Source organism: Bacteroidota bacterium, assembly GCA_039111535.1.
GTDB lineage: Bacteria > Bacteroidota > Rhodothermia > Rhodothermales > JAHQVL01 > JBCCIM01.
The window spans coordinates 1-42,492 of the sequence record JBCCIM010000030.1 but is presented as its reverse complement, the minus strand read 5'-3'; the positions used below and the strand labels follow the sequence as shown (position 1 = coordinate 42,492).

34 protein-coding genes are annotated in these 42,492 nt (G+C 50.8%); 18 read left to right on the top strand and 16 right to left on the bottom strand.

The genetic code is table 11. The annotated features are described in order from the left end of the window. Window positions 1-133 precede the first annotated feature (133 nt). Window positions 134-751: a class I SAM-dependent methyltransferase gene (locus AAF564_07205; GenBank protein MEM8485320.1), complete on the bottom strand. Its 618-nt coding sequence runs from the start codon at window positions 749-751 to the stop codon at window positions 134-136. Window positions 752-1,009: 258 nt separating this feature from the next. Between AAF564_07205 and AAF564_07200 the strand changes: the two genes are divergently transcribed. The 5 genes from AAF564_07200 (at window position 1,010) to AAF564_07180 (ending at window position 7,819) form a co-directional block, all read left to right on the top strand. Then, complete coding sequence (locus AAF564_07200) at window positions 1,010-2,278, top strand: vitamin K epoxide reductase family protein (GenBank protein ID MEM8485319.1); 1,269 nt, start codon at window positions 1,010-1,012, stop codon at window positions 2,276-2,278. Window positions 2,279-2,426: 148 nt separating this feature from the next. Then, window positions 2,427-4,442, top strand: a complete 2,016-nt coding sequence (tkt, locus tag AAF564_07195) for a transketolase (protein MEM8485318.1) — start codon at window positions 2,427-2,429, stop codon at window positions 4,440-4,442. Window positions 4,443-4,596: 154 nt separating this feature from the next. Further along, window positions 4,597-6,303: an amidase gene (locus tag AAF564_07190; GenBank protein ID MEM8485317.1), complete on the top strand. Its 1,707-nt coding sequence runs from the start codon at window positions 4,597-4,599 to the stop codon at window positions 6,301-6,303. Window positions 6,304-6,368: 65 nt separating this feature from the next. Then, on the top strand, window positions 6,369-7,217 hold the full coding sequence (locus AAF564_07185) for an ion transporter (GenBank protein MEM8485316.1): 849 nt from the start codon (window positions 6,369-6,371) through the stop codon (window positions 7,215-7,217). Window positions 7,218-7,339: 122 nt separating this feature from the next. Further along, complete coding sequence (locus tag AAF564_07180; protein MEM8485315.1) at window positions 7,340-7,819, top strand: GyrI-like domain-containing protein; 480 nt, start codon at window positions 7,340-7,342, stop codon at window positions 7,817-7,819. Window positions 7,820-7,834: 15 nt separating this feature from the next. On the opposite strand, the gene rsgA is transcribed toward AAF564_07180, so the two are convergent. Continuing rightward, entirely contained in the window at window positions 7,835-8,809 is a 975-nt protein-coding gene (gene rsgA / locus AAF564_07175; GenBank protein MEM8485314.1) for a ribosome small subunit-dependent GTPase A, read from the bottom strand. A gap of 191 nt (window positions 8,810-9,000) precedes the next feature. Between rsgA and AAF564_07170 the strand changes: the two genes are divergently transcribed. Further along, a complete protein-coding gene (locus AAF564_07170; protein ID MEM8485313.1) occupies window positions 9,001-9,321 on the top strand; it encodes a hypothetical protein in 321 nt (106 codons plus the stop codon). A gap of 16 nt (window positions 9,322-9,337) precedes the next feature. Beyond that, entirely contained in the window at window positions 9,338-9,643 is a 306-nt protein-coding gene (locus tag AAF564_07165; protein ID MEM8485312.1) for a hypothetical protein, read from the top strand. Between the two features lie 25 nt (window positions 9,644-9,668). Here the strand turns inward: AAF564_07165 and AAF564_07160 are convergent, their stop codons facing one another. From AAF564_07160 to AAF564_07150, 3 genes are all read right to left on the bottom strand, one after another. Continuing rightward, a complete protein-coding gene (locus AAF564_07160; protein ID MEM8485311.1) occupies window positions 9,669-10,190 on the bottom strand; it encodes a DUF6265 family protein in 522 nt (173 codons plus the stop codon). Window positions 10,191-10,330: 140 nt separating this feature from the next. Continuing rightward, entirely contained in the window at window positions 10,331-12,853 is a 2,523-nt protein-coding gene (gene lon, locus AAF564_07155) for an endopeptidase La (GenBank protein ID MEM8485310.1), read from the bottom strand. A 300-nt stretch (window positions 12,854-13,153) separates the two neighbouring features. Beyond that, window positions 13,154-14,608 carry an ATP-binding protein gene (locus tag AAF564_07150; protein MEM8485309.1) on the bottom strand — a complete coding sequence of 485 codons (1,455 nt, stop codon included), beginning with the start codon at window positions 14,606-14,608 and terminating at the stop codon, window positions 13,154-13,156. Window positions 14,609-15,009: 401 nt separating this feature from the next. On the opposite strand from AAF564_07150, the gene AAF564_07145 reads away from it, so the two are divergent. From AAF564_07145 to AAF564_07130, 4 genes are all read left to right on the top strand, one after another. Further along, complete coding sequence (locus AAF564_07145) at window positions 15,010-15,453, top strand: hypothetical protein (GenBank protein ID MEM8485308.1); 444 nt, start codon at window positions 15,010-15,012, stop codon at window positions 15,451-15,453. A 140-nt stretch (window positions 15,454-15,593) separates the two neighbouring features. Beyond that, on the top strand, window positions 15,594-17,609 hold the full coding sequence (locus tag AAF564_07140) for a hypothetical protein (protein ID MEM8485307.1): 2,016 nt from the start codon (window positions 15,594-15,596) through the stop codon (window positions 17,607-17,609). A 162-nt stretch (window positions 17,610-17,771) separates the two neighbouring features. After that, window positions 17,772-19,187 carry a cystathionine beta-synthase gene (locus tag AAF564_07135; protein MEM8485306.1) on the top strand — a complete coding sequence of 472 codons (1,416 nt, stop codon included), beginning with the start codon at window positions 17,772-17,774 and terminating at the stop codon, window positions 19,185-19,187. Window positions 19,188-19,189: 2 nt separating this feature from the next. After that, complete coding sequence (locus AAF564_07130) at window positions 19,190-19,516, top strand: DUF3467 domain-containing protein (protein MEM8485305.1); 327 nt, start codon at window positions 19,190-19,192, stop codon at window positions 19,514-19,516. Window positions 19,517-19,530: 14 nt separating this feature from the next. Here the strand turns inward: AAF564_07130 and AAF564_07125 are convergent, their stop codons facing one another. Continuing rightward, window positions 19,531-20,616, bottom strand: a complete 1,086-nt coding sequence (locus tag AAF564_07125) for an LptF/LptG family permease (protein ID MEM8485304.1) — start codon at window positions 20,614-20,616, stop codon at window positions 19,531-19,533. A 177-nt stretch (window positions 20,617-20,793) separates the two neighbouring features. On the opposite strand from AAF564_07125, the gene sucC reads away from it, so the two are divergent. From sucC to AAF564_07110, 3 genes are all read left to right on the top strand, one after another. Then, window positions 20,794-21,966 carry an ADP-forming succinate--CoA ligase subunit beta gene (gene sucC / locus AAF564_07120; protein ID MEM8485303.1) on the top strand — a complete coding sequence of 391 codons (1,173 nt, stop codon included), beginning with the start codon at window positions 20,794-20,796 and terminating at the stop codon, window positions 21,964-21,966. A gap of 166 nt (window positions 21,967-22,132) precedes the next feature. Continuing rightward, complete coding sequence (locus AAF564_07115; GenBank protein MEM8485302.1) at window positions 22,133-23,137, top strand: ABC transporter ATP-binding protein; 1,005 nt, start codon at window positions 22,133-22,135, stop codon at window positions 23,135-23,137. A 61-nt stretch (window positions 23,138-23,198) separates the two neighbouring features. Beyond that, the gene (locus tag AAF564_07110; GenBank protein ID MEM8485301.1) at window positions 23,199-23,636 is read left to right on the top strand and encodes a GNAT family N-acetyltransferase; all 438 of its coding nucleotides are present in this window, start codon (window positions 23,199-23,201) and stop codon (window positions 23,634-23,636) included. Here AAF564_07110 and AAF564_07105 read toward each other — a convergent pair. From AAF564_07105 to AAF564_07065, 9 genes are all read right to left on the bottom strand, one after another. Beyond that, window positions 23,596-23,904 (bottom strand): hypothetical protein, encoded by a 309-nt coding sequence (locus tag AAF564_07105; GenBank protein MEM8485300.1) that lies wholly within the window; start codon window positions 23,902-23,904, stop codon window positions 23,596-23,598. The two genes, AAF564_07110 and AAF564_07105, sit on opposite strands and share 41 nt — an antisense overlap. 342 nt (window positions 23,905-24,246) lie before the next feature. Beyond that, entirely contained in the window at window positions 24,247-27,072 is a 2,826-nt protein-coding gene (locus tag AAF564_07100) for a putative LPS assembly protein LptD (protein ID MEM8485299.1), read from the bottom strand. A 70-nt stretch (window positions 27,073-27,142) separates the two neighbouring features. After that, window positions 27,143-28,123, bottom strand: a complete 981-nt coding sequence (locus tag AAF564_07095; protein MEM8485298.1) for an ROK family protein — start codon at window positions 28,121-28,123, stop codon at window positions 27,143-27,145. A 22-nt stretch (window positions 28,124-28,145) separates the two neighbouring features. Beyond that, on the bottom strand, window positions 28,146-28,469 hold the full coding sequence (locus AAF564_07090) for a septum formation initiator family protein (GenBank protein ID MEM8485297.1): 324 nt from the start codon (window positions 28,467-28,469) through the stop codon (window positions 28,146-28,148). A 42-nt stretch (window positions 28,470-28,511) separates the two neighbouring features. Next, entirely contained in the window at window positions 28,512-29,795 is a 1,284-nt protein-coding gene (eno, locus tag AAF564_07085) for a phosphopyruvate hydratase (GenBank protein MEM8485296.1), read from the bottom strand. Window positions 29,796-29,900: 105 nt separating this feature from the next. Beyond that, window positions 29,901-31,256: a tetratricopeptide repeat protein gene (locus AAF564_07080; protein MEM8485295.1), complete on the bottom strand. Its 1,356-nt coding sequence runs from the start codon at window positions 31,254-31,256 to the stop codon at window positions 29,901-29,903. 65 nt (window positions 31,257-31,321) lie between these two features. After that, window positions 31,322-32,635: a hypothetical protein gene (locus tag AAF564_07075; GenBank protein ID MEM8485294.1), complete on the bottom strand. Its 1,314-nt coding sequence runs from the start codon at window positions 32,633-32,635 to the stop codon at window positions 31,322-31,324. Window positions 32,636-32,680: 45 nt separating this feature from the next. After that, a complete protein-coding gene (locus AAF564_07070; GenBank protein MEM8485293.1) occupies window positions 32,681-33,847 on the bottom strand; it encodes a hypothetical protein in 1,167 nt (388 codons plus the stop codon). A 243-nt stretch (window positions 33,848-34,090) separates the two neighbouring features. Next, the gene (locus tag AAF564_07065; GenBank protein MEM8485292.1) at window positions 34,091-34,855 is read right to left on the bottom strand and encodes a glycogen/starch synthase; all 765 of its coding nucleotides are present in this window, start codon (window positions 34,853-34,855) and stop codon (window positions 34,091-34,093) included. Window positions 34,856-35,159: 304 nt separating this feature from the next. On the opposite strand from AAF564_07065, the gene AAF564_07060 reads away from it, so the two are divergent. Further along, a complete protein-coding gene (locus AAF564_07060) occupies window positions 35,160-35,627 on the top strand; it encodes a thiol-disulfide oxidoreductase DCC family protein (protein MEM8485291.1) in 468 nt (155 codons plus the stop codon). A 189-nt stretch (window positions 35,628-35,816) separates the two neighbouring features. Here AAF564_07060 and AAF564_07055 read toward each other — a convergent pair whose 3' ends face one another. Beyond that, window positions 35,817-39,434 carry a DUF4175 family protein gene (locus tag AAF564_07055; GenBank protein MEM8485290.1) on the bottom strand — a complete coding sequence of 1,206 codons (3,618 nt, stop codon included), beginning with the start codon at window positions 39,432-39,434 and terminating at the stop codon, window positions 35,817-35,819. Between the two features lie 196 nt (window positions 39,435-39,630). On the opposite strand from AAF564_07055, the gene AAF564_07050 reads away from it, so the two are divergent. From AAF564_07050 to AAF564_07040, 3 genes are all read left to right on the top strand, one after another. After that, window positions 39,631-40,902 carry a glucose-1-phosphate adenylyltransferase gene (locus tag AAF564_07050; protein ID MEM8485289.1) on the top strand — a complete coding sequence of 424 codons (1,272 nt, stop codon included), beginning with the start codon at window positions 39,631-39,633 and terminating at the stop codon, window positions 40,900-40,902. A gap of 112 nt (window positions 40,903-41,014) precedes the next feature. Continuing rightward, complete coding sequence (locus tag AAF564_07045; protein ID MEM8485288.1) at window positions 41,015-41,569, top strand: hypothetical protein; 555 nt, start codon at window positions 41,015-41,017, stop codon at window positions 41,567-41,569. A gap of 327 nt (window positions 41,570-41,896) precedes the next feature. Continuing rightward, window positions 41,897-42,492, top strand: a 596-nt coding sequence (locus AAF564_07040; protein MEM8485287.1) for a TonB-dependent receptor plug domain-containing protein, incomplete at its 3' end; no start/stop codon positions are given.

Here is a 42,492-nt window from a genome sequence, read left to right as displayed (position 1 = left end):
TCGATAAAAGTCCCTCGCACACCGCCGCGCATTTGGTGGACGTCCAGCACACTAAATTGCTAATAACGAACTGAACTTTGACAGCTACTATTTTTTCTGAACACCCCTGACACCGAACAAGGAATTTTGAAGTTTACATTCCTTCCCCCTTCAACCCAAACACCACTTCCGACGCAAACGTTCGCTGGCTAATGTACTCCCTTTCTACCTCTAAGAAGCCGGCTTCCTCGAAGTAGGGCTTCATTCTAACGCCACGGCAGCCGCCAAGCAGGGCTGGGTGCAGGCGGTAGAGGCCTTCCCATAAAAAATTGTACCAGGCTTCGCCGGGGGTCATGTTGATTTGCACAAGCCGGCCGCCGGGTTTGAGTACCCGATGGAATTCCTTGAGTACGGGTACGAAGTGAGAGACAGGTAACAGGTCGAACATATAACTGTTCATGACCAGGTCGAACGAACCGTTGGGGAAATCTAGCGCATAAGCATCGCCAAGTTGCAGGGTATAATTGTCCTTACCGTATTTCTTGGCGCGTTTGCGGGCTTTTTTTAGCATGGCCGGCGTCAGATCGACTCCTACATTGGTACCGCTGACGTTTTGCTGGAGAATGTGTTTGAACGATAATCCCGTGCCCACGGCCACTTCCATTATGGATTCACCTGCCTGTATGTTGGCCTTTTCCAGGCCGCGCTTGCGCGCCGTTGCTTCAACCAGTACAGCGAGCCAGTCGTGCGTTGGTGCAATCCAGGTATACATCTGCGGGATTTCGGACTTTGAAATACGTGCCGGTAAAATATCTGGCGTTCGAGATGTCGAGGTTTCCACTTTCTTGACCGATTCTTCAGTAAATGATCTCCTGCAGTGGCCGAACCTCCGCAGGATGAGGGCGTATTGAAGCAAATCCAGTATACCTGCATGTAGCGCCGAATGCACTACGTTAGTACAGTTTCCTGATGGGACGAATATACTTAGGTATCAGTTCAATAATTTTCCTACCCTGCCCAGAATAGCGGAATGGCACGCAAAACCAGAAACGAAAGAAAGGGAGCAAAATCCAGTTCTGCTCCTGCTACCTCCACCTTACTCAGTACCTATCGTCCCTTTATCGACCAGGCGCTTTTTGCGTTGGCGATCATAGGTGTAATTGTCACTGTTCATTTGATGATTCAGCAAAGCCGCGGATTTGATCAGGGCTGTTGGGGGTTCAACCCACCTTCAGCTGAAGAAGCAGCTACTTTTAACTGTGAAGCCGTAGTGACGAGCGACGCCGGCAAGCTCTTCGGCATCTCCAATGTGTATTGGGGCATGATTTTCTACGGGCTGCTTTCAGTTTTTGGCTTCCTCGTAGCACGTGCAAAAGGCGCTGATGTATCCAAATTCAAAAAATTACGCGCCGGCATGATCGGTCTTGGTTTTCTGTATTCAGGCTATCTTGTTTACATTCAGGCAACAAGCATTGGGGAGTACTGTGCGCTTTGTTTGACTTCTGCTGCCATCATGGCAATCATGTTTGCTATTATGCTGTATGATGTGTTTACCTCTTCGAGTGTAGCCGGCAAAGAAGGGCCAGCGCGCTCCATGCAGTTGTATAAAATTCTTGCCGGCGTTGCCGTGGTGCTCATTGGGGCCGACCTGCTTTACTTTAACAACCTCGAAGTTGAAGCGCCTCCGGCCGCAACGGCTGCGACAGCAACAGCTGCTGCTACAGGCGCTGCGGGTGCTGACCCTGCAGATGTTTGCCAGATTGACACGCGGATGCCTAAAATGGATGATTACCGTAGCATCCTTTCTTCATTTGACCCGGTAGTAGGCCCAGAAGATGCAGCCGTTACCGTGGTTGAGTTTTTCGATCCGAACTGCCCCTCTTGCCAGCGCACACACCCGGTGATGAAAGAGGTCATCACGAAGTACCAGGACCGTGTTCGCTTTCATATGATTCCTTTCCCGCTCCGTGAAAGCTCGCTGCCGCAGATTGAAGCGCTTTACGTTGCCAAAGAACAGGAAAAGTTCTTCGAAATGCTCGACGCACAAATGGCGATGCAGGAAACACGTGGACTCCCTGTAGAGCAGGTGCGTGAACTCGCCGGCATTCTCGGACTCGATGTTGCGCTGCTGAACAACCGCTGGCGTTCACAGCTTTATCGCCGCGTGATCCTGGAACAGCGCGAGAAAATTTCAGCAACAGGGATGTCAAGCGTGCCATCAGTGCTGGTAAATGGAGAATATGTGCTCCAGAAAACCACCGAGTGCATTTCGCAATTTATCGATAGTGCAGCTTCTTAATTCATTAACATTAGTAGTTGCTAATCTCACCTTATCTTTAGCCGATATCTAAAAGCAACGTGTTGCTTGGACGTGGCGTTCCTGCGTCAATACAGTCAGGGTAGCATTTGCTTCATTTAGATATTTTGTACCATACCCCGAAATAATCATGAGCGTCGTTGCGCAGGACACCAAAGTGACAGAACAGAGCATAAATTCAATTCGATTTCTTTCCGTTGATGCTATTCAGAAAGCCAACAGTGGCCACCCGGGTTTGCCTATGGGTGCTGCTCCAATGGCTTATGTGCTCTGGAAAAGATTTCTCCGCCACAATCCCAAAAACCCTGCATGGTTGGATCGCGACCGGTTTGTGCTTTCTGCCGGCCATGGTTCTATGTTGCTGTATTCCCTGTTGCACCTGACCGGGTACGACATGTCGCTGGAAGACCTCATGCAATTCCGGCAATTGGGCAGTAACACACCAGGGCACCCTGAAAACTTTATGACGAAAGGTGTCGAAACAACAACCGGCCCGCTCGGACAAGGGTTTGCCAATGGTGTAGGGATGGCGATTGCAGAAGCGTTCCTTGCAGCGCGGTTCAACCGTCCGGATCACAATATTGTTGATCACTACACCTACGGCATTGTCTCTGATGGGGATTTGATGGAAGGCGTAGCTGCTGAAGCTGCCTCCATGGCTGGCCATCTTGGTCTCGGGAAACTCATCTACCTCTATGACGACAACGATATTTCTATCGATGGCAGCACAGACATCACGTTTACAGAAAATGTAGGTGCGCGGTTTGAGTCTTACAACTGGCACGTGTTGCACGTAGAAGACGGTAATGATCTTGATGCGTTGACAGCAGCCATTGAAGCTGCCCGACTCGAAGGGGACAAGCCCTCTTTGATCATTGTTAGAACGGTGATTGGATTTGGCAGCCCGAACAAACAGGGTACCGCCGGAATCCACGGATCACCCCTGGGTGACGAAGAGATTGTGTTGACCAAACGCAACCTTGGCTGGCCGGAAGACAAGAAGTTCTACGTGCCAGACGAAGCGCGGACACACATGCTCGAAAGCGTTGAAGAAGGCGCTGCACGTGAGCAGGAGTGGGATGGTCTTTTTGCGCAGTATAAAGCTGCGTACCCTGAGTTGGCAGCACAGTATGAACTGTGGATGAGTGGCGACTTCCCTGTCGGCTGGCAGGACAACCTCCCCGTTTTTGAAGCCGGCAGTAAAATGGCAACCCGCGCATCTAGCGGTAAAGTCATCAACGCCATCGCCAGCAGCATCGATAACTTTGTTGGTGGGTCTGCTGACCTCTCTGGTTCAAACAAAACCAATATTGATGGCAGCACCGATTTCCAGAAAGATACGCCGGAAGGCCGCTACTTCCGGTTCGGTATCCGCGAGCACGGCATGGGTGCTATCGTGAACGGCATGGCAGTGCACGGTGGTGTACGTCCGTTCTGTGGCACGTTCCTCGTGTTTAGCGACTACATGCGGCCGGCAGTGCGCCTGAGCGCCCTGATGAAGTTGCCCGTAGCCTACGTCTTCACGCACGACTCAATAGGGCAGGGCGAAGATGGACCAACACACCAGCCTGTCGAGCACGTACTTTCGCTGCGCGCGATTCCAAACCTGGTTGTTATGCGTCCGGGCGATGCAAACGAAGTGGCTTATGCCTGGCGCGCTGCCATTGAGCAGACCGATCGGCCGACGGCACTCGTGCTTACGCGTCAGGGTGTACCAACGTTTGATCGCACCAACCTTGGCGATGCTTCAGGTACGCTGAAAGGCGGATATATCCTGAGCGATGATGAGGGAACGCCGGATCTGATCCTGATCGCAACAGGCAGTGAAGTCTCGCTCATCATGGATGCCGCAGAGCTGCTGCGTGGCGAAGGACATGCGGTACGCGTAGTTAGCATGCCGGCATGGGAGCTGTTTGATGAGCAGCCGAAAGCATACCGCGATAGTGTACTGCCTCCGTCTGTCACGCATCGTATGTCGGTTGAAGCAGCCACTACAATGGGCTGGGAGCGCTATGTAGGCGTTGAAGGCAAGTCATTCGGACTCGATCGTTTTGGCGAATCAGGACCGGGTGGTGTATTGTTCGAACACTTCGGGTTTACACCTGAAAATATTGCTAACGAGGCACGCGCACTTCTGAACAGCTAGCGCTAGCCTAAAGCTTTTTCAAAGCCCCGACAATCTCAGGATTGGCGGGGCTTTTTTTATGCGTAGCGTTGTATTTATACCGGATGAAATCGGTAATTTTATGTCGATTTTGCTATACTCAAGCCAGTAAATGCTCATTTATTCGTTTGGCTATATGTCTTTCAATAGACGCGGTTTCCTGCAGTTCTTTACAGCTTCCGGATTGTCATCCACGCTTTTTCCTGGCGCCTTGTTTGCCCTGCATAAGCAGCAGGAAGCGCAAGCTGCGATCACCGTAGAAATGATTGCTGAAGCTGAACAGATTGCCGGCCTCAGCTTTACCACCGAGCAGCGTACGCTCATGTTGGAAGATTTGAACGAAAGCCTCGCCCAAATCAATACAATGCGCGAGGAGCGATTGCCGAATAGCGTGATGCCTGCCGTTCAGCTAAACCTGCGCGTGGCCAGCCATTTGCCTGATGCTGGCGCAATAACACGCACGACATGGGAGCCGGCTGATGTACAGCTGCCTGCAAGCGAAGAAGATTTAGCATACCTGCCGGTTGCGCAGTTGTCGGGATTGATAAAATCGCGTGTAATTACAGCCACTGCGCTAACCCGGCTGTACCTCAAGCGGCTGAAAAAATACAACCCGCTACTGGAAGCCGTAGTGACGCTAACGGAAGACCGTGCACTAGCCCAGGCAGCTGCCAGAGATGAAGAACTTGCTGCAGGCGTGTGGCGTGGTCCGCTACACGGCATTCCATGGGGGGCGAAAGACCTGCTCGCGGTAAAAGACTATCCAACCACCTGGGGCGCCATGCCGTTTAAAGACCAGGTGATTGATGCAGATGCCGCTGTTGTAAAGCAGCTGGATGAAGCCGGCGCCATTCTCGTTGCCAAGCTTACCCTCGGCGCGCTTGCCTGGGGAGATGTCTGGTATGATGGCGTTACCAAAAATCCATGGAATATCGAGCAAGGATCAAGCGGATCCTCTGCCGGGCCCGGATCAGCCGTTGCGGCCGGTCTTGTAGGGTTTGCCATTGGCTCGGAAACGCTCGGCTCTATCGTGTCGCCGTCTACCCGAAACGGAGTAAGTGGATTGCGCCCGACATACGGCCGTGTAAGCCGCGACGGGGCGATGGCACTTTCCTGGTCTATGGACAAGCTTGGACCGATGTGTCGCTCTGCAGAAGATTGCGCACTGGTTTTCGACGCTATCCACGGCGTTGATGCCGCAGACTGCAGTTCGATAGATGCACCTTTTGCATGGCCGGCTCCTGAACTGGCCAGTATGCGCGTAGGATATGTCGCAGAAGCCTTTGAAGGAACCTATAATGGACAAAAAGCCGATTCTGCCACACTGAAGGTACTGCGCGATCTCGGCATTGAGCTAGTGCCTATCAAGTTACCGGCCAGAGATGTACAGCCTTTGCTCTTGACGCTTGGCGTTGAAGCCGCAGCAGCATTCGACGAAATCACGCGCAATGGCGCTGTTGACACAATGGTGCGGCAAGAGCGTCGTGCATGGCCCAATGCCTTTCGTGCTGCGCGGTTTACACCGGCGGTAGAGTACATTCAGGCAAACAGGTACCGCACCCTGCTTATGCAGGAAATGGAAGCGGTCATGGAAGAAGTGGATGTATTTGTTGCACCGTCTTTTCGGGGTGGGGCATTACAAATCACAAACTTGACCGGTCACCCTGCGGTGGTGGTCCCAAATCGTTTTGACATCCTGCCAGACAAGCCGGCTTCCCTGCGGCGTGTGCCCGGCAGCATTACCTTTACAGGCGGCTTGTTCAAAGACGACATGACGCTGGCGGTAGCCCATGCGTATCAACAAAAAACAGATTTTCACCTGCGAAAACCGCCAATCCGTTAAACCCGCCGGCACATTTAACGTATCTGCCACCATCCCTTGTTGAAACACTGAGTTTTGTGTGATTGATGAAAAAAACACTGCAGTTCCTGGTTAATGAGTACCTCGTCATAACCATTATTCTTCTGAACACTACCGCGCTTGTGCTGGACGGTTTTCCCGGCATTCACGCGGAATATGGACGCTTGCTACATCAGTTTGATGTGTATTGCATGCTGTACTATGTGTTCGAGGTATTTGTCAAAACCAGGCTGCTGGGGTTTCGTGGCTACTGGAAGAGCGCATGGAACAGGTTTGATTTTACCATTGTCCTGCTCGGATTACCACTGCTGCTGGATCCCTTTGTTGAAGGAGAATTTGAAGGGGCTGAGATTGTGCTGCTCCTTAGGATGGGGCGCTTTCTGCGCTTTTTCCGCATGCTGCGTTTTATCCCGCATGCAGAACAGATTTGGAAAGGCGTTTTACGCTCTTTAAAAGCATCTGTGGGTGTGTTTCTTGTTTTGATTCTGCTCAACATCATTTTTGCAATGGGTGCAAACATGCTGTTCAAGGATTATTCGGAGAAATACTTTGGCGATCCCTATGTGGCCTATTATTCTATGTTCAAGGTCTTCACTATCGAAGGCTGGTTTGAAATTCCTGACCAACTTGAAGAGGAGGGGTTGGCTGATTGGGACCTGCTGCTTTTACGCGGCTATTTTGCCTTTTCCGTTGTGATTGGCGGTATTCTCGGTTTCTCGCTTGCAAATGCCGTTTTTGTTGATGAAATGACGGCTGATAACAACGACGCACTGGAAGAACTGGTAAAAGATCTCAGAGGGGAGTTGGCCGATTTTCGAAAAGAGGTGATCGCGCTCCAACAGGCGCAGATGGATCATCTGACAAACTCAAGCCGGCCACCTCCGCAGGAAGAATGATGCGGTTTAGCGTTGTGCTAAACGCTTAATATTTATTTCAGTCTTGGGCAAGACGGAGCCTGCACCAGGTAGCCTGTAGTGCTATACAGCTTGTTTTTCCCTGGTACCAAACTGCGCAACCCATGGACGTAAGAATAGAAAACACACCAACAAGACACCTGGTTGGGATTTCGTTGGAGATGTCGTTAATGGAAAACAAGACGCAGGCACTCTGGCAATCCTTTATGCCAAGGCGGCACGAAGTACAGGGGCGCATCACGGACGACTACATTTCCATGCAAGTGTATGACAAAAATGGAGATGCAGCATTTACTCCGACTACTGTGTTTAGAAAGTGGGCTGTAGTAGAGGTAGACGAGGGAGGTGAGGTGCCTGAAGGCATGCAAACATTTACGCTTGAGACTGGACTTTACGCAGTATTCGATTACGTTGGGCCGGCCAGTGGCGCTCCCCGCGTCTTTGGGTATATTTTTCAGGACTGGTTGCCCAATTCTGCGTATGCAATGGACGATCGCCCCCAGTTCGAGATTTTGCCGGAGGGGTATAACCCTATTGACCCCCAAGCCCGCGAAGAAGTTTGGATTCCTATCCGTGCTAAATAATCCCTGCACCTTCCATTAGCGGCCAACGTCCTTCTCGCCAAGGTACAGGGAGTCGAGGATGCTAAGGTAGTTGTGGAAACGGGTGGGGTGAATTTCGTCCTGCTCTACAGCATCTTTCACTGCACACGCTGGTTCGTGGTCGTGCATGCAGTTGGGGAATTTGCACTGGTTCAGGTAGGGTTCAAACTCAGGGTAATAATGACCGAGATCCTCGGCTGTGATGCCAAAAAGACCGTATTCACGAATGCCTGGTGTGTCTGCAACGTAGGATGTTGCATTAATAGGGAAGAGGGCAGCGTTGGTTGTAGTGTGCCGGCCCTTTTTAGTTTTGAGGCTTACTTCTCCCGTTGGCAGGTCGAGATCGGGTTCAAGTGCATTAAGCAACGTAGATTTTCCAGCGCCAGAAGGACCAGCAATCACAGATACCTTACCGTTCAGGAATTCGCGGAGCGCGTCCATCCCTTCGCCTGACTTTGCGCTTACGAGAAAGATGCTGTATCCCAGGTCCTGGTAGATATCTTTGAAGTAAGCTACATTCCCACGGTTGTTTTCATTCTGCAGGTCGGTTTTGTTCAAAATGATGCCGGCTTCCAGGTCGTGGTAAGTAGCCATCACCAGGAAGCGGTCTACAAACCCGGGATTGGGTTTTGGCAGTTCGACAGACTGCATAACCAGGGCAGCATCTATATTAGAGACAATGACGTGCTCTTTGCCTACACGCCGGCCTGCTGCCCGCCGGCTCAACTTGTTACGCCGTGGATGGATCTCCGTAATCAGACCCGTTTCGTCGGCATTTAGTCGCAATGAAACATTGTCGCCAACGGCAACCGGATTGGTGGTAGCGCCTTGACGAAGTCGAAATTTGCCACGCATTTTGGCTGGTACAACGCCGGCGGGGGTACGGACATCATACCAGCTACCGGTGGATCGTATTACAATCCCGTCTGCGGTAGGGGGCGTAGCTGGTGTTGATACTTCGTTTTCAGGCACGCTTGCCAGGGTGTTTTATGAGAATACTGCGGCGCTTTGAAAGTAAAAGGCTGCATATCCGCTGCAAATAACGGAAAAATGAAACATGGGCTTTAAAAGTCTCGTCTACCAGTTTGTTCATCGGCCCTTTTTCATTTGTGCAATCCTTCTCATAGTATAGCACCGCGCGCATTGCGCCGGGCTTTAAAGATATGGCAGAAAAAGCGAAAAATAATAAAGAGCAGTACCGTCAGGCGCGAGATGAGTTTGATTCTCTCAAAATTGAGGAAAAAGCTATCTTCCTGGTTGAATCTACCTTCGCCATGCTTGCGCACGGGATCGAAGCGGTAGGCAATGTGTTTGCAGAACAGGTAAACAACATGTACAAGGACGAGGAAGCGGCAGAAGAAGCGGCAGAAGAAGCGCCCAAACCTGCCCCCAAGAAGCGTACAACAACCAAAAAAAGTACAACGACGCGTAAACGCTCTACCTCTACCCGCACCCGCAAATCCACGCCAAAGAAGGAAGAATAAGTAACGGACAAACGATATGGCTGACCCTCAAGACGCCGGCTCTAAACAGTCGGGGGGTAAAAGATCTGGCAATCGAAAGGCTGATGATAACCACATTATCCGCTTTGAGGACCTGAACTTCCTGGGGAAAGCTGTATTTGTAGGCGGGTTTCTGACCCGCGCTGCTACCAAGGCTGTTGATGCGACAATCAAGGCTTCCGTAGACATTGTTACGGAAGCAGAGAAGGCGTTTAAACAAGGGTTAGATCCCAACATCGAGGACGCCAAAATCCTCGAAGAACACGAGGAGAATCGGAAAGCGAAAAACACGCCGCGCAAGTAAATTACCTTTTTCTGCTCGCGCTGGGCTATTTGTGTTTGTAGGTAAAGGTTAGTTCGTCAAATCCGCCTGTTTTGTTTTCAGATGCAAGGTATACTTGTAGCGTTTTATCGTCAACACGCTGAAAGGTAATGCCGTCGAAGAAGGCAATGTTTTCATCCAGCGCAACCAGCGGCATTGTAACGGTTTCATCTTTCTCTTCCCAGCCCGTCAAGTCTTTGTTGAAATGCTTCAACCGGAACGCGAGGCTCCCAGCTTCTTCCAACAGCGTCATCAATTCGTAAAATCCTACTTCATCCCCCTGGATCAGTCTGAACATCCCCATCATTGCGCCGCCGGCGGGTGCGCTCCAGATTTCTTCGATCTGGCCTCCGAAAGCTTCCCCGTTCCAGTGCCCGGCGATCCATGCAATTTGATTGATAGATGCTGCTGGTGACGTTGAGTCTTTGTCGAGATTAAGGGTGTGTGCTGTTTTCTGCGATTGTGCAGCTGCTGTTGGTGCGTGTAGCAAGAGCAGGGCAAGCAACGTCAGACAGGCAATAGCTTTCATAGGGCGGGTTTAGGTACTTTTTAGGTGGAATACAAATACGCTGAAAAACACAAAAGCCTCGCTAATGCAAGGCTTTGTGATAAAAAGGTAAGTCAGCGCCGGCAAAGGTAAAAGCATTACTGACAGAAAGTAGCGAGCAATTAATTCGTTACCACCTTCTCTTCGCTCAGCATGCTACTGCCATTTCCGTTAACTGCATCGCGCGCCGGCTTTTCATTTTCAGGAATTTTGAAGAGTGCAACCGGATCTGTGTCTGCTTCTAACAAGAGCACTTCATCCAGCACTTCATTCATGCGCTTGACGTAATTAATTTTCAGGCCTTTCAGAACAGACTTATCGATTTCTTCGATGTCCTTTTTGTTCTTTTCAGGCAACAATACCTTTTTGATGCCCGCGCGCTTGGCAGCAAGCACCTTCTCTTTGATACCGCCAACCGGCAACACCAGGCCACGCAGCGTAATCTCGCCAGTCATCGCAATGGTGTGTTTAACACGCCGCTGTGTGTATATCGATACAAGTGCTGACAGCAGGGTAACGCCTGCTGAAGGGCCGTCTTTAGGGACGGACCCAGCGGGAATGTGCACGTGGACATCCCAGTAGCGGAAAGCATCGTATGGAATATTGAGTGCTTGATAGTGTGCTTTGACGTAAGAAAACGCTGCCTGGGCAGATTCTTTCATGACATCGCCAAGCTGTCCTGTAAGAATGAGCCGGCCGGTCCCCCTGAGAATGGAGGCTTCAATAAACAGGATATCACCACCAACAGGTGTCCAGGCAAGGCCTGTTGCTACACCAGGCACTTCGGTACGCTGCGCGGTGTCCGAGAAGAACTTCCGGGCGTTCAGGTACTCTTTGATGTCGGAAGTCCCGATCGTGGCCGACTCAATTTCTTCTGTAGCCACTTTTTTAGCCACGCCTCGCGCAACCGCGCCAATCATGCGTTCTAGCTGACGAACGCCGGATTCTCGCGTATAGCCGTCAGTAATCAGGTTCAACGCGTCGTCTTTGATCGAAAACTGCTCTGGCTTCAGGCCATTGTTTTCTACCTGGCGCGGAACGAGGTAGTGCCGCGCGATGGCAAGCTTTTCTTCCTGGGTGTATCCCGTGATTTCAATCAGCTCCATACGGTCGCGGAGCGGAGAGGGGATCATATCCAGGTAGTTGGCCGTCGCGATGAACAATGTTTTCGAGAGGTCGTAGTCGAGCTCCAGGTAATGGTCGTTAAATGCGTTGTTCTGCTCCGGGTCGAGTACTTCGAGCAGGGCACTGCTCGGATCACCACGGAAGTCAGAACCAAGTTTGTCTACCTCATCCAGCATGATAACAGGATTTGAGGTGCCGGCGCGTTTCAAGGCTTTGATGATGCGACCGGGAAGGGCGCCTACGTAGGTACGTCGGTGTCCCCTGATTTCAGCTTCGTCGCGTACGCCGCCCAGGCTCATGCGAACAAACTCACGGCCAAGCGCACGAGCAATGCTTTTGCCCAGGCTCGTTTTTCCAACACCTGGAGGCCCGTGGAAACAGAGGATAGGCGCTTTCATGTCGCCTTTGAGCTTCAATACAGCGAGGTATTCCAGGATTCTTTTCTTAACGCGGTCGAGACCGTAGTGGTCTTCGTTGAGAATAACATCTGCCCGGTTGATGTCGAGATCGTCTTTGGAATAAGAATTCCAGGGCAGGTCGAGAATCCAGTCTACATAATTACGGGTTACCGCGTAATCTGGTGAAGCAGGATTGGTGCGCGAGAGTTTATCCAGTTCTTTGTTGAGGGCTTCGCGCACCTGCTCGGGTAATTTCTTTTTCTTCGCGCGTTTGCGCAATTCTCCGATCTCAGCTTCGCCGCCTTCCGCTTCGCCAAGTTCTTCCTGGATCGTTTTCATTTGCTGACGCAACAGGTATTCGCGTTGTTGTTTGTCTACGTCAGTTTTAACTTTTGACCGAATTTCTTCGGAGAGCTGCAATACCTGCAATTCCCGGTTTAAATGCTGGAGGACCAGTTCAGCCCGATCTGCGATAGGGATGGTTTCCAGCAAGACCTGTTTGTCGTCCACTTCAACCTGCAAATTGGAGGCGATAAAGTGGATGAGGAACGTTGGGGAATCAATGTTTTGGATGGCGTAGGCAGCTTCGCTCGGGAGATTGGGTGACAGGTTTACAATTTGGATAGCCAATTCCTTGATGGAACGAATCAGCGCATCGAGTTCAATCTGATCGGGCGACTTTTCTTCGGTTATCGGCTCTACATTCGCTTTGAAGTAGGGGTCTGTCTGCGTGTAAGCGTGTGTCCGGAAACGGCGCTTTCCCTGAATAACGATCGACTTTGAGCCGTCCGGCATTTTGATCAGTTTGAGGATAGACGCAGCGGTGCCAAATTCATATAAGTCTTCCGGGGTAGGGTCTTCTACATCGCTACTTTTTTGCGCAATAACCCCAATCAGCGAATCATCACCAAACGCATCTTTGACCAGTTTAAGAGAGGCGTCACGGCCAACTGTAATTGGCAGTACAACACCTGGGAACAGAACTGTATTTCTCAATGCCAGAATCGGAAGCGAATCTGGAATTGAGGACGTACTCATTTCCTCTTCTTCTTCAGCTGTGGGGAGCGGAATGGACTGTTCCGGGTCATCCTCTATCAACATGTACAGGTCAGGATCAATCATATAATGCGTTAACTTATATCTTAAGCCAATCTGAATCACAAAAGTTTACAACATCCGACATTCAGTCTGCCATAATGCCGGAAAAATACTCCAATATGAGCATTTTGGGCGGGTTCAAAAACTAGGCCAAAGGGACGGCTCTGCCAAAGTGTCGTACTTTGCCTTGCACAATTGATCCAGCGCACGCCAAGATAGGTATTGGCAGTGCCTGTTTGGGAGCCAGAAGTACTATTCGTTATAAATCCGTTTGCTGAAGTACCAGTATACAACTGGTAGATGAAGTACACGTAGGTATGGTTGCTAAACCAACTCGTTTATGACTTTTTGCAGGTCTTCTAGCAAAAAGGGTTTGCCGATGACAGCGTTTACTTCTTCCAGTTTCTCTTCAAAGTCGGTATCTCCTGTAATCAAGACAACGGGTAATTCAGGAGTTGACTGTTTTATTGCCTGTGCCAGTTGCCGGCCATTCATTCCAGGCATGCCATGATCCGTAAAAACGATGTCAACTTTTGCGTCATTCAGGTGATCGAGGGCTTCATGCCCCGATGCTGCAACCTGGACCTCGTGGCCCTGGAGCGTTAGCAGGTTTGCCAATACATTCCGAACACCTGGTTCGTCATCAACTGCAAGGATCTGCGCAAGCTTCTTCTCAGCTACGTGTGCCGGCTGTACCACTTTCGTTTCAGGTGAAGATTGTGGCTTGAAGCGCATAAAAAACGTTGTGCCTTGTCCCAATGCAGAGTCGACCTGCATTTTTGCATCGTGATTTTGGATAATGCTGTAGCATAAGGACAGGCCGAGCCCGGTGCCTTGCTTGCCTTTTGTGGTAAACATAGGCTCAAAAATCCGGTTCTTGGTCTTTTCAGACATGCCGTTGCCTGTATCGGAGATGGCTACTACGACCTGGTCTCCTTCTTTGTAAGTTTTGAAGGTAAGCCGGCCTCCGCGCGGCATGGCCTGCACGGCATTGGTAATCAGGTTGATAAAAACCTGTTTCAATTCCACAGCAGCTCCCATAACGCGCGGCACTGAGGAGAGCTCTACCAGCGACTCAATGTGAATACCTTGCCGGCGCGGTTCATTGTACCAGTAAGGCCGGGTAAAGGCAATGCAGTCTTGCAGGAGGCAAGACAAGTCAATCAGTTCGAATGCAGATGACTTTTCGTTGCGAATGTACTTCTTGATACTCCGTGTCATGGCTGCGCCGTCGTGTGCAGCTTTACGGATCGTATTCATGTAAGCAGAAAGCTCATTCTCCTCATCCGGATACATACCTGATTTTTCGATTACCTCGAAATTACCCAGGATGTTGGTAAGCATGTTGTTGATTTCATGAATCAGTCCGAGCGTCATCCGGCCGACATTTTCAATGCGGTTGCGCTGGGTTTGGCTAAGGACCCAGCTTTCTGGTTCAGCGAGTATTTCACCAGTAACCGTAACACAGGCCGCTTCATCATCCATCGACTGGTCTGGCGCGACGGGTATGAAGTGTAGCAGAATAGGGAGGGGTTCATCCCTGTTTTCGATATGGGCGAAGAAAATCTGATTTGTGACCAGGGTGCCGGCTGCCGCTTCTACCAGGTATTGACTGGCCATTTCCCGGTCTCCGTCGGTCATGTCTTGCCAAACCGCAGTTTCTTGTCCGAGTAATTTTATCCATGCCTCGTTTCGAAACGTGACTTGTCCACCGGGGGTGAAGGTTGCAACGAGGAGTTCCGTCGCCAGGGGCACGGCGGATTCTTGTAGCTCTGCCATAGAATATGATATGCTTGATCTGAACAGAAGAAGTGTTTTGCTGGATGACCTGCACGCCAGCAGCCGAAGTTGCCAGACCTATCCAGATACCCTGAGGAGAGAAGAATTGCTGTGCTTGCTCAGGATACAGATATCACTCCAAGCGCATTGCATTGTTTCGTTAGTTTTCACGTGCCAAGCTGTGAATGAGAAGATTTTGATGCTGAATTAACCAATGCCTGCATTTGCGCGTTGTGATTAAGAATTGGGGGATAATCCCCACTATTTGCCGCCTCAAATTGGACTACGACACAACTTCGCAACACAATTGCCGCTGATTTGAGGGGATACGGGCGATGTAAGCGCCTATAATTAGTCATTCCCCGCTACGAAGTCTCTTTTGTTGGTAGCTGATAAGAATAATGAACACGCAAATAAGCCCACTTACGCTCTCCATGATCAGCGCAGATGCTGCGTACATGTACCCATGTTTTAAGATGGATGACGTAGAGAAGGCCTTGTCTAGGATGACAAGAAAGCTTGGATTCCAGCGTGTGTATAACGTGGAGACGCCGGCTGTTTTTACATTCGAGTATGACGATCTGAAGTTACTCGTGATGACAACGCCAAAGGTATTTCATAATGACCGCCTCTGCTATGCGTTTAGCGGCGTACTTATCAAGAGCGATGAGTGGTCAACCGAGATCGAGCCACTGGGTGAGGAAGAAACTGAAGTTTCCACCTGGAGAAACCATCCCAGAGACTTTTACAAAGATCTGCTCGAAGCTGTAGCCAACTTGCGTCCGAATATGTGGCTGCCAGAGGGGCAGCGTAGACTGCTCGGGCCAGCAAGCATCGCGGCGTAACTGTTCCCTTCTAAAGTAACACCTTGCGTTAAGTCTGCATTTTGTCTCCCTTCCTGTGGTACCCACAGGGGAGCACGTGTTTTAGGTTCGTTTTTCCCTATATTCGGAGCAATCTCCTCTCATCTGCTTGCCCGATTGTTATGAAAGAGCGGACGCTATTCCTTGTTGTGCCCGGTGTTGGCAGTGAAGAAAAAGGAGCAACCGTTAAAAATTTTGCCAGTAGTTACGCCGTTGTGTCTGGCAATCCGATTCTGGCCGGCGAAGACGAACTGGTGCTGCCTGCCGGACCAGTTGTGGATGATGCGCCTGTTGAAGATTTACAGCCGCGACAGAATATTGAAGTTTTTGGTGTACCTATCCTCTCCAGTGAAGACGGCAACGAGGAATCCATCTTTGCAGAATTATACTGGGATGATTTGTCGAATGTAAAGCAAACGCTGTGGGGGACTATCTACGGTATTTTCGACATCATCCTGAGTATACGCTTTCTCGTTCCGCCGTTGGAGAAGTTTGGTGGCGCCATATGGCCGGCACGATTTAGCCGGGTGTTTTTCTGGTTGTTGCGGGGGCCGATTCTGGCGCTGGGTCTGGTTGCTTTTCTGGTGTGGGTACTCATTGACCTTGTGTACATTGCGCGAGAGCAGATTCGGAAGAGCGGGGCCGGCGATGCCTTTTTTCCAGAGTCGAGTTTGGTAGACCTGATTGCAGCCGCGTGTGCCATTGCTGCGCTTTCATTGATCGTTTTGATGGTGCTTGGCAAGCAGCCTTTGTTCAGGGGATACACGGCCAAGGTGATCATCCTGTTGTTGATATTCTACGCAGGGGTTCTGATGATTCAGCCGGCCTGGGGATCAATCAATTACACGGATAGCGTTGCGCTATATGGTGCGCTCTTTGTAGCACCTGTGCGCGTGTCGTGGTTTGTGGCCAACCTTGTTGTACTGCTTATTCTTGTGGTGATTTTGCCGCTTTCGATGTTGTGGCGTGAGCATCTTGTAAGCCAGGTTGCTTGTAGTTTGATTCCACTCATCAGCTTGATGTTCTGGGTTGCACTCATGCCGCTTGTGCTTGTTGGGATGTACCTGGCAACGCCGGAAAGCATGCAGGTTGCGGTACAGCAGCAAATTTTAACGCGCAGCGTGCCAACGGCTGGCTGGATTTACCTGTGTCTGTTTTTTGTTGCTTTCGTAGCCGGGGTCGTTTGGGCTATTCGTTCTTACCGCGTAAAGAAAATGTTAGCCGCTGCGCAAGGCGCTGCATACACAAAAGCAGATCCCATGCGGGTTGTGGTAAGTCCATATATCTCTGTTGCCCTGTACACAGCAGCTGTGATTTTGACGCCGATGGCGTTGCTTGTCTTGTGGAATACGGAGTTTAAATGGCCGACGTATTTTCAACAGTTTATCTCATCGGACCTGTCAGCTACCCGGATTGAAATGAATGCCTGGCTTGAGTCGACATTCCTTATGCGGGCAGTAAGAAACTGGACGCCGGCAATCAGCGGCTATGTCATTGTATTGGGTACTTTTCTTATTCCACTACTGAATTACAATCGCGATGGGATACGGCGTGGACTGGGCATTCTCCTCGATGTTATTAACTATTTCCGGCCATTGCCGGCGCAGGATTTTTCGCAAGTATTGCCGGCATACGACGACATCACGTTTAGCGTTCGTGCCCAGATTTTACACCGATTCAAGCAGGTAACACGCTATTTTACCGCACAAACGGGCGCCCCAAAGGCGGATCGGCTGGTTTTGATCACGCACAGCCAAGGAACGGTATTGGCTTTGGATTTTCTCCAAAACCCGGCCTTTAATGAAGCACTTTCAGGTTTTAAAAAGGTGCAACTCGTTACGATGGGCTCGCCGTTTTGTCATATTTACGGATACTACTTTCCGGGTATTCACAACCAGTGTGTTGCCTTTGACCCCGAAAAGGAAGCCGGCAAGCCAGTTACACATTGGCTCAATATTTACCGGACAGACGACTACATCGGGACCCATGTCCAGATTCACAGCCCCATTGCTGCGCCTTCCTTCATTGGCTGGCCCAAAAACGTTGAAGTAGGGCCGGGTGCGCATACAGGCTATTTTCGCGATACACGCGTGATTCCCCGTATCCATGCTTTTGTACAGGAGGACAGGCGCGGTTGATCGTGTTATGATTTGATGAGGTTGACTTACGCTGCGTGATCGCCAGAAACTCCCCCTCTGATGTTGAGTATGTACGCTTTCATACAGACATAGCTGACAAGGTTACCGCCCGCCGAAAAGCTGAGCAGGCGTAACGAGCAATTTGCATTTATATACATTTCTATGTGGTACGACAATATTCTGGGGACAATCGGCAATACGCCGCTTGTTAAAATAAACAAGCTCGCTGAGGATTTTCCCTGCACAGTGCTTGCAAAAGTAGAGCTCTTCAATCCGGGCGGGTCCGTAAAGGATCGCATTGGTGTTTCCATGATTGCGCAGGCTGAAGCTGATGGCTTGCTCAAGCCGGGCGGGACCATCATTGAGGGTACAAGCGGAAATACGGGCGCCGGCTTGGCGCTGGTAGCCATTGCGAAAGGCTATCGCTGTATTTTTACGACAACAGACAAGCAGAGCAAAGAAAAAATTGACGTGCTTCAGGCTTTTGGCGCTGAGGTAATTGTGTGTCCGACCAACGTCGAACCAGATGATCCGCGTTCCTACTACTCCGTAGCGCGCCGGCTCGCCGAAGAGATTCCCAACTCGGTTTATCTGAATCAGTACGATAATCCTTCAAATGCCATAGCGCATTATGAGACAACGGGCCCCGAGTTGTGGGCGCAAACAGAAGGTAAAATCACGCACTATTTTGCCGGTGCCGGTACTGGGGGGACGATTTCCGGTACGGCCAAGTATTTGAAAGAGCAAAATAGCGATGTGCGGGTGGTTGGCATTGATCCCTATGGTTCGGTGTACTACAAGTATTTCCATACGGGTGAGTTTGATCACGATGAAATCTATCCGTACATCACGGAAGGGGTAGGGGAAGATATCCTGGCAAAGAACATGGACTTTGGCATTGTCGACGACTACGTTCGTGTTACGGATAAAGCGTCGATGATCATGACGCGCCGGCTTGCGCGGGAAGAAGGGATGTTTGTTGGTCAGTCTTGCGGCATGGCTATGGCAGGTATGCTCAAGTGGATGGAAGCCCACCGCGATAGCCTGACCAAAGACGATGTTGTTGTTGTTGTCTTGCCAGATTCAGGGTTTCGATACCTGTCGAAAACCTACAACGACAACTGGATGCAGAACAATGGCTTTCTCGAGCGCAATACACCGCTGACCGTACAACAAGTGATGTCGCTGCGTAATCGGGAAGACGTGATGGTTACTGTTGAGCCGGCCCATACGCTGGGTGATGCAATTTCTCAGATGACCGAATACGGTATCTCTCAGATCCCCGTTATGGCAGGAGAAGAAATTGTAGGGAGCCTGACTGAAACCAGTATTTTGAACCGACTGATTGAACAACCAGAGGCGCGGAACGAGCAGGTGTCTCAGATAATGGGGGAGCCATTCCCTGTTGTAGGGCGTTCACTGCACATTGACGACCTTTCCTCGTATCTTGACAAGGCCTCCGGCGCCGTGCTAGTAAAAAGAGACGACGCCTCCTACGAGATTATCACAAAAAGTGACTTGATCAGGGCCCTCGCGGCGACAGGCAAAACATCCAACCACAAATCAAACGGGCAATAGTAATGAGTGAGCCGCAGGATCCAAACAGACCTGGTCAGCAACAATTAAATATTGAGCTGAGCGAGGAAATTGCAGAGGGGGTGTATTCCAATCTTGTTATGATTGCGCATTCCGCCGAAGAATTTATCCTCGACTTTATCCGGGTTGTGCCTGGTGTTGCAAAAGCAAAAGTGAAGACCCGTATCATCATTTCCCCATCACATGCAAAACGTCTGTTGGCTGCGCTTGCTGATAACGTAAAACGATACGAAGCCGCAAACGGTACGATCACCGCTACCAGCCAGCCTGGTCAGGGAGTGCAGTTTGGTGGGCCTTCAGGTGAAGCCTAGGCCAACTTGTTGGCTTATTTCTTTGCTCTGATCAGTAAGAAGATGCCCAGGATCAGGAATAGGGCATGGGGGAGCCATGCTGCCATAGCGGGTGAGAGTGTTTCTTCGTACCCAAAAGGTTCAACCAGTTTTATGGTTGCCAGATAGAAAAATGAGACCAACAGGCCGATGCCCATTTGTATGGCCTGTCCACCTCGCCGGCGAACTGAAGCGAGCGGTACCGCGATGAGTACCACAATCAGGTTAGCTAGCGGATACGCAAATTTGTTGAAATACGCCACCTGGGTTCTCCCGGTGCTGTTTGCACCTGAGCGCAAAAGAGAATCTATATATTCGCGTGCATCCGGTACCGTCATCGATTCAACTTCTCGTTGCGTTCGCGCAAAATCTCTTGGAAAAACGGTAAGCGTGGTGTCCAGGTAGTCTATTTCACGTTGCGCCGGCCAGCCGTTTTTGCCAAAATGACGTTCGGTTACGCCTTCGAGGCGCCAACGTTCTGTTGAGTCTACCCAGACCATCCTGTCTGCATCCAGCCGCAAAATTAGCCGCTGACTCTCTTCGTAATCCTGGATAGATACCTTGTTGGCTACTTTGCTGAATCGGTCGTAATACCCAACCGTGATAACGCTGCCGGGCGTACTTTGGCGATGTACATCATGCAGGTCGATTTGCACCTGGTTGCCTTTCAGGAAACGCTGTTCAAACTCAATTACTTTCTGATTGGTGACCGGTACCACCCAGCCATTAAACCAGAACATAAAGCCGGAAACCAGGATACCGACCAACAGGAACGGGACCATGATGCGGTACAGCGATACGCCACTGGTTTGCAAGGCTGCTATTTGCAGTTTTTGCGAGAGCTTTCCCGTCAGGTAGACGCTCGAAAGGAATACTGCTAGGGGGGAGGTCAGCTTTACGATCTCTGGAAGGTAGTTCAGGTAATAAACCAGAAACACGTCCTTCATGGTTGCACCGCGATCAAAGAAGTCATCTATGTACTCGACGTAGTGCAAAACGACGAAGAATATTATCAGGGACAGCGTGAGGTATAGAATGCCCACAAGGAAGCGCCTGATGATATGTAGATCGATGGTTGTCAACTAAACAACTTATATTTTCACGGAGAATAGATGTAATGCTGTAAACTTAAGCGCTTATCTTAGGTTCTATAGCCATCTCGTGTAAATGTGAATATTGAGAGCTACAGGAATTTAACATTTCAAAGCCGGCCCATTAGTTAGTAAGCCGACGCGCCGGCGCGATTAAACTGAAAATAAATGAAACTGCACGAATATCAAGCAAAAGACGTACTGGCCAAATACGGGGTTGCGGTACAACCAGGTATTGTTGCCTATACGGTTGAGGAGGCTGTTGCAGCAGCTGAGAAGTTAAAGGCAGAAGAAGGCCTCGATCTGTTTGTTGTAAAAGCACAGATCCATGCCGGCGGCCGTGGGAAAGGAGGCGGTGTAAAGCTCGCTAGAGGTATTGACGAAGTACGCGAGAAAGCTGAAGCTATCCTCGGGATGACCCTGGTGACTCACCAGACCGGGCCGGAGGGCCAGTTGGTGCGCGCTGTGCTTATTGCTGCAGCCAGCGATATCGCAAAAGAATACTACCTCGGCATCACCCTTGATCGGCAGGCGAACGCCAATGTGATCATGGCCTCAACAGAAGGTGGTGTAGACATCGAGACCGTTGCAGAAGAAACGCCTGAGAAAATCCAGAAAGTGTGGATTGATCCGGCGGTTGGTTTGCAGGCATACCAGGCCCGCCAGGTCGCGTTTGGACTTGGTTTTGAAGGCAATGCCCTCAAGCAGGCAACAAAGTTCGTCAGCGCCCTCTACAAAGCGTATGAAGACACCGATTGTTCAATCGCTGAAATCAACCCGCTCGTGCTGACCGACCAGGGCGATATCATTGCAGTAGACGCCAAAGTCAATCTGGACGAAAATGCGCTCTACATGCATAAAGATCTTGAAGATCTGCGCGATGTGCATGAAGAAGATCCGCTCGAAGTTGAAGCCAGTGAGTTTGGCTTGAACTACATCAAGCTTGATGGCAATGTAGGATGTATGGTTAACGGTGCTGGACTGGCGATGGCAACCATGGACATCATTAAAATTGCCGGCGGTGAGCCTGCGAACTTCCTGGACGTAGGAGGCGGCGCCAACGCGCAAACCGTTGAGGCGGGCTTCCGCATCATCCTGAAAGATCCCAACGTAAAGGCCATCTTGATCAACATCTTTGGTGGGATTGTTCGTTGTGACCGCGTCGCGAACGGTGTTGTAGAAGCTGCCAAAAAAGTGGAGATCAACGTACCGTTGATTGTACGCCTGCAAGGCACCAATGCTGAAGAAGGACAAAAAATCCTCGATGAGAGCGACCTTGAAGTGCAGACAGCAATTCTGTTGAAAGAAGCTGCACAGAAAGTGACGCAAGCATTGGCCTAGTGCATGGTCCGTGACTTGAGTAAAAGGTGCTGTGCCGGCCAGTGATTCAAAACTGCCGGCGCAGCACCTTTTCTTTTGGAGGTACTTTTACTTTTGGAAGCATCTTGTGCTTTGTTCGTATCTTTTTTAGTGTAGACGCTCACCAGAGAATAAAACCATTATCCATATGCCCCGGGTACAGGAGGAAGCAGGCGTTACGCTGCAAAATATCACCAAGCAGTTTGGACAATTGTTGGCGGTTAACGATGTAAGTCTGGATATACAGCCCGGTGAATTCTTTTCGTTGTTAGGGCCAAGTGGTTGTGGGAAAACTACACTGCTTCGCATGATTGCCGGCTTTGAACAGCCCGATAAAGGTAACATCAGCATTGCCGGTACTGATATCACCTATGCGTCTCCTCAGCAACGGCCTACGGCGATGGTGTTTCAGAATTATGCGCTTTTTCCAACCATGACAGTTGAGGAGAATGTTGCTTATGGACTCAAAGTCCGTAAAACCCCTGAGTCAGCGCGTATGCAGCGTGTAGCGGAAGCGCTGAAGCGTGTTGATTTAGCTGGATACGGCCCCAAGCCGGTTACGCAGTTGTCGGGTGGGCAGCAGCAGCGTGTGGCACTAGCGCGTGCGCTGGCAGTACAGCCGGCGGTATTGTTATTCGACGAACCCCTGTCGAACCTCGATGTGGCACTGCGTGAGCAAACCCGCCGTGAACTCACCTTGTTACAGCGCGAATTGGGCACTACAAGTGTTTACGTCACGCACGACCAGCAAGAGGCCCTGGCGCTTTCAGATCGCATTGCAGTCATGCGTGCTGGCAGGCTCATCCAGGTAGGACGCCCGGAGGACCTGTACAGAATGCCTGAGACCGCATTTGTTGCCCGATTCCTGGGGGGGAGTAACATCATTGAAGAGCCGGCGCTTGCCACCGAAATGGCCGGTACACCACCTCCCGCAGACAACATGGTACTCGCTGTGCGGCCAGAACACCTGGTGTTTAGTGATGATGGCGTGACGGTCAGGATAAAGTCGCGCCAGTTTCTGGGCGCTTCCGTCGAATGGTGGCTCGAAGGCGGGGAGGGGACCTCGGTGCGTGCCTGGGTGAATCCGGATACCGCGTATGAGGACGGGAAGAAAATAAAGGCGCTACAATTTCGCTGGGTGCTTGCGGAATAGGTATAAAGATGTTACCCTAGAAGCAGGCTTTCATCAAATCATCACAAATCTCCGCTCTGACATGGAAGTTTTGACCCCAGCTAGCGCCCGTAAAGATAAAATCGGGCCACTTGTTTTTAAAGAAGGACTGGAAGGCTTAACCCCTTCGCGGATTCTTACCCTCTACAGACGCGCGCCACTTCTTCGGCCCGTGAGCGATCCTAAAAAAGTGTGGCACATGTTCGAGCAATCGTCGCTGGTGCTAACTGCCTGGCATGAGCGCCAGCTTGTTGGTATAGCGCGGGTGCTAACAGATGGAATGCTGAATAGCTATCTGTGTGATCTGGCTGTTGAACCTGATGTGCAGGGCCTCGGTGTAGGGCGGGCGTTACTCGACCAGGTATTCGAGAATTGCAAAGGAACGGAGCTGTTACTGCGCGATTCAGATCTGTCAACGGGCTATTACGCCCATCTTGGCTTTAAGCGGGTATCAAACGCTTGGTTTCGGCTTTGTCGTTGAGGAGCAGGAAAATGCGTGAGGGTTCTTCTTTGCTCACGTCTTTAATCACCTGCATTTTGTCAACAATGGCTTTTAAGCCAAAGATGCGGCCGGCCAGTTTGATCACCATTTCGTGATCATATTCTCTGAACAGGGTACCATAAATCGTCACAATTCCGCTTTTGACATAGAAGCGGAGTCCATCTATCTGTGCACTTTCCAGTTCGGACTCAAACGTCTCGCAAAGATACTGCGCGAGTTGTTTGTCGGAAAACGCCCGCCTGTACATCTGGTGCCAATATGAACGAAGGTGATGAACCAAGGGAATCTGAAACCTCATTAATCCGGGGTAATTAATGCTGTATTGATAATGAAAAGGAAGGACGATTAGTTGACGAGTAAAGATAGTAGCTGGTTACAACTTGAAGCTACATCATCATGACTAATCTGGGGCAACTATTGCTTGAGATGTGATGGTACTTTCGTACCATAATGGTATGTAGTTTATGACATATATACATAAAGCGAAAGGAAGAGAAGGCGAGTATTTTGTGCGCTTTCAGCATGCGTTTTTGTGGGAGAATTGACCCACAATTCGTAGTCATTCTGCGTGGTTGATCCAAAAAACCATCTAGATTAAACCATCAAATCTGCCTTGCACGTCGGATCGGGGTTGTTGAATCCTGAGCAGGTCTTTCAGGTGACCGCTCTTAACTTGCAAGTTGAATCCGAATGATTGGAATCTGCCGAAGGGCACCCAGTTGAGCGACATTTGCCAGCATTCAAAGTCACGAAAAAAACTAATATTGGTTGTGACTACTTCCTTACGTTCAAAATCATAGCCTGTGCGCCCCTGAACCTTCCAGTTGGGCGTAAGACTGAAGTCAAATCGACCGTTAAGAGTCATAGTACGGTTTAGTGTAGCCAAGGGTTTCTGGATGCTGTAGGTCAAATCCAATGAAAGGGACCAGGGAATGTTGAAATCGACAAGATCACCCGTCGGATTGACTAAACTGTTGGCAATGGCGGCGTCGGGATTGAAGCCAGGTGAGTTGAAGTCGGTGAAGTCGCCGGCGCGAGACCGGGTCGTTTCTACTGGTCGGCCCGGGCTGCCCGTTTTGCTTCTGAAAGATGTACTTGCAGTGAGACTGGCGCGGGTGAGCCGGCCAAAACGAAGCTTTAGCGGATTGATGTAGTAGTCATCTATAACGCGGGTTGTCGTGCTGTCCTGGAATAACTTGTAGGGCGAGAACGAAGAGCGGAAGTTAATCGACATCTTATTGTCGAAGAGGGTGGTCCTTGCATTCAAAGATATGTCTGCCAGCTTGAGCGAGTCGGCGGCAAAGTTATACCGCGTCCCCCCGTCGAGGTTGAGTAGCTTGAGGGTTTTGCTTTGCTCAGTACCTGTTGAATCCGTCCATACCCGTTTCGCCTCAAAGATATTTGCCAGGTTCAGCGACAAGGATTGCTGCAAACCGCGCTGGACGCCATTTACGATGTTGTATTCTATTTCCTCTTCTGTTTCAGCATCTACATAGGAGCGGGTGTAACCCCAGAAGGAACCGGTGAAGTCTGGCCGGTACGTAAATGACAAAGTAGGGCGTAGGGTGTGTCTGATGCCCTGGATTGCGCCGGCTTTAAAGGGGAAAAGGCCGTAAATCGTAGTATTGGCAGACAACCCGGAGCTAAACTGCCGGAGCGCAAAAAAGCCTCGATCAGCAAAGTTCTCCACGCTGAACGTTGAGTCAGCTGCATCAAATACGTTTGCCTGCCGCTCTGTGCGCAAGAACCAGTCTTCCGTATAGTTGATGTTGGGTGTAATGTTCAGGCTTATTTTCTTTGCCGAAAACGAAGCATTGATCGGAATACGGTGGCTGGCTCTAAAGTCAAACCGTTCATCTTCACCTGTGGCCAGTTGGTAGTCGTCGAGAGATGTGAGGGCGTCGAACCAGGTAATGTCGCTGGCATTCAGTGAGTCAAGTATCGCTTCATCCTGAATGGGCCGGAAGTTGAAGTTGTTGTTCAGCGAGAAGTTGTAGGTATATGTGACTTTCTCAAACCATTTTTCCCGCTGCCCGGGTGCCCGCGTATTCTTTTTAAACGGCTTCCTGGAGCTTTGGGAGAGCGTCAGGTTGGGCAGCGTCATCGTTGTTGTATTGGTCGAGAAAACCTGCCGCTGGTTTGCATTTATCTGTAGTGACCTGCCGGTCGTGGCCCATCGTTTCTGAAAGCGCATGCTTGAAGACACAGACTGGGTGACCCGGTCATTATACTGCTCTGATACGGCGCGCAAATAGCCCTGGGTGGACAGGTTGATGTTGGCGCTCAGCGACGTAGAGGGATCGATGGTATGTCGATGTTGCCACTTGAACGAGGTGGTGTTGCGGATGGAGAAATCGACATCGTTGGCCTCGCCGTTTCGAAGCCTTGAATAGTCAAAAAAGACACTGCCGCTGTAACGATACCGCTTGTTGTATCGCCATGTGGTAGAGCTTTGCCAACTGCCGTTAGTCCAAATGCCGCCCCGTAGCTGGAGGTCCATGTAGTCGTTGAGTGCAAAATACCAGCCGAGGTCGCGCAGGTAAAAGCCAAATTCGTCTTCGCCGTACGTGGGGGCAAGGAAACCACTACGTCGGGTGTTTTGCGCCGGCAAAAAGCCAAACGGCAGCCAGAGCGGGGTAGGGATGTTAAAAAGGAAAAGCTGGATGGGGCCCGTGAAGATTTTGGTCTGATCTACTACCTTCATCTTGGAGGAACGCAAAGAATACGACGGGTCGTCGAGGCATTCACAGGTGGTGTAAACACCATCTCGAATGAAAAGGGTGCTGTCTTCCCGTACCTTTACAACACCACCTTTGATTTGGCCGTCGTCAAATCGGGTTTCAGCCCCGGTTACGCGGCCGCGTTCCGTACGCAGGTTGTATGCCATCCCATCCCCACGAAAGATCTCTTCCCCTTGTTTAAACTCAGGCCGGCCAACCATGCCCGTGTCGACAGGCATGCCTCGTGCACGAAGTTCGTCAATATCGAATAGGATGTTCACTTCATGAGCGCCCAGTTTTACCTCTCCATAATCCACCTGAACGCCCCCGTACATGGAGCCGGCGTCGCCATTATCGCCGTTGAGTTTGATGACCAACGAGTCGCGGGCTGTAAATTTTACGGCGCTTTTGAGGTTGGATTCGCCGGGAGGCGGGAGCGATACCCCTTGCGCAGGGCCGGTGAGTGAATCAGGGAGGTTGCGGCGCAAAGAGTCAGCGGCAAGCGGATCTGAGGCCAATGAATCAGTTACAAGTGAATCTGGTTGGGGTAGAGCAACGCGTACGGTATCTGTTTCCTGGGCTGTGGCGAATTGCAGCGGGTATAAGTAGCAGCAGAGGAGGAAAACAAGGGGGCGTGCAAACAGGCGCCGGCAGGGAGGGGTGTGGCTTTTGACTGCTCGTAAGCAGTTTCTCATTTTACCTTGATGGAATGGTAACGCGACACGCAGTGGGATTTGAAGTTTGCGGCCTCCCGTCCGACATCGCTCAAATTCGGGAATAAGAATGCTCATCAAGATGCTCAAATACAAGATGGGCTGCTCCTAACATACCCGCCTCGTTTCCGAGGGTTTCCCGGATAATTTCAATGCCTGATCTCAGGCTCGGCATAACAAAGTTCAGCATCGCCTCGTGTGCAGGCTTCAGAATAAGATCTCCTGCAGCAGATACACCGCCGCCTACAATAATTTTGCGTATATCGAGGAGGTTAACGGCTGAACCGAGTACACAGCCGAGTTTGTGCCCAGCCCATGCGAGTACATCACGCGCTGCCTGATCGCCGGCGAGTGCGGCCTCAGAAAGCAGTTTGGGGGTAATATTGTTGAGGTCACCGCCAGTAAGCTCGTGTACGAGGCTCTCTTTTGCCCATAGACGCGCTTTAGCATGGTGTGAGAGGAATCGCTGGCCGATATATGCTTCTATGGAGCCGGCAACACCTGCGTGATCTATGGGGCCTTCATAGTCGACCGTCATATGGCCAATTTCGCCAGCACCACCGGTGGCGCCCCTGAAAATCTTGTTGTTGTAGATGATTACACCCCCAACGCCCGTGCCGAGGGTTACAAGGATAAACGAAGGATAGGGGATGCCTGCGCCATAATGTGCTGAACCCAGGCCGGCCACATTGGCATCGTTCTCGACAATCACCGGGATTTCCATGTCGAGGCGCATGTTGAGCTCCTTGTGCAGGTCAACAACACCCCAGCGGTCAAGATTGGGCGGATGGTTAACGGTTGTGCGTTCCCAGTTTACTGCACCGGGTGCGCCAATACCGATACCTGAAATGGCGCCTGTGGGGGAGAGTGCGCTTAATTCACGCACTACATCAGCTATTCTGTCGATGACGCGCGCGGGGCCCTCGTGCGCATTGGTGTCAATTTTTCGGTATTCAATGATACCGTCACCCTCTTTAACGAGCGCTGTTTTGACAGCGGTGCCGCCGAGGTCTACACCTACTGAGTAGTGCATAATAAGATGCTGGAATACCGGCCTAATCGACCTGTTCTACATGGTAAACAGTTTCACCTTCCTTGCGCATCCCATAGCGTTCGCGGGCAAGCTGTTCAATGACTTCATCAGGGAGCTCCGCCTCGAGTTGGCGATGCAGGTCCTGAATTGATTGCTCAAGCTCTTGATTGCGTTCCAAGAGCCTTTCCGACTCCTGGTGCCACTGCCACCGCTTCTGCAGGCTATGGCTGTCGAAAAACGTCAGCCACACCAGCAGAAGTGCGGAAGCAAAGAAGATCACACTTTTACCGAAGTATCGCTGGTTGCGTAATTTCTTAAGTATCTCGCGTGGATAAGAAAACTTCATAATGCAAACATAATACTAGGGTCCAATTCGAACGACAACGCGCTAGAATTTAAACGCGTCGAGTCCAGGATAAACAGCTGCATCACCAAGGTCTTCCTCAATGCGAAGCAACTGGTTGTACTTGGCAAGGCGGTCACTGCGGCTGGCAGAGCCCGTCTTGATCTGGCCGGCATTGGTAGCAACTGCAAGGTCAGCAATTGTATAATCCGCCGTTTCACCGGACCGATGGCTTGTAATAGACGCAAATTTGTTGTTATGCGCCATTTCGATGGCTTCCAACGTCTCCGTTAGCGTGCCGATCTGGTTTAATTTAATAAGAATTGCGTTGCCGCACCCATTTTTTATTCCTTTTGACAATCTTTCTGTGTTTGTCACAAAGAGATCATCTCCAACGAGCTGTACTTTGTCTCCTACAGCTGTGGTCAAATCACGCCAGCCGTCCCAGTCATTTTCGTCCATCGCATCTTCAATTGAGATGATCGGATACTGGTCTACCCAGCTTTTCCAGAAAGCAACCATGTCGTCGGATGTGCGCTTGTTGTTCGGGTCGCTTTTCCAGAACACATAGTGGCCGTCGGTAAACATCTCGCTGATCGCCGGGTCGAGGGCGATAAACATGTCTTTGCCTGCTTTGAAGCCGGCTTTTTCAACCGCTTCGAGGATAACCTCAATAGCTTCTTCGTTGCTTTTCAGGTCCGGTGCGAAACCGCCTTCATCACCAACGGCCGTATTGTAGCCTTTGGCTTTCAAAACACTCTTCAGATGATGGAAGGTCTCCACGCCCATCTGCAACCCCTGGCTGAACGACTCAGCACCAACGGGCATAATCATGAACTCCTGCATGTCCACGGTGTTGTCGGCATGATGGCCGCCGTTGATGATGTTCATCATCGGTACAGGCAGTCTGCATGCGTTTGTGCCGCCGATATAACGGTAGAGTGGGGTTTTCTGCGTAGCTGCTGCAGCTTTCGCCAATGCGAGCGAAACACCCAGCATGGCATTGGCGCCCAGCTTGCTTTTATTGTTGGTCCCGTCAAGCCCAATCATTTTCTGATCAGCAGCTTTCTGTTCGAATACGGAGTCGCCGCGAAGTGCCGGTGCGATCACGTCGTTTACATTCGCAACAGCTTTTCGAACACCTTTACCCAGAAACGCTGACTTGTCTCCATCCCGTAATTCTACCGCTTCATATTCACCAGTAGATGCTCCGCTGGGCACAGCTGCGCGGCCCATTACTCCTTCATCTGTTATCAGGTCTACTTCAACGGTCGGGTTGCCACGGCTGTCGAGAATTTGGCGTGCGTGAATATGCTGGATTTTGGACATATTGGTGTCTAGGTAAGGGGTTAAATAAAAACGGCCGGTGGAGAGTTAATTTCCACCGGCCGTTACACGCATTGCCTTAAAAAAGAATCCCGTCAGGCAAAATCTTTACGGTTTTCTAACTTTTGTCGTTTCGCTGATCCAGGAGTAGCAGCCATAGTCAATGCTATAAGACTGTCCTTCCTTCCAGCCTTTGAAGAAGAGGTCTTCAGCAGCAGGGAAATAGGGTTTGTACTGCTGCAAGTTGCGGCCGGCAGCGCTGCGGACCGAAGAGTCTTTAGCACGTGCAAGTTCGAAGTAGTCGGCTACAAGCCAGTATACCGCACGGTCTTCGCGTTCCATCTTGGAACCACCGCAGTCACGGACAGCTTCAGCGTAAACGTTGGCGATTTCCATGTATGCAGCGCCAAAGCCAGGGTCAGCAGAGATAGCTTTCCGGTAGGCACGACGTGCCTGTCGCAACTGGCCTTTCTCGCGGTAGGCATTGCCCATGTTAAACTGGACTTCTTTTTCGTATGCATCACCACCTGGCATAGCCAGTGCCGCGTTGAAAGATTCAATTGCACCGTCAGAATCTCCGTCGTTGAGTTTCATGATGCCGGCTGTGATATGAACCTTCGGCGTTGGGCTGACTTCGATCATCGTTTCGAGCATGCCTGTCAACTTGTCGCGCTCATCAAGCTCCGTATAGATCTCGAGCAGCTCTTCGATGATTTTAACATCACCCGGCTTTTTCGCCAACTGGTCTTCGAGGAAAGCCATCCGCTCTTCAGGAGAGTCGAACAGCCGGTCTCGCCAGTTTGCAACGATACCCATGGCATCGCCGTCGCTGCCGAAGTTGGATTCGACGCTTTCGAGAAATTCAACAGCCAGATCTTTTTGATCTTTACGAGCAAAATCAGCTGCAATCACGTTCACGTAATAAGAAAGCGGGCTGAGCTGCGTTGGCTCGTTGTCATACACTGCTTTGTATAGCGCGCCAACGTCTCCCTGCATGTCGTCCAGAACAGCATTGTTTTTCTGGATAAAGCGGCCTTTGTTGAAGGTCCACTCGTTGGGGTTGACTGTAGCTTCTGCGGCCTGAAGTGTGGGTACAGCAGTATCGTACAGGTTAAGCGCTTCTTCCAGGAATGCGCGTTTTTCTGCTGCGTCTTCAGTAGCGTCTGCAAGACCCTGGTAGGCTTTAACGCCGCGTTCGAAGTTGCGGTCATCATTTTTGCCGGGTCCGGCGAAGCCAGGTGCACATTTCAGCATCCACTTAAGGTAGGGGAGTGCTGACGCGTAATCTTTGTTTTTGTACGATTCGTAGTACAAGCTGTAGTTTTGCAGCTTGAGATTTGAATCTGTAGCATCTCCGCAGTCGATGTCGTCTTGCGCCATCGCAGGGGTGCTCAGAAAAGCGGTTACAAGCAAAAGTAAAAGGCTTGTAACGCCCATATTGGTCATTTTTTTAATCTTTTTCATCGAGCCCAAAAGGGTTGTTAGAGCGGGCGAAGTACGCCTAATATAACGATATAGACAGTCAGACCTCAACCAAGTTTCCGTCTTTCAAACCACCGTTCGCCAATATTCACATTAATATGAACTTTGAAGAACGACTCTTTGACGAGGCTTTGGCGCGTGCTTCCACGCCGGCCGACTTCCAGGTTTACATCAATGCGTGTGCCAGGAAAGAGTGTGGGCATGCTGACACCGCCGGTAAACGCAAATCCATTCAGATCTACATTATCATTTAATGTAATGTATCCCGAGTCGGTGTAAAACCCAAGCCTGTAACCGATGCGTTTACCATATGGGTCGAGTGGGTTTGCTGATGGAAGCAGGGATACGCCCATTGAGAAGCGGTTCCTGTCCGATAAAAACGATGATTCTCCAGGAATAAAGCCAGGAATGACCAGTTCGCTGTCGAAGTCAGACCAGCGCTCCATCGAGTAGTTGGCAACGAAGGTCCACTTGGCGTTGGCGTGGTAGGAGAGGCCGAGGTTGGTGCGGACGGGCAGGTCGATGTCACCTTTAATAGCAGCGCCTAGTGTATCCTGGGCGAGGCCTTGACCGATTGTTTGCGTCTGTGTACCAGAGAGGACAGCCGGTGTTGAAATGCTCAATCCAATGGACAGTGCGTCCTGGTTACTTAACAGGCGGGGTATGGTATACAGGGCACCCAGGGTGGTGTTGAAGCCGGCGAGCCGGGTTGAGCTACGAAACTCAGTGCGGATAAAGTCGCCTGTGTTGAACTCGGTTGCCCGCGTTTCTCCAATGATACCAAAAATAAAGTCTGCTGATGCGCCCACGCTGAACCTGGGTGTTGGTCGGTACCCCAGTCCCACGGTTGCTTTCTGGAGTCCACCTTCACCCAGGAAGGAGATGGTATAGGCTGCATCTGTAGGCAGGGTTGGATCTTCAGTTATTGCAATGGATGTTTGCTGAACGCGGTGTGCAACGCGCGAGTACGGCACATACGAGACTACCGCGCCCAGACGTCCGGGGCGAAGCGGGAAGCTAAACTGGAACGCCTGCAAAAGGCTCGAATTCAGCCGGCTGGCTTCGCCGCTGGCATTGGATGCCTCAAGGCCCTGGAACTGAACGCTCCCCCCCAATCGGGTAAGCTGCTGGTCAGACCAGGTCGCAGGATTGCTAAGGTTGACATAGTTCAGCGAAGTAAGCGCTGTACCACCGCCACCCATGCCCTGGATTTGTGAGGACTGGAAATCATACAGATCACCAATGCCAAACCGTGAGTAAAGGGAGCCGTCTCCACTTTCCTGGCTAAACGCCAGAGGCGTTGTGCAGCAAGTCAGCACAAGAGCGGCAACAAAAGAGTAAAATGATTTACGAGCGAACATATGCAGTTTGATGCTTATGATGATCTTTATTGAGCCCTGTGTGCGTTACTGTAAGTCTGTGTAGGTAATGAAAACATGAGGGGTATCGGTCTCCGACTCATTGTTGTGTAATACAACTGCGTCTATCGAGTTAGCTGACGTGCTGGAGAACCTGATTTCATAGCTTTCATAGGGTGTGCCGCCTAGCAGAAATGATTGCAAGACGGTGTGAAACGTCTCGGATACAAATCTGTAATCGCCGTCATCGCTTAGGGTACCGATGGCCAGCAATGCCGAGCTGGAATCGTTTAGTACGCCGTGTAGTGCGAGGTTGTCGATGGTCGGTCGAAAGAAGTTGGTTGGCGTATCAAGCGCTTCGTTATCTGAACTGAGCTGTATGGCAGCGCGGTTCAGTGCTACGCCTTGTAGGCTATCGACAGGAAACGAAAAGCTGATTTTTGGCCCAATGCCGTCTTGAATGCCTACGCGCCCTGGCGGTAGTGTACCTTCCGTCTCTTTTTCGAGGGTGGTGATACTTTTCTCAGCTACAAAGTTGACCGTATCTGTGCCTACTATGCTTCTAATGCGCGTATCGCGGGTGACAATGTTGTGGAAACCCACAACGGCATTGCCTTCGATGTGTCTGAGTTGGAAACCAGCAAATGCTTGTCCGAAGTCAGGCGTGCGAAGATCGGCGTCGTACTGCGCAACCCAGGTTGCCGGCAATTCAATGGCAACAACTGCATCCTTTGGCATCATTGAGAACTGGAGCAATTCCGGGCCGACGGGGGGGATGGAGTCGACGGTCGACTGAAAGCCTGTAAATTCATTGAGGACTTCATGCAGCGCAAACGTCAGTTCGGATAGGGTGTCGCCGTAAACGTAGCTGGTCTCCAGTTCAAGAATAGCGCGTTCAACGGGACCGTTGCGGTATTCGATGGTCTGGTTGGTATTGGTTCGTACGTCGAAGTATGCTACAGCCTGGGTCGTGCCAAGCGAAGGGTCTTCAACCCGGCCGGCCAGTACTTCACCGAGATTGTCTACGATGCCGACTTCATCGACAGGCATGAAGCCATCAAGGTCCAGAGATTCTGTGAGGGGTTGCCCGGAATCGTCGCCAACGAGCCCGAGGCCCACATTTGTCGGATCTTCACAGGCCATAAAAGCGCACATAATGCCGATGGCAAGCGCGGTACGGGAAAAGTCTATAAACCGGGATCGCTGGATCTCCATATACCTGGTGCAATGGGCCGACTCCAGTGGTGGGCTGGTGAGTAGGCGGTTGTTCGAATAAGGTGTAGCCTTGTTATAAACGCGGCAGGCGTCGAATTCGTATGTGTACTTCGTAATAAAGTCAAACCCCAGTCGACAGCACCCTGTCGATGGGGTTTGGACGCGTAGTCAATGCCTTATTTTGCAGGATGTTTCACGCGGGGGAGTCCTGCCGGCTTAAATGCAAGCGTAAGCGATTCAGGGTCAGACTGCGAGTGCAGACATGACCTGTTCATAAACGTTTACAAGCTGCTCGCTCATGGCTTCCATGTCTTCAGGTAGCCGTGGGTGGTCAGGGTTACCATCTGCATGGGATGGGCCGTACAGCACCATGTCGGAAAGTTGTTCGCCGAGGGTGTTGATCGATAAATTTTGTACGTCAACACCATCAAGCGCCGGCAGATGTGTGTTAAAACCTTCCGTTACCAGATCGTCGGAAGAATGTAAACCTGGCGTATAAACGCTTTTGGCTTTTTCAAATACCGGATCCTGGCTAAACTCGGTGCGGAGCAGGAGGGGGGTGAGCGCACTCATCCAGCCAAAGCAATGCACGATATCCGGGGTCCAACCGAGGTTGTGGATGGTGTGCAGGACTGACCTGGAGAAAAACAGTGCGCGCTCGGCGTTGTCCGCGAAAGGTGCGCCTTCTTTATCTGCGTGAATCCCTTTTCTTTTGAAATAGTGATTGTTGTCCATGAAATAAACCTGGAGTCGAATGCCAGGAATGGAAGCAACTTTCACTTTCAGGGTTTCCTTGTGTCCGTCAATTTCAACTTCATTGCCAGACAGGCGGATGACTTCGTGCAAGCGATTTCTGCGCTCATTGATGAGGCCGTATCGTGGCATCATGATTCGCACTTCAAAATTTCCAGATTCCTGGAGTTGCTCGGGCAGCATGCGCACTAAATCCGCGGTTTCACTGATACAGGTAAAGGGTGCGACTTCTTCAGAAACAAAAAGAATCCTCATAAACCTAGACTACTTCTGCTACAAATGGGGTTTTGATCGAGAACTGCACGCGTGTTCTGCTCACATAGGTGGGTAAGCGGGTAACAGTAACAGGGCCATACCAGATAGCTGCACTGTAAACCTGTTTTGCGTGTTATAGCTGTTTAATTTAAGGAAAATGCGCTTCCAAGACAAGTTCCTTCGGTTAATCCGGCTTGTAGCCTATGGCAGCGCGATATTTTTGAATCTTGATTTGTTGCCGAACGTATTATTAGCCAATGGTTCTACGCAATGTGCGGGAAAGTTCACCAGAGGGTGAGAAAACATGCAGTATTCAGCCAATACCCATCCAATGGAAGACCGCGTGATCTTGTTTGACGGGGTATGCAACCTGTGTAACAGCAGCGTCAATTTTGTAATTGACCGAGACCGTGCAGGTTTATATAAATTTTCTGCGTTACAGTCTGCTGAAGCAAAAGCTTACCTTGCCAAAGCCGGCCTCAACGGTGAAGTGGATGACGAACTGCTGCAAAGCGTGGTGTTGTATGAAAACGGCGTTCTTTACAAGAAATCGACCGCCGCATTGCGCATTGCGCGCCAACTAGATGGTCCGTGGCCGCTTCTGTATGCTTTCGTAATCGCCCCGCGCTTTATTCGGGATGCTGTGTACGACGTTATTGCCCGCAATCGGTATTTCTGGTTTGGGCAGCGAGATGCCTGCCGGCTGCCAACGCCCGAACTGCGCCAGCGCTTTCTTGACGGCCTCACCCCCGAGCCTGTTAGCCCGTCTTAGTCAGCTTCATGCGAATTAAAGAGGGCGTTTAATGCCGGTTTTCGAGCCCAGAATGTCGAGTGATGTTCTCTTATTGCAAAAGAGGCATCCAATAGTATCGCAACCTGAGCTGGAATAACGCAAACCGAAAGCACCAAAAACCGAAAGCACGAAAAACCTGAATATTCATGCTTCCATCCCCTTAGTGCGCTACTCTTCTTCTATGGAGCGTTGCTGGAGCAATTCAAAGTAGCGCTTGATTAGCTCTTCGTAATCGGGTGCATACCCGCTGTCTAATGCCTCAATCAGTGCGCGCCGCAGTTGATCTGCCTGTTCAGTCGGGGAAAGCTCAGCCGGACTTTCGCGGAACTGTTCTTCTCCCGCTTTGCCTTCGCGTTTTTTCTCTTTGCCGCGTTCCTGGAGCGATTTGGTTGCTTCGAGCATCCGCGTAACAATTTGCTGCTGGCGTTCCATTGTCCGCCGGCCCGGTCGGCCGCGCTGCAACTCTCTGATGGTTTCATCCATTTGATCTGAAATCCGGTTCAGGTCACCCATTACTTTGCCGCGCAGTTCGCGTTGTCGGCTCAGCGATTTTATTTGAGAGCGTATCTGTTCCTGTTGAGCCGCCATCTGCCTGAGCCTTTGCTGCATATCCTGCGACAACCGGTTGCCCTGCATTTCGTTTAGCATTTGCTGAATCTGCTGGTTCAGCTGTTGCTGCTGGCCGGCAGCTTGCTGCATCTGCTGAATCATCTGCTGCATCGACATACCGCCACCGCCGCTGCCCTGGCTGTTCATCATTTCATTGAGCAAGTCGGACAGCAATAGCGCCAACTCGTTCAAGTGCATCATCGATTCTTTTTGATGGCCACTGGCCCGGGTCGGTACGCGATCCGTCATGGCTTCTACGGATGAACCCATTTCACGCAACGCGTCGCCGGCATGCTGCTGGACTTCTCGACTCATTTGCGGGATTTTGGCTGACAGCTTCTGCAGCGTATCACTAACCACACTCAGTCCTTCACTCAATTCTACCTGAAGTTGCGCGTTTTCACGCATGACCGGGCTATCTGCAGCCAGGCCGCGCACGTCTTCGCGCAAGTCTTCCTGGAGTTGAGAAAGGGTCAGGATGTCACTCAACGCCCGACGAAGGCCGGCGAGGTTGATCTGCATTTGCGCGCCCTGCATGTTCTGCTGCATTTGCTGGAGCTGCTGCTGCATTTGCTGGAGCTGCTGCTGCATTTGCTGCTGCTGTTGCTGCGCCTCATCAAGCTGGTTTTCGCGGAGCTGCTCTGCGTTTTCCTGCATCTGCTCCGGAATTTCCTGGTCTTCTACCTGCTCGTTCAACTGCTCCATTTGTTCAGATGGGGCATTCTGAACATCCTGCATCTTCTCCATGATCTCCTGCATCTTCTGCTCCAGTTGCTGCATTTCCTCTTTTGACAGCTCCTGTTTTTTTGCTAGCTGCTCGTTTTGAGGCGACTCACCTTCTTGCTGCTCGCCTTCTTGCTGCTCGCCTTCTTGCTGCTCGCCTTCTTGCTGCTCGCCTTCTTGCTGCTCGCCTTCTTGCTGCTCGCCTTCTTGCTGTTCACCTTCTTGCTGCTCGCCTTCTTGCTGTTCACCTTCCTGCTGTTCACCTTCTTGCTGTTCGCCTTCTTGCTGTTCACCTTCCTGCTGTTCACCTTCTTCACTGCTTTCGTCTTTCAGCTTTTCGGTTTCTTCCTGCAGTTTCTCTTGCTGCTCAGCGAGGTCTTCCGCGCGTTTGGCTACTTCTTCGAGGTCTTGCTGTACACGCAACTGCTTGAATAAATCAAGGGTGCGCTCAAGCCGCTGCTGGTACTGTTCTTCGCTGAATTCAAAATTGTTCAACGATTCTTGCATCTGCTCGAGATCGAGTTCTTGCATGGCGTCTTGCAACTGGTTCAGGGCTTCCATTAACTCAGGGGAGTTAATTTCTTCAAGTACCTGCTGCATTTCCTGGTACATCTCCATCGTTTCATCGGAAGCCAGGTTATTCTCTTCCATCTGCTCCGTCATCGACTCGAAGCTGTCAGACAGTTCTTCTACTTTACTTTCCAGCTCTGCCTGTTTTTCTTTGAGTTGCTCGAGTTGCCGCTGGTCTTCCCAGTCGCTTTCTTGCTTGTTTCTGAGCTCGTCTCGCAGTTCTTCAAATTGCTCTTTTACTTCCTGCGTTTCTCGCAAGAGCTCCTCCATTTCATCCTGCGCGTCATCTTCTTTGGATTCGAGCTCTTTGTACTGCTCAGCCAGGGAGGGCAAGCGCAGTTGATGGATGGCGCTTTGCGCTGATTTGTAGCCGGCATAACTGTCGTTGTCGCGGACAGCCACATAGTACTCAACCACGTCTCCAGGGACCAGGTCAAGTTCGGTCTGCTCCCGGATGATCCAGTTGAAATTTATTTCTTGATCGAGCGAGGTGCGGTTTTGCAGGGGCAGGTCGATGCGTTCAAAATCTTGCATCGTCTCTCCAAACCGGCTTTCCGATAACCTGTAGTACAAACGGAGTGTGGCAAAGCCAAAATCGTCGGTGATTCTGCTGCGGATAAAGGCCTGTAGCGATTCATTCAGTTCGGCTAGCGGCGCCGGCTCAAGAATGACAACGGTAGGGTATGCATCAGGCAGTACCTTGAGCGTATACTTGATCGGGGTGCTGTTTTCGATGCCCGTTTCGTCGCGTAATACAATCTGGTAAAACCCTTCTTTGCGCAGTGTGAAATTGCCTACAGCCTGGTTGCCGGCTATGTTGAGCGTGTCAACCGTGCCATCGTTTTGCCTGATAAGGGCCTCGCTAATGTTGCGCCCACCAATGCCAACATCCAGGGAAACGCGCGTACCTGCCAATGCCTGCACATCACCCACGTTGCGCTCAAGGCGTTGCGCAGGAATTCTAGTGTATCGTGGGAAGTCCAGTGCTACCTGGAGCGAGCGGATAATTGGACGTTCAACAATAGAGACTGCATATTGTCGGGTGCTAACGCTTCCTGAGACCAGTCGATACTGGAATGAGCGCCGCACATTGACAAATGTTTTGCCAAACAAACCTTGCTCATCAGCAAGGAGCTCTTCGCGGACAATTTTGTCTTCGTCTTCGTACTGGATTTCAAGGGTAATCTGGCTGGGAAGGCCTGTGCCTGAGAGCGCAATGCCCAATGTGAGCGAATCACCACGAATCAATTCCACATTGCCTGGTGTCACGTTGAACTGAAAGGGCGCCGGCCGCTCAAATTCAGTTGCAGGGGAGAGGAGGCGAACCGATGCATTCCGGAACGTACCCGGCGCAGCAATCAGAAAAATCAGGAGGCCAAGGATGGGCAGGGAGGCAAGCCTCGATACGCGCTGGGTGCGCTGGAACGTCTCCATCTCTTCGAACGCCACGTGGTTTACATCCCGGCTAAGTGACTGCACCGCGTGATCAACAAGGTGATCAGGTGCCGCGCTGCGTTTGCCTTCTGCAAGGTGCAGCAGATTCGTTAGTTTATCTGAGATTTGGGGAAAATGTTTGCCGACATCTTCCGCGATACTGTGTGTAGAAGGACCCGGGACAACACCTGTCATTTTAAGGAGTGGTCGGACGACCAACCAGACAAGCATCCCGACGGCCGTCGCGATGACCAACCAAAAGGCTATTTTGCGTGCTCCGACGCCCATCCAGAAGCCGGCTTCGATAGAGGTTACCAGCAACCAGAGGGCCGCCAATATGCCAACCAGCACCACCAGGCCGAACGTCATATCGATAAAAGAGCGGCGGCGTGCGGTTGCCTGCAAACGTGCCTGGATACGCTGAAGTAACTGTAAACTATGCTCGCTCATGGTAAAATGAGGCCGGTTTTTTTAGCCAGATTGAGTACAGACGTACGTAATGATTGAACGTCTTTCGGTTAATTCAAATTTCAGTTTTAAAACTATTCTCTAATAGCTATACTACGGGAGTTGCTCCAAGTTTTTCGCACTGACTATCCGCCCTGACTTTTAGTCATAATTTTCCCGCCTAAAGGCCCCCGCATACATGAACGAATTAATCTCTGTGATATTGGGTGGCGGCGCCGGGTCGCGTCTGCATCCCTTGACTTACCGTCGCTCCAAGCCTGCCGTTCCCCTTGCCGGCAGATATCGCCTTATCGATATCCCGATCTCGAACTGCATAAACTCCAATATCAACCGTATTTTTGTTCTTACGCAGTTTAACTCGGCAAGTTTAAATAAACATGTGCAACGCGCGTACCGATTTGATCGCTTCGGGTCTGGCTTTGTAAACGTACTGGCCGCTGAGCAGACTCCAATATCGAAAGATTGGTTTCAGGGCACAGCCGACGCAGTGCGTCGCGTGATGATGCACATCCAGGGACACCGCCACTCCCACGTGCTTATCCTTTCTGGTGATCAACTTTACAGCATGAACTATGCTAAAATGTTCGAACACCATAAGGCACTTAATGCCGACATCACCATTGCAACGATCCCGGTAACAGCTGAAGATGCCCCCGGGTTTGGTATTCTTAAAACGGACGACAAGGAAAAAATTACCGAGTTCTACGAGAAACCATCGCTGGAGGAACTACACGATAAAGCGAGCCCGGTAGAAGCATCGCTGGAGGCGCAAGGGCGTGTGTATCTCGCTTCTATGGGGATTTATATCTTCAGCAAAGAGCTGCTAAACAGCATGCTGGCCGAAAACGTTGGGATGCACGATTTTGGGCGCGAGATCATACCTGCCGCAATCAAGGATTGCCACGTTGTGAGCTATCCCTTTGCTGACTATTGGAGCGATATCGGTACAATTAAGTCGTTTTATGATGCTAACATCATGCTGACACAGCCCCGGCCACCTTTTAATGTCTACAATCCGAAAGCGCCGATTTATACAACGGTTCGCACGTTGCCACACGCAAAAATCAGCAATTCTGTAGTGCGTAATTCTATCATTGCAGAAGCCAGCGTTATTGTAGATAGCGAAGTGGAAGACTCTGTCATAGGTATCCGCTCATACATTGGCCGAAATGCTGTTGTGAAAAAGACGGTGATGATGGGGGCGGATTACTTTCACTGGCACGATTCTGGTCTAAGAGAACCAAGTCAGGGGCCCGATAATCCGGGCATTGGCGAAGGGTCGTATGTGGAAGGTGCAATCATTGACCGGAACGTCAGCATTGGTCGGGATTGTAAAATCTTCAATAAAGACCACGTGCAGGAAGGAGGCGACGGTGAGAACGTGTTTATCCGAGATGGTATCATCGTAATTACGAAAAACGCGCGACTGGACGATAATACCATTATTTAACATTTGAATTAATCCTGAAGTTGTCGCCAGGAAGAAACGATGCGGTTGTTCTTCCATATGATGGGCATACGTACCTCTGGGCACCTTTTCAGGTATAAATAGATTTATTGTGATGTATAATAAGCTTTCTAGTCACCTCATTGTTGTTGTCTTGTTTTTGATGCTGGCCGGCTGCCGTACCTACGGCGATTATGGTGCTGAGCAGGCATCGTTTGATCGTGTTGCAACCATCAACACACAATTTGCTCAGACACTCGACAAGGCGAAAGCGGAACTCGAAACCCTGCAGCGTGCTGCGGCCTCTGATAGTGATCTCAATACAGCGGTATCGCAGTATGAAATGCTGCTTGCACGCCACGCTGACATGGTTACCGCACACGGTGACCTTGCGGCCACGCTTGAGGTTAAAACGGGGATGCTCGGTAAGCTCAGTACATCGTACCGTAATCTGAACCGCGCTTTAGGGTATATCACGGCAGAGCAGCTTAGCATGCACAAGCAATACAATCAGTTTGCATCCAGCTTGCTGCCGTCGGCAGGCATGGTTGCCATGGTTGATGCCGAGCAGGGTCGATACCAGATTGCGCCGCCATTCTACGAGCAAATCCGATTTGCGCTTGCACAGAAATCTATCAGTGAGGCACTGGCTGTGCGGGCCGGCTCCTGATCGTGCTGCTGACTGGCCTGCAAGTATAAATGGCTTGCCAGTGAAATTTGTGAACAAAAAAGCCGGAGCTTTCCGGCTTTTTTGTTATATGTGTACTGGATCAGGAAACCGCATGCCCTGACAGAGTAATAATGTCTCCCTTGTACGTATCGTAATGAAAAGGCCAGATAGCGCCCCTTAAATTCTGGCACAAGGTTTTCTGTAATATTTGGGCTTCTCGTTTCGTTTGTGTGGAAAAGGATTGGAAATTGAATGATAATGTGTCATAAAGAGCGGGCGGAACGGTCTGCGATTCTCTATAAATTGTTCGTTTTTACCCTGATTTGTGTGTTTGCCGGTCCAGTTACGTTGGCCCAGGCGCAAGACGATCCCGAGGTAAAACAGGATTCCCTCATGTACTATGACCTGGCCGAGATAGTGGTCAGTGATGGTAGTGTATTTGAGGCAGAGACGAACACGGTGCAACGCGTTACCCTGGCTGAAATTGCACGTGTGAACGCTACGTCATTCAGTGATCTGGGCCGGCTTATTCCTGCAGCACACATCCAAACAAACTCAAGGGGCGAGTCGCTGATCTACCTCCGCAATGCGGGCGAGCGCCAGGTTGGGCTTTATTTCAATGGTGCGCTCCTGAACGTGCCCTGGGATAACCGGATGAATTTGGATCTTGTGCCGGCCAATGTAATCGGCGGTATTACCGTTACCAAAGGCGTTCCATCGGTGCTCTATGGCACCAACGTGCTAGGTGGTGCCATAAACATTACCACACGGGCGATCGACTATGATGGGAGCCAGACCGAAATTGGCGGGCAGTTTGGCGAGGCTTCTACAACCAACCTCAACTTTACCCATCTCTATACAAAAGGGGCTTTCAAATTTACGGGTGCCCTGGGGTACAGCAACAGAGACGGCCTGACTTTGCC

Excerpts from the sequence above, each read along its gene's own strand:
- AAF564_07205 (MEM8485320.1), bottom strand. The coding sequence starts at position 751 with ATGTATACCTGGATTGCACCAACGCACGACTGGCTCGCTGTACTGGTT.
- AAF564_07200 (MEM8485319.1), top strand. The coding sequence starts at position 1,010 with ATGGCACGCAAAACCAGAAACGAAAGAAAGGGAGCAAAATCCAGTTCT.
- tkt (MEM8485318.1), top strand. The coding sequence starts at position 2,427 with ATGAGCGTCGTTGCGCAGGACACCAAAGTGACAGAACAGAGCATAAAT.
- AAF564_07190 (MEM8485317.1), top strand. The coding sequence starts at position 4,597 with ATGTCTTTCAATAGACGCGGTTTCCTGCAGTTCTTTACAGCTTCCGGA.
- AAF564_07185 (MEM8485316.1), top strand. The coding sequence starts at position 6,369 with ATGAAAAAAACACTGCAGTTCCTGGTTAATGAGTACCTCGTCATAACC.
- AAF564_07180 (MEM8485315.1), top strand. The coding sequence starts at position 7,340 with ATGGACGTAAGAATAGAAAACACACCAACAAGACACCTGGTTGGGATT.
- AAF564_07170 (MEM8485313.1), top strand. The coding sequence starts at position 9,001 with ATGGCAGAAAAAGCGAAAAATAATAAAGAGCAGTACCGTCAGGCGCGA.
- AAF564_07165 (MEM8485312.1), top strand. The coding sequence starts at position 9,338 with ATGGCTGACCCTCAAGACGCCGGCTCTAAACAGTCGGGGGGTAAAAGA.
- AAF564_07160 (MEM8485311.1), bottom strand. The coding sequence starts at position 10,190 with ATGAAAGCTATTGCCTGTCTGACGTTGCTTGCCCTGCTCTTGCTACAC.
- lon (MEM8485310.1), bottom strand. The coding sequence starts at position 12,853 with ATGATTGATCCTGACCTGTACATGTTGATAGAGGATGACCCGGAACAG.
- AAF564_07150 (MEM8485309.1), bottom strand. The coding sequence starts at position 14,608 with ATGGCAGAGCTACAAGAATCCGCCGTGCCCCTGGCGACGGAACTCCTC.
- AAF564_07145 (MEM8485308.1), top strand. The coding sequence starts at position 15,010 with ATGAACACGCAAATAAGCCCACTTACGCTCTCCATGATCAGCGCAGAT.
- AAF564_07140 (MEM8485307.1), top strand. The coding sequence starts at position 15,594 with ATGAAAGAGCGGACGCTATTCCTTGTTGTGCCCGGTGTTGGCAGTGAA.
- AAF564_07135 (MEM8485306.1), top strand. The coding sequence starts at position 17,772 with ATGTGGTACGACAATATTCTGGGGACAATCGGCAATACGCCGCTTGTT.
- AAF564_07130 (MEM8485305.1), top strand. The coding sequence starts at position 19,190 with ATGAGTGAGCCGCAGGATCCAAACAGACCTGGTCAGCAACAATTAAAT.
- sucC (MEM8485303.1), top strand. The coding sequence starts at position 20,794 with ATGAAACTGCACGAATATCAAGCAAAAGACGTACTGGCCAAATACGGG.
- AAF564_07115 (MEM8485302.1), top strand. The coding sequence starts at position 22,133 with ATGCCCCGGGTACAGGAGGAAGCAGGCGTTACGCTGCAAAATATCACC.
- AAF564_07110 (MEM8485301.1), top strand. The coding sequence starts at position 23,199 with ATGGAAGTTTTGACCCCAGCTAGCGCCCGTAAAGATAAAATCGGGCCA.
- AAF564_07105 (MEM8485300.1), bottom strand. The coding sequence starts at position 23,904 with ATGTACAGGCGGGCGTTTTCCGACAAACAACTCGCGCAGTATCTTTGC.
- AAF564_07100 (MEM8485299.1), bottom strand. The coding sequence starts at position 27,072 with ATGAGAAACTGCTTACGAGCAGTCAAAAGCCACACCCCTCCCTGCCGG.
- AAF564_07095 (MEM8485298.1), bottom strand. The coding sequence starts at position 28,123 with ATGCACTACTCAGTAGGTGTAGACCTCGGCGGCACCGCTGTCAAAACA.
- AAF564_07090 (MEM8485297.1), bottom strand. The coding sequence starts at position 28,469 with ATGAAGTTTTCTTATCCACGCGAGATACTTAAGAAATTACGCAACCAG.
- eno (MEM8485296.1), bottom strand. The coding sequence starts at position 29,795 with ATGTCCAAAATCCAGCATATTCACGCACGCCAAATTCTCGACAGCCGT.
- AAF564_07080 (MEM8485295.1), bottom strand. The coding sequence starts at position 31,256 with ATGAAAAAGATTAAAAAAATGACCAATATGGGCGTTACAAGCCTTTTA.
- AAF564_07075 (MEM8485294.1), bottom strand. The coding sequence starts at position 32,635 with ATGTTCGCTCGTAAATCATTTTACTCTTTTGTTGCCGCTCTTGTGCTG.
- AAF564_07070 (MEM8485293.1), bottom strand. The coding sequence starts at position 33,847 with ATGGAGATCCAGCGATCCCGGTTTATAGACTTTTCCCGTACCGCGCTT.
- AAF564_07065 (MEM8485292.1), bottom strand. The coding sequence starts at position 34,855 with ATGAGGATTCTTTTTGTTTCTGAAGAAGTCGCACCCTTTACCTGTATC.
- AAF564_07060 (MEM8485291.1), top strand. The coding sequence starts at position 35,160 with ATGCAGTATTCAGCCAATACCCATCCAATGGAAGACCGCGTGATCTTG.
- AAF564_07055 (MEM8485290.1), bottom strand. The coding sequence starts at position 39,434 with ATGAGCGAGCATAGTTTACAGTTACTTCAGCGTATCCAGGCACGTTTG.
- AAF564_07050 (MEM8485289.1), top strand. The coding sequence starts at position 39,631 with ATGAACGAATTAATCTCTGTGATATTGGGTGGCGGCGCCGGGTCGCGT.
- AAF564_07045 (MEM8485288.1), top strand. The coding sequence starts at position 41,015 with ATGTATAATAAGCTTTCTAGTCACCTCATTGTTGTTGTCTTGTTTTTG.